Here is a 57,671-nt window from a genome sequence, read left to right as displayed (position 1 = left end):
GCTGGTGCGCAGATGAAGCCCGTCACTATGGAACTGGGTGGCCACGCGCCGGTTATTGTCTGCGCGGATGCGGATCTGGATGTTGCGGCCGAGCGGCTTTCTGCGGCCAAATTCCGTAATGCAGGGCAGGTGTGTATTGCCCCCACGCGCTTCCTGCTTGAAAAAAGCATTGCCCCGGCGTTTGTGGAAAAGTTTCAGGCCCGCATGAACAGCCTGAAAATTGGCCGTGGCGTGGATGATGGTGTGACGCTTGGCCCGTTGGTCAACCCCCGCCGCGTAAAAGCCTTACAGGAACTGGTGGAAGATGCCCGCGCCAAAGGCGGCAAGATCTGGCAGGCTGAAACGCCTCTACCCAACGAGGGCTGCTTCTTCCCCCCCACGCTGGTGCTGGACCCCAACCTGTCCATGCGCGTGATGCAGGAAGAACCGTTTGGCCCGCTGGCCATTGTGTCTGAATTCACGGATCTGGCAGATGCGGTAAAGGAAGCCAACCGCCTGCCTTACGGTCTGGCAGCCTATGCCTATACCCGTAACGAGCGCACGCAGCGCCTGCTGGGCGAGGCTGTGGAAGCCGGTATGGTGGCTATCAATCACCATGGCATTGGTGTGCCGGAAGTGCCGTTTGGCGGCATCAAGGATTCCGGTTACGGCACGGAAGGGGGGCCGGAAGCCCTGCGCGCCCACACCATTCTCAAGCTTGTGTCCAGCCAGCACGTCAAGGCGGATTTCTGATCCACGCTGCATGCAGTGCAATAAGGAAGGGGCGGTCTTCGGGCCGCCCTTTTTTGTGTCCCCGTACCCACCCTCACTGAAAAAGCAGAAACCTGTTCATGGTTGTAAAGTGTGAGCAGTGCTCTGTTCTGGTGTGCTCGGTGCAAGGCATGCGGTGTGTTCGGATTTGAACCGCAGGCGGCCCCTCGCCATCCCAGGAGTCTCGGTCTAACCCTTCCGAGGGGGTCGAACACGCTTTTCTGTTTCTCAGTTACCGACGGCGCGTATCATAGCGTCATAAGGTCCACCGTCCAGTTGGCGGACTGGATTTTCACATCAAGATCCCGCAATTCACGCGAGAGTTTGTCTGCCTTCTTCTGCAGGGCCGCCACGTTCATGGTGGGCACAAACCGGATTTCAGAACGTGTCTGGGCCGCGCGGGTGACGGTTGCGGCACTGGCAATGTCCTGCACCACGCTCACCAGAGCGCGCAGGCGGTCACGCTCGGCTAGTGCGTCTGTCATGGTGCCGCTTTCAAACGGGGTATGAGCGTTTGTGTGGTTGATGGCGCAGATCAGGGTGCGCAGTTCCAGCGCGCTTTCTTCATACTGGGTCAGAAGGGCGTTGGGGTCTTCTGCCGGGTGCTCTCCCTCCTGCACCAATGTATTCCGTTTGATGCGTGCATGAAGCTGCCCCTGCCGCTTCTGAAGATCTCCACGCAGAACAAGGGCTTCAGCAAGCTTCATCAGGGTATCCTTTCCGTTTTGTAAGCCACGCTATGCTGGGGGTGGTGTCTTGGCAAGCGTCCAGGCTCGTCATGTTGGGGTAGCTTCTCGCGGAACAGAACAGGTGTATGGCAGCCAATTTCCCAGTTGTGGGGCCGTGGGTAAAACTGCCCTATGGGAGACGTGGGATGGTTTCACGTGAATCATATAGGCCGATCCCGCCGCGTTGAGTGCTGTGGCTGAGTTCGTTTTCGGGTGTGGTCCAGATCGACACACGCAGTCCCTCTTTTTGGAGCGCGGAGGTTCACGGTCTTGGCTCCCTGTACCGAGCGAATAGCGGAGAGAGCAACAGTCAGAAACAGTGCTTATGTATGTCAAAGGCAAAGGCAGAAACCGAACCCGAACCCTTACCGCCGCTTCAACGGGGTGGCCGGGCCGGACGCTGCCAGGCAGGTGCGGAGTGTGTAGCGCGGTTTAGCGGGTCTTCCCAAGCGGAAGTGAGGGCTTGGGATGGGGGCAGGGAAGTGTCTGTCCTCTGAATGGCGGAATGGCCTTGGCAGAACGCTGGCAACGCATGATAATCCGCCCGACGAACGCTGATGAGGCACGGGCTATTTTTCTCTCGCTGGACATTTTTGCCACCATACGGGTTGGATTGTAGCATCATGAAACGCACGGCTGATCTTCCGCGCCATCCCCCGCCTGTTGTGGGCTTTTCGGATTGCTATGTTGGCGGCTTTGTGGATGGCTTCCACACGCATGATCGCGGGCAACTCTCGGTGTTTCAAGCCGGGACGGTTACGGTCAATACGCAAACCGGCAGTTTCGTGCTCGGCCCCGGTCAGGGGATGTGGATTCCCGCCAACACGCTTCATGAAGCCACCTGCCGGACCGATCTGGTGTTTCAGGTCATTTATGTTGATCCGTCCCTTATCGGGGCAGATCTTGCGTGCAAGATGTTTGATGTCTCCTCCCTGATGCGCGGGCTTGTGGATGAGATCATTGCCATGCGGTTTGATTTCACCATGGATGAGCGCATGTCCGCCATAGCCCGGCTGCTGGTTGATGAAATAGGCCGCGCACCTCGCATTGCCGAGCGGGTACTTTTTCCGATGGACCACCGCCTGCGCCGGGTGTGTGAGGCTATTATCGCCCAACCGGGGGACTGCCACGATATTGACCACTGGGCGCGGGAGGCGGGCATGGCGCGGCGTACGTTCACCCGCCTTTTTCAGGTGGAGATGGGCATGGGGTTTGCCGCATGGCGGCGCAGGGTGCGTGTGATAGAAGCCGCATCCCGCATTGCGGCTGGCCAGTCGATCGCGGAAGTTGCGTTTGATCTTGGCTATGAGAATGCCGGCAGCTTCAGCACCATGTTCCACCGTACCTTCGGCGTTGCGCCCAGCACGCTACGCTTTGGCTCAGCACCGCTATCGCGCCCCTGAAACAGAGGGGGCGTTGACCCGCGGGCCAGTGGCGGGGCTGTTTCTGCTGAGTCTCCAACCACCATCCCAAACCTGATCTTTACGCTCATACCCCCTTCCGGGTTCCCATCTCGGGCAGGCCCGATATCGGCGATCAGGCAGAATGTGCTCGCATTCGGGCCAAGGACGGGTTCGTTGCTTGATGCACCTTCCAAACGCCGTTATGTGCGCAACTAAGTATCATTCTTAAAAACAGATATCCATCACCTCCCCGCCTGCGGGAGCAGTTGGTCATGAAACGAGTTGGGTATGCAGCGCAGCAGGATCATCTATACGCTTCTTTTTTTCTTCGCCCTGAATGATACGGCTCTGGCGGCTGATCAGGAGAAAAAAAGCAACGAGGTTCAGGAAACGGGAAACGCTCCATCCGGAAAACACGCGACCAGAAAGGCAAAAAAGCGCGGCACAGAGTCAGAACAGGTTGAAGTGCGGGGCCGTAAAAGCTCAACCATTGCCTCTGCCGCCACAAAAACAAATACGCCCCTCGTCGAGACAGCGCAGTCTGTCAGCGTCATCACGCGGGACGAGATGGATACGCGTGGCGTGCTGACCCTCAATCAGGCCGTGCGCTACACCGCAGGTGTCACTGCTGATACACGTGGTGGGGAAGGGACACGCTATGATCTTTTTGATCTGCGCGGCTTTACTGTACCAACCTTTCTTGATGGGCTGAAGTTTCAGGATAGCCCGACGGGTTTTGCTGTAGCCCAGACCGATACCTTCCGCCTTGAGCGTGTTGAACTTCTCAAAGGGCCTGCGTCAGCCCTGTACGGGCAATCCAGCCCCGGCGGCCTGACAGCGCTATCAAGTAAATTGCCGACAGATCAACGGTTTTATGGAAGCGTCAACACAACCGGCGGCATGTTCGACCTCTACCGTGTTGATGCTGATGTTGGCGGTTTTGCAACAAATGATGGTCAGGTGCGCTACCGGCTTTACGGCACCGTGAATGGGCAGCACACACAACTGAGCAAGACGGGAAGCAGACGGTTCAGCATCAGCCCCTCCTTTACATTCGGGGGAGACGGACCAACCACCCTGACACTGTTGGGGAATTATCAGTACGATCCGGAAAGCGGTTCCTATGGCGGTCTGCCGCTGGTGGGGTCTCTCAAGCGGGCATCCTATGGTTTCCTGCCGCGCAATTTTTATGATGGTGACGTGCCTTCAGAAAAATTTAACCGCAGACAGGGGGCCATTACCTATATCTTCAACCATCGCTTCAATGATGACTGGAGTTTCAGCACGCGGGGCCGGTATGATGATATCCGGACCATATACCGTAGTGTTTATAATAATGGCTATTATGACAGTGACGATGGCACCAGTGGCCAAATGCTGTCCCGCTCCGCCTACGGCACGCAGGAGCATACCTATAACCTGGCGTTTGACAGTCAGTTCAAGGGGCATGTGCGCACCGGCCCGCTGAGCCATACGTTGATGTTCGGGTTTGACTACATGCAGCAGAAGGCAAGGGATGCGGAAGCCTACGCCGATGCGCCTGATCTGGACGTGCTGCACCCCGACTATCACATGATCATTCCCAATCTGGACCCTTATCTGAAATACGTGACCAATTCCCACCAGATTGGTGCTTATGGGCAGGACGAGCTTCGCTGGAAACGCTTTATTGTAACAGGCAGTATCCGTAATGACTGGTACCGTTCGCGTCAGATCGAGTCTATTAACCAAACTGATACCCGGCAGAATGCCAGCCAGATTACATGGCGCGCCTCTGGCCTCTATCACTTTGATTTCGGTCTTGCGCCCTATATCAGTTACTCCACGTCCTTCCAGCCGCAATCGGGCAATGTCTCCAATGATGGCGGCACAACAGAGCATCAGGCCAGTCCATCCATTGGCAAACAGCTTGAAGGGGGGCTGAAATATCAGATTCCCGGAACATCTGTTTTGCTGACAGCCGCTGGCTTCCATATTGAACAGAGCAATGTGCTGGTTTCCGTTCCCAACACGGGTTACAGCGTGCAAAGCGGGTTGGTTCATTCGGACGGGTTTGAGTTTGAAGCCCACGCGGAGCCCTTCCGTAACCTGATGCTGACGGCCGCCGTCAGCGTCCAGAAGGTGAAGGATGACTCAACCGGAAAACCCTTGATCCAGTCGGGCAAGGGAAATGCCTCCCTGTTTGCGTTCTACACCATGCCGTCTGGGTCTCTGAAAGGTCTGGGGTTTGGTGGTGGCATGCGCTATTCGGCAAAGGTCTATGGTGGGGAAGCCACTTACGGAAGCGTGTGGCTGCCGCAATATGCCCTGTTTGATGCTTCCGTCAGCTATGATCTTTCAAACCTCTCCCACTCGCTTCGGGGGTGGAAGGCGTCAGCAAGTGTGCGTAACCTCTTTGACCGGCATTATATCGCCAACTGCTTTGCCTATGGGTCTGATGGACAATACTGCTATTACGGAGAACGCCGCAACGCACAGGCCAGCATAGGGTACAGTTGGTAAGTCTCTTCTAAAAACAGCCATTTTCAAAACTATCTTCTAACGGGCAGCGCGCGGTCTTTATGAAGGCCGCGCGTTTTTGCCGTTGGGTGGCATGCTTTTCTGACCATCATGCGTTGATCGTATCGAACCATCATCGAGAGAAAGCATTAAAAGACCATACAGATGATGTGAGGACGCGATGACAGCTACCAGACGCACTCTGCTCGCCCTGTCTGCTCTGGGCGGTGCCGCAGCCCTGATGCCCCGGTCGGGGCAGGCGCAGGGCACCCAGAACCCGGGCGATGTCACACCCACCATGGGGCGCGTGACGCGCAACGCGCTGCCGCTCAATGTAGCGCAAACAGGCCAGCGCTTTCGCCCTCCTACACGTCTGGGCCTTGGTGGGGTGCCGATTGGCAATGGCTTTGCAGCGTGCTCGGATGAGGAGGCTCAGGCCGCACTGGCAGCGGCGTGGGAGGCTGGTGTTCGCTATTTTGATACGTCACCCTGGTATGGTCTGGGTCTGAGCGAGCGGCGTTTCGGTCATTTTCTGCATACGCGGCCACGGGATGAATTTGTGCTTTCCACCAAGGTGGGGCGTCTGCTGACAGCCGCTCCTCAACCACCTGCCGGCACCATGTGGCATGACCCATCCCCCTTTGCCTATCGCTATGATTACAGTGCGGACGGTGTACGGCGCTCTGTGGAAGATAGCTTGCAGAGGCTAGGTCTTTCCCGAATTGATATTGTCTATATTCATGACCTCTCGCCTGAGAACAAGGACATGGCAGACCGATGGACAACCTATTTCGATCAGGCCGCCAAAGGCGCCATTCCCGCATTGACCAAAATGCGGGAGGAAGGACTGATCAAGGCGTGGGGGCTGGGGGTAAATACGCCGCAGGCTGTTCTGCGGACCATTGAGATTGGTGATCCGGACATTGTTCTGCTGGCAACGCAGTATTCGCTCTTCCGGCATGATGAGGCTCTGGCGCACACATTGCCCGCCCTTGCACCGCGCGGCATTTCGGTTGTGGTGGGGGCACCCCTGAACGCAGGCTATGCGGCGGGGCGTGATCGGTATGACTATCAAGCGACCATCCCGACCGGAATGGCGCGTAAGCGGTCAGCAATGCAGGCTATCGCCAAACAGCATGGGGTTGATCTGCGTACGGTGGCGCTTCAGTTCGCGGCAGCGCATCCCGGTGTGGCTGCCGTTATTCCGGGGGCTCGCAATGCGGCACAGATGCAGGCCAACGCACGCTCCATGGAGGTTTCAATTCCACCCGCGTTGTGGGATGACCTCAAACAGAAAAAGCTGATTGCACAGGCCGCACCGGTGCCAGCATCCTCCTAATATCAGGTGGAGGTGGAACCGGGGCGGTGCGGGGCTGCCGTAAAGGCGGTTTCACTCTCTGCCTGCGGGCTCTTTCTCTGCGCAGGCAGGGAAGGTGTGGCTTCAGAACGTGGCGGAAAGACTCACGTTGAAGGAGCGACCCATGCCCGGCAGGGCGCGGGTGGTGCCGATATAGCGTGTATCGCCCAGAGAGAGACCGCCCAGCGGCAGGTAGTAGGGCTGGTTGAGCACGTTATCAATTCCGGCATCCAGCGTCAGCATCTTCCATGTGTAGCTGCCGCCAAGGTTTAGCAGGGCATAGCCTGCGGTGCGGGGTTCGCCGCGCAGCCAGTCCACCGTGTCCTTGGGTTTGACAAAGTTCATCTCCACCCGGCCGGTCCAGTGACCAACCGTTTCATGCACCGCCACCGTGCCGTTAAGCGGCATCATGTGGTACAGGCCGGAATGCGTGACTTCATCCTGCCCACGCACCCAGTTGAGCACGCCGGTGACTTCACCCTTGCCGTATTGTGCTGTGTCCCACAGCGTGTAATGGCCGGAGGCGTTAATGCCGTAGGTCTGGGCATTGTGGTTGGCGAATTGCAGCAGATGGTGCCCGTTGGTGAAGGTGCGAAGCTGCACCACGTTGATGTAATTGTGCACGTAACTGTAATAGGGCTGCACCGTCAGGCCCCAGCGGTTGGCGGCAGTGGGGTCATGCCAGTCCAGCGTCACGCTGGCCGTGTTGGCGATTTCTGACTTCAGATCCATGTTGCCCACATAGCCGTTGCCATCGCCAAACCAGCCGATCATGCTGGAAGACATGGTGCCACGGCCCCACGCATAGCGTTCATACAGGTTGGGCGCGCGGGATTTACGGGCGTAGCCGCCTTCCAGCGTAAAGCTGTCCGTTACCTTCCAGCGGGCCATGGCGGTGACATCAAAGTTCACATCCGTCCGCCCCCGGTTGCGGGCGTTGAAGGCGCGGGCGGCCATGGCGTCCGTCATGTTCATCATGCCGGTCCAGGAATAAGGGGCCACGTCTCCCGTGTTCATCATGATCAGATCATTGCGGAACCCCAGCAGGGTGGAAACGCGCGGCGTCCAGTGGGCTTCCCACTCGGCATAGTGGCCCAGCCGGTCGCGGTGGCCGTTATTGATGTTGTGGTAGGTGTCCGGCCCCATCATCATGCTGCCTTGCAGCGGGGGCCACCAGTCATTCAGCCCCACATGGTCAAACCCGCTGCCCAGTTTGAGCGTGTGGAAACGCCCCAGCGGTATGGTGGCCTTGAGCGAATAACCCGCCAGACGGGAGTCATTGTTCATGGGCATGCCGGTGGTGGCGGAATGGCCGCCCTTGTCCGCCAGCATGTCCATGGCGTGGGTAATGCGCTGCCAGTAGCCACGGGCTTCAAACGTGCCCCAGTCGAACGAGCCAGTATATTTACCGTTTACAAAGGTGGAGCGGTTGTTGGTCATGTCCATATACTGGTTGGCAAAGCCCTCACGCGGGGTGTCCTGTTGCCCCACGGTAATGGCCACCAGATGGTTGTCCTTGTGCAGGCCCACCGTTACGGCGTGATTATAGGTCAGGTAATTGGTGGAGTGCACGGTGCCCATGCCCGCGCCCCCCCGATAATTGCCGGACTGATCATAAGAACCCGTATAGCGGATGCTGAGCAGATGATTGGCAACCGTGACAGAACCTGAAGCCCCGTAGGCCCCGCCATTGCTGCGGTAGGTACCGCGCACCCGGCCTGTCACAAGAATTTTTCCCTTGCGGGCAAAGCGTGGGTCTGCCCGTTCCACATCAATGGTGCCGCCCAGACTGTCGCCCCCGCTGCTGACAGGGGTCAGGCCCGCAATGCTGGTGGCAGTCTGCACGCTGTCCGGATCAATGTAGGAGAGGGCGGGGTTCATGTGGTTGGGGCAGGCGGGAGAGATGCGCACGCCATCCACAATAGTGGCGACGCGATCATCCGCCATGCCGTTGAGCACGGGCAGGTTGGCCAGCCGCCCGCCGCCGTAGGAACTGAACCCCGGCTGGTTACGGAACAGCGAGGACACATCCGGGCTGGAAAGCCGGGACATGCGCTGTGAGCTGGCATCGGGCGAGGACGCTGTCAGCGGGGCATCGGAGAGGGAGGTTTCCTCTTCCTCATCCGTTGAGATATCCAGCCGGGGCAGGGTGACAACAGAACTGCCAGAGGCCGCGTTGCTCTGGCTGGCGCTGACCTGCGCAGCCGTTGTTTGCGCCTGCGCGGCGGAGACGGTGGGGGCCGCGCACGCCGCGGCAATAACCCACGCCCACGCCGGTACGCGGCGTGGGTTGATAAGCGTGATCATAAGAACAATCCTGAAAACAAAGCGTGCAAAACCCTTTTCCGGTCGTGGGGCCGGAAGGGCGCGAAGAGGCTTTGTTCAGGCAGGAGGCCCGCGTGAGGGCGGCAGGCCAAGCGGAACGCTGGGCGGTGCGCGTGGGGTGGAAGCATGGCTGCCGCGCCGCATCCACCGCAGAACGGGCGGGGGCACCAGCAGTACGGCCATGGGAAGCGCCGCTGGCAGCGAGAGCAGCGGGCAGAGCGGACACCCCTCCGCCCCATGATGATGGTGGCCGGAATGCGGCTGGGTAGATTTGCCCGCCATGGCCGCAGCCATCTGCCGGGCCTGCGCCGCCATCATGTGGTGGTGTTGGTTGGCGCTCCGTAATGCTGGGCGATGGACCGCTGTTGATGGAGAAGATGCCTGCGAGGACGGCTCCCATGCGGCATCGCCGCCAGAAGACCAGGCCTGGGGGGAGTGGCTTGCGGAAAATTCTCCACCAGCATGAAGGGCCGAACTGCTCTGGGCCGTGTCTGAGAACGCGGTACCGGAGGAGGCTGCATCCATGTCCTCATCAGGCATGGTCATGGGGGCAGCAATATCTACGCCCAGCAGGCGGGCTATGGTTGCGCGGGGCAGTTCATCCGGTTGTGCAAAGCTCTGAAGCGCCAGCAGGCCGAGAAAGCCTACCAGTGTCACCACCACCAGCGGCCATTTCAGCAGCGTCTGTAAAGAGTGGGTGTGGCGAAACATCAGAGCGGCCGGGACTCCAGTGTGTGCGGTTCTGTAAGGACTGGCCCGTGTGGGCGTGCATCTTTCTTTATTTGTCTGCCGCAGGCTTTGTGTCAAACATGTGGCTGCCGAGAATGTGATCTTTCTGATTGAAGGCGGCTGGCAGAGCGATAAAATTGCACAAAACGCTCAGGCGGACGGCATGGAAAGTGGGCGTAGAACTGGCACTGGTGGTTGATCCGCCAGCATGAAGGCGAGGAGTCGGGGCCAGACTGGCCGTGGTGGGGATCAGCCTTGCAGTTTGGGTATGGGCGGGGCAGGCCCTGAAAAGCAGGGCAACAAAATAAGGAACGCGGACGGGTGAAACCGCAGGCTAGACTGGGGCAGGACAATGGTGGGCTGACGCTAGACGTGCGCGCGCCTGAAATCTGTCCTCCGTTGGCGTTTCCGCAGGGGGCGGAGTTCTCCGCCCGCCAGCGCGCCACCCGGCGCGCCGGGCGTCTGGCCTTTGTGGCGGCGGTGGCAGGGCATGGGGTGATTACCGCCTGCCTGCTGGTGACATTGCACACGCTTCCTCCTCAGGCACCGGGGCAGAAAGCGGTGGAGATGGTGTTTGAAACGCCCGCCAGCACCCCGGCCCCGGCTGCGGCGCAGACAGAGACCGCACATCCGCCCGAACCCATGCCTGTGCCGCCTCACTCATCAGAGGAGCCGAAGCCATCCACGCCAGCGGAGCATCCGCCAGCCTTGCCCCGTGAGGCTCATCCCATGCATCATCCGGCTGAGCAGCCTCAGCACGCTATGGCTATGCCGGAAGAGGCACTTGCAGCCCCGCTGGACGCGGCACCCACGCCCGCGCACCCTCCGCCTGTTCCGCCCATGACAGACGCTTTGCCAGCGGAGGGCGTGCCTGCACCGCTCGCCTTACGGCAGCCGCAGCCGGTGCCTCCACACGAGCATCAGCACCCGCCTCACGCTACGCACATGATGCCAGCCAATAAAGTGCCGCCGTCCATGGCGGGGGCATCACCGCCTGCCCCTGCGGCAAATGCAGCGGCTTCTTCTATTGCGCAGCCAGCCAAGGTGGCGCCCACTCAGGCTCAGGCTCAGGCTCAGGCTCAGGCTCAGGCTCAGGCTCAGGCTCAGGCTCAGGCCGCGCCGTCCGTTGCGGCAGCGCAGGCCTCTCATGGTCCGTCTGCGGCGGCGGCATCTGTTGCGCATGTCGCCAAGGGGAGCGGTGCTCGCACTCTGGTCTGCACTCCACCGCAGACACATTATCCCCCCATGGCCCGCCATCTGCATGAAGAAGGGGAGGCCGTGGTGGAGGTTACCCTGGCGGCGGATGGGACCATTGCCGGAACCCGGCTGACGCAGAGCAGCGGGTATGATGATCTGGATGCACAGGCACTGACCGCCGCCCGTGGTCTCCACTGCGCCGCCCCAGCATCCGCCCCCATGGTGGGGCGTATTCCGGTGGGATTTCACATTCGTTAAGGTGTAAATAAAGTTTATTTTATAGATGTGTGTCCAGTTTGATACATTGAGCGCGTCTGAACCAGTGCAGTATAGTGCCCCAGATTTTGATCAGGGCGACGGGCTCATGGTGTATGTTTTCTCTCACGCGCAACGGCATCAGTATGCTGATGCGTATAACAAGATGATGCAGGCCCGTGCCATGCAGGCCGAGGGGTGGGATAGCGCGACATCTCCTTTTCTTGCCCGCCCGCAGGAAGACACGTTCGACCGCGAACATAACCCGCTTTATATTGTGTCCCTGAATGAGCAGGGGGAACATTCGGCCTCTATGCGGGTATTGCCCACCACCGGGCCGACCATGCTGCGCTGTGATTTTCAGGCCCGTTTTAAACCGTGCCCCGATATTGCCAGCTCGCATGTGTGGGAATGTAGCTGCCTATGCGGTATAGGAGACAGCATAAGCCCGGCAGGGCGTGCCAGCACCATTGATGCCTCAAAAACCCTGTGCCGCACGGCATTGGAAAACGGTGTGCAGCAGATTATCGGTATTTACGGCAAGAACATGGGGCGGCTGTTCCGGCGTATCGGGTGGGAGCCCAGCACGCTTGCACAGACCAGCGAGGAAGACGGGGAGCTATGCCTGGGGTTGTGGGATGTTTCCCCTCTGGCACTGCGCCATATGGCGGAACGCCAGGCCATGCCATTCTAACGCGCTGATAAGGATAACCCCCGGCAGCCGCCATGCAAGGCAGCAGAGGAAACGCTTATGTTGAAACTGAAATCATCCTCCCGGCAGATGCGCCCTGTGGTGTTGCAGGAGATGCTGACAGAAATCACGCAGGCAGCTTCCCTGCCGGAACTGAACACGATTGTGCAGAGCTTGCCGCAAAAGGGCGGCCTGTTTCATATCGTTTACCATTATATGGGAGACCTCGGCCGGGAGGAGGGTAATCTCCAGCCCGGTTTTACAACCTACCCTGAAGAATGGATTACGCATTATCTGCGCAAGGGATACATGGAAGTGGACCCTGTGGTGCATCTGGGTAAGGAAGCAATGCTGCCGTTTGAATGGCGGGATCTGAGCATTGAGAATACGGCCCAGAAAAAACTGTTTGATGATGCCCATGACTTTGGGTTGGGGAAGGCCGCCCTCAGTCTGCCGGTGCGGGGTGTGGAAGGGCAGACCGCCCTGTTCACCATTACCAGCACGGACCCCGCCGCTTTTGCCGGGGTCAACCGGATGGCCTACGTGCGGGATTATCAGACAATAGGCGTGTATGTGCATGAAGCCTTTGCCCGGCTGGCCCATGTGGCGCAGGAAGCCGCGCTGGACCTTTCCCAGCCAGAGCGGGACTGCCTGAAGCTGGCGTCCGAGGGATTGCTGGGCAAGGACATTGCCCGTTCCCTTAAATTGCCAGAACCCGCAGTGCGCCTTTACCTGCGCGTGGCCCGCCACAAACTGGCTGCTACCTGTACCAGCCGCGCGGCAGAGATTGCCCGCCGGCGTGGGCTGATCTAACCCCCGCTCTCCTTGCGGGCTGGCAGGTTTTTCCAGCATTCAAGCGCAATGCCACGGGCCAGTTTAAGGTCCACTATGGGGTTGGGGTAGCTCTTGCCAGGGGTAAAGCCAATCTGGCGGCATAGGGTAGCATCCGCTTTCCAGGGGGTGTGGATCAGCTTGTCCGGCATCTGCCGTAATTCTGGTACCCATGTGCGGATATATGCACCTGTAGGGTCAAATTTTTCAGATTGCCCCACCGGGTTGAAAATACGGAACCAGGGTGAGGCATCAATGCCCGTGCCAGCACACCATTGCCAGTTCATGGCGTTCTGGGCCGGGTCTGCATCCACTAGCCGGGCCTGAAACCACTGTTCGCCTTCCCGCCAGTCTGTCAGCAGATGTTTGGTCAGGAAAGAGGCCACAACCATGCGTACGCGGTTATGCATCCAGCCTGTGGCGTAAAGCTGGCGCATGCCCGCATCCACCAGCGGATAACCGGTCTGGCCCTGCTGCCAGGCAGCAAGCAGGGCGGGGCTTTTCTGCCATGGCATATGGTCAAATTCCGGGCGCAGATTGCGCCATGCCAGATCAGGTTCATAAAAAAGCTGCATCCAGGCAAAATCCCGCCAGCCGAGTTCGCTAAGAAATTTCTCGGCGTTTTCTGCCAGAGCAGGCGTAGTGGCGGCGGCGCGCACAGCATGCCACACCTGCCGGGCAGACAGCAGCCCCGCCCGCAGATAGGGCGAGAGGCGGGAGGTTGTATCCTTGTCCGGCCGGTCATGCTCCTGAATGTAATGGGCCAGATTATCGTCAACAAATGTGGCCAGAACCTCTTGCGCGTCGGCTTCCGTGCACGGCCAGTCGGCTTCCGCAGCATCCGCCCCTTCTGGAAGCGGCGGGACTGACGGCACGGCGTGCGCAGTCAGTGCCTGCGCGGCCTTGGGTAGAGCGGCAAAGGGGATATGCTGCGGAGCGGGCAGGCAGCGGCCAGGTTCCCCCATGGCGCGGGCGGCTTTCCACCACGCGGTAAAGACGCGGTAAGGCGTTCCCGCCCCGGTGCGAATGGTCCACGGTTCATGCAAAAGCCGGGCAGCGGAGGAGTGGACGCTCACGCCCTGCTGCTCCAGATGAGCCTTGAGGGCCGTGTCCTGCGCCTTGCCGGTCGGGTCATAACGGCGGTTCCAGAACACGCTTTCAATACCAGCAGCTTTTACAAACGCGGCGACACTATCCGGGGGGTTGCCGGAAAGGGGGTGCAGTGTGCCTCCTTGTTCAGAAAGCGCGTTTTCAAGGGCTATGCGGGCCTTGGCCAGCCACCAGCCAATGGCGTCCCCGCATGTGGTTTCCGGGTCATGCACAAACGCACACAGAACGGGCTGCCCCGTGGCGCATGCGCCTGAGAGGGCGGGGTGGTCCGCCAGACGGAAATCGTCCCGGAACAGCACCAGGACAGGAGACACGGAGGGGCGGGTTTTTTCAGCACTCATGGGGCCAGAGTGCCCGCAAGTCTGGGCCCTGACAACCGGTGCGGGGCGATGCAGCGATGCGGGGAGCCTTCTTGCCGGAGGGCTGCGCTCCTTCACACATCACGATGGAACACCTGCGGAAGGAGTGCGTTGCACGGGGAGGTCTTGCGTTGGATGTAGGGGGCTTGGGCGTGCCAGTGAGTGACTCACTGGCTGTTGCGGCAGGTGTGTCAGGTTGCCGGGCAGTGGGCTGGCGTTTTGCACCGGGGCCGCGCACCCTATATTGGAAAAGAACACGGGCCATGCGGCATTGCATCGCGCGGCGAGACAAAAAGGATAAGTAAGATATGGCAGTTTCAGAGAAACCGGAAAGCTGCACATCCTCTGGCTGTGGACCACGGGAGCCTTTGACACCGGAGCAGGAGCGTATTCTGCGCCAGCATGGCACGGAACGCCCCGGTTCCAGCCCGCTGAATGATGAGAAGCGGGCCGGGATTTACCACTGTGCCGGATGTGGCACGCCTCTTTTTGAGTCTGATGCCAAATACGAAAGTGGCAGCGGGTGGCCGTCCTTTTTCGCCCCTCTTGAAGGCGCTGTGGAAACCACCCGGGATACTCGCCACGGCATGATCCGCACGGAAGTACATTGTGCCAAATGCAAGGGCCATCTCGGCCATGTGTTTCCTGACGGTCCACCGCCAACAGGTGAACGCTATTGCATGAACGGTCTGGCGCTTGATTTTCATCCTGCCTGAGTAGAGCACGCAGTTTTGGTGTGACAACCCTCGGAAACGCAGGCGGCCGCCTGCCACCCACCATTCCAGCCTTAAGCCGAAATTACGGGCGGACGGGCAGGGACATGGAAACACTGTCGCGCCTCTTGAAATGGACACTGTGTTCGCCCATCTGCATGGGTATGACATACGCTCATGCGACTGCCGGAAACGGTTTTGCTTCTTCTTCTACGGCTGAGACAGCCCAGCGCCTGCGCCGGGTGCAGCGGCTTGCGTGGCTTCTGGATGCGGCCTTTCGTGTGCCGGGAACACGCTTCCGGCTGGGGGTGGACGCCATAGTGGGTTTGCTACCCGTAGGGGGGAGCGTGATCATGGGAATGGTCTCGCTCTATATTGTGTGGGAAGCATGGCGTATGCGCCTGCCCACATCAGTACTGGGCCGGATGGTTGCCAATATCGTGTTGGAAACGGTGGTGGATACCGTGCCTGTGGCGGGGGATCTGTTTGACGCTGCGTTTAAAGCCAACCTGCGCAACGTGGCCCTGATGGAACAGGCGCTGGGCCTGCGTCCGTAACGCGTTGAACACCGGTAAGGGCACTCACCGGAAATCCAAGTGAAAAGAGGGGCTTGTGCAGTATGTCAAGGTAGGCTGCATCAGCCAGAATAGGGGGAGCAGGGCAGTCAGCCATTCTCATGTCACGCTGCTTTAGAAGCCGTCGCTCCTGACTTAAGCGGTCAGGATGCGGCGGTTTTTTTGTAGGGGAACGCGGCTGGTGGGGTGGCGGCTATGGGGCATGTCTCCTGCTTTCCGCCTACAGCACGTAGAAAGAGAGCCCAACCGCGTTCAAAATACTCCAGCCGTTCCACACAGCATTCCAGTGGTTTCAGGCCGAACAAGGCATCTTCCAGAGGTTGGCCGGTAATCAGCCCGCATAGCAGGTTGGCTGTGGTGTCATCTGCATTGCCGGGTTCGATCTGGCCTGCGTCTTCTGCGGCCTTCAGTAGCCGCACCACACAGTTATGAATGGGCATGCCGATGGTGTTGGTGGCATGTGCAATCAGGGACGGATAGCGGTATGCATCTGAAATCAGGATACGATAGGTACCCAGAGATTCCGGCTGGAGAATAAGGTCCAGCAGCAGGCCCATCACGTAGCGCAGTTCCTGCAACGGGTTATGCAGGGGCGTTTCTTCTATGGTGCGCAGCACGGAGGCGGTCAGATTGGTGATAACCGCCTTGAACAGTTCTTCCTTGGAGGGATAGCGCCGGTAGAGGGTCTGTTTGCTGGCAGAGGCCTTGCGGGCAATCTGGTCCACCGAGGTTCCGGCATAGCCATACTGCACAAACAGCCCGGCGGCTATCTCCAGCAGATACTGGTCCAGTTGTTCTGTATCATGCGGGGTAGGGCGGCCACACCGGCGTTTTTTCCCCTCAAGGCAGGGGTTCGCCATATCAAGGGGGGCGGTCGTCCTTTCTGGTTTTGGCATCAGGCATGAACTCGAACAGAGGGAAGGGCGGCTTGCGCTGCCCCTTGGGGGGTAATGTTCGCCATAGCGGGTGCGGATCTCATCCTCAATAGGCGTATCCTGCCTCCTGTATATGGGAGAAGTGGCCAGGGGTTACAGGGGGAGCACACGGAATGGCTGGTCTGATCTCTCTTTCATGCCCGGTTTTCTCCATTTTTTCCAGTGTCCCGATGATGTGAGGCAGGTGTGCGCTGGCCTGGGGCGCTAAACCGGCGCAAGATCACGGCGTTTTCAGCCGGATCGGCCTCGTGCCTGTGGCTGGCGATCATGCAGCAGGAGCGCAGGCATTATGGTGGAGCTATCTCCTCCCCCGGAAGGGGCTGATCCTTCCCAACACACACCATCCCCCCTTAGTCCCACGTCTCAACTGCATGTGGCCACGGCGGCGCTTGTCGCGTTAGAGCACACGTTGGGGCGGTTCTATCGGCTGGCCCTGACAGTGGTGGTGCTGGCCATTCTTTTCCTGCTTATCAGCACCGGCGGGCCTGTGCTGATGGTGGTGTGTGCCTCTGCGCTGGTGGCGGTTGTGCTGCACGGGGCCGCACAATGGATCACCCACCTGCTGCGCCTGCCGGAATGGTTATCCGTGATTGTGCTGGTGATGGTGATTGCAGGCGCGCTTACGCTGCTGGTGCATATTTCCGGGCCGGATATCATGGTGCAGGCCAGCCATTTGCGCACGGCCTTGGAAACACAGATCCGCACCCTGCGGGATACGTTGAACAATGATGCGCTGGGCCATCTGCTTATGGACCATATTCCGCAATCCATGGGCGGAAACCAGACGGGGCCGGGGGCGCGGAGCCTTGGCGCGGATTTTGCCGGGTCCATGACCAATGTGCTGACCTCTACCTTCGGCTCGGTCGGCACGCTGATCGTGATTGTGATTGCGGGTATCTATTTTGCGCTCTCCCCCCGGCTGTACGCTAACGGCGTGTTGCGGCTGGTGCCGGAAGGGCATCGGCCACTGGCGCGCAAGCTGCTGCACACCATCGGCCATACGCTGGGCGCGTGGGTGGCAGGGCAGATGCTGGATATGACAGTGGTCGGCTTTCTCACCTGGTGGGGCCTGTGGGCCATAGGCATGCCGCTGGCGTTGCCGCTTGGGCTGATAGCGGGCATGTCCAATTTCATTCCCTATCTGGGTGCATTTCTGGGGGCCACGCCCGCGCTGTTGATCGGGCTTTCCGTCAGTGGGCGGGAGGCGCTTCTGGTGCTGGGCCTGTATGCCGTGATCCAGACTTTTGAGGGCTATGTCATGTCCCCATTCATTCAGAAACGGGCCGTGAGCATGCCGCCTGCGCTCACCATTTTATCCCAGACCATTTTCGGGGCGTTTCTGGGGGCGTGGGGGTTCATTTTTGCCTCCCCCATAACGGCAGTTCTTCTGGCCGTGGCTACCCAGCTTTCCGCGCCGCTCAAACCCAAGGATGAAATCTGATCTTGCGGGGCGACTGCCACAGGTGCAGGCCGCAGAAAGCGGAAGAAAGGGTAAGATAATTTCCGTTTTCACAAACCCTCTGGCGCGATAGGGTGCGGCGGCAGTAAGCCGCAAGAGGGGAGGCGTTTCGGTCATGGATGCACGCAAGCCGCTGGATATGTTTGCCGTCAGCCTGACGGCTGTCCTGTGTCTGTGCTTTGGGTTGCAGCAGATTGTGCTCAAGGTCGCAGCGCCCGATATGGCGCCCATCCTGCAAATTTCCCTGCGGTCCGGCCTGTCCGCCCTTCTGGTCTGGCTTTACATGGTCTGCGGTGGCGAAAAACTGAACCTGTTGGCGAACGGCATATGGAAACCCGGATTACTGGCCGGGGTCCTGTTTTCTCTGGAATATCTGATGGCCGGTGAGGCTCTGCGCTACACATCGGCCTCCCGCACCACGGTATTTTTATACACATCGCCCATTTTTGCCGCCCTTGGGCTGCATGTTCTGGAAAAAACGGAACGCATGGCTCCGCTTCAGTGGGTGGGGATACTGCTTGCGTTCAGCGGCATTGCGCTGGCCTTTTTCGGCCAGGGGGGCTCGGCAGATGCCGCCCATGGCCACCAGATGCTGGGCGATTTTCTGGCGCTGATGGCCGGTGCGTCCTGGGGCATGACAACGGTTGTGATCCGTGTGTCCCGGCTTGCGTATGTCTCTGCCAAACAGACATTGATGTATCAGCTTGTGGCCGCTTTTGTTCTGCTGCTCGTCAGTGCAGTGTGTTTGCAACAGACCGCCTTTACCCTCACGCCCCGGCTGGTTGGCAGCGTGGTGTTTCAAGCCACCCTTATTTCCTTTGCGGCTTTTCTGGCATGGTTCTGGCTGCTGCGGCATTATCAGGCATCGCGCATTGGTGTGCTTGCGTTCATGACGCCTCTGTTTGGGGTCGTGCTGGGCTACTGGCTGCTGCATGATCCGCTTGAGCCCGGTTTTCTACAGGGTGCTGCGTGCGTGCTGCTGGGTATTGTGCTTGTCAGCGGTTATGCGTGGATCGGGCAGGGGCTGCGCAGGCTTTGGCCCTTCTCCCGTTTTCAGGCCTGAGGGGGGGGCATTGTTCACGGGGCGTTTTTCAACCGGCCCGGTCGTGTGGTTCTCACTCTCGGCTTGCAGAATGCAGTTGCGAAGACGCAAAGCCTGCTCAGGCCTGTTTGTTATGACACATGACTGCTCAGCATTTTGTGGTGGCTTTTTTCGCACCGGAACCCTCTATAGTGCACGCCCGTGTTGCCAGTTCAGAACAAAAGAGGCCAATGGCTATGCCCGCAGAGTACGAGAAGTTTCGCAACCTCAGCCCCTTTGAACTGAAGGATCTGCTCATCCAGCTTGCCTCCGGGCGGGCGCAGCACACCATGCTGGATGCGGGGCGCGGCAACCCGAATTTTCTGGCCACAACGCCCCGGCAAGGATTCTTCCAGTTGGGGTTGTTTGCAACGGCAGAATCAGAACTTTCCTTTTCCTATATGGCAGAAGGGGTAGGGGGGGTGCCCCGGCGTGATGGCATAGAAGAACGCTTCAACGCCTTTGTGGCCGCCCATAAGGATGAACCCGGCGTTGCGTTTCTGCGGCGTGCGCTTTCCTATGTGCGGGATCAGCTTGGCCTTTCTGCCGATGGTTTTTTGCAGGAAGTGGTGGCCGGTATTCTGGGGTGTGATTATCCAACCCCGCCGCGCATGCTCAAATATGCAGAAAAGATTGTGCGCCATTACCTTATTCGGGAAATGGCCGGTGGCGCCATGCCTGAAGCCACAACGGACCTGTTTGCGCTGGAAGGTGGCACGGCGGCCATTAGCTATATTTTTGCCTCCCTGCGGGAAAACGGGCTGATCAAACCCGGCGATAAAGCCGCCATCGGCATGCCGGTCTTCACCCCGTATGTGGAAATACCGGAACTGCGGGATTACCAGTTGCAGGAAGTGGCCATTAACGCTGCGCCTGAATGTGGCTGGCAATATCCAGACAGCGAGTTGGATAAACTGCTGGACCCCGCCGTAAAAGTCTTTCTGGTGGTCAACCCCAGCAACCCGCCATCTGTGAAAATCAATGATGCCGGGCTGGCCCGCATTGCCGAGATTGTCAAAACAAAGCGGCCTGATCTGATTATTGTCACGGATGATGTCTACGGCACGTTTGCGGATAATTTCCGCTCTCTTTACAGTATTTGCCCACACAATACGGTTCTGGTCTATTCTTTCTCCAAGTATTTTGGCTCCACCGGCTGGCGGCTTGGGGTTGTGGCAACCCATGTGCAGAACGTGCTGGACCGCGCATTGGCGGCCCTGCCGGAAGATGAGAAACAGGCGCTGGACAAACGCTATGCCTCTCTGACCCCCGATGTGCGTGGCCTGAAGTTTATTGACCGTCTGGTGGCGGATAGCCGCAGCGTGGCGCTGAACCACACCGCAGGCCTTTCCACCCCGCAACAGGTGCAGATGACCCTGTTCTCCCTTTTTGCGCTAATGGACGGACGGGATGCTTACAAGGCCGCTCTGAAAAACCTGCTGCACCGGCGGGAACTGGCCCTGTACCGGGATCTGGGCGTTTCCGCGCCGGATGATGCTGGCAGCACGCATTATTACACCCTGATTGATATGGCCAAGGTGGCCACCCAGCTTTACGGTACCCGCTTTGCCCGTTGGCTGATAACGCGCGTGGATTATGAAACCATCCTGTTCCGCATTGCAGAGGAAACAGGCGTTGTGCTGCTGCCCGGCATTGGCTTTGCCGTGCGCAGGCCATCCGCCCGTGCGTCCCTCGCCAACCTGAACGAGTATCAATACGCCAGCATCGGCACAGCCCTGCGCCGCATGGCGGATGAATATTACGCCCGTTACAAGCAGGAAAAAGGAGCAGAGGCACCAGAAGCCAGCGTTGCCCCAAGCCCCAAACCGAAAGGTGCAGATCCTATTAACGGCTGAAAGATGAAGGATAGTACTTTCTTCAAATTATGAGAGTGCTTTTCATGTTTTAGGCGGTCTCTCCCCGGCAGGAATTTTATCAGTCATTTGCCGGGGAGGAGGTGTTTTCGAATAAGCAACATTTCCGTGATGTTGGTGTTTTTCTTTTCTGATGCAAAAAATTCCCGCTACACGCGATGCTTATGATGGAAATTACAAACCACGGCAATGGAGGAGTTGGAAAGAAAAGAAGTCTCTTTCATCCAGAATAAACACAATATAATTGACGATCCTGCTGAATTAATCACCATCAAGACTTATGGAAAAGGGCTCTATAATGTTGATCAGGATCAGCAGGGTATAGGTTAAGTATGCTCGCGGCTCTATAGCAGACTTACCATACGGGTGGTTGTTGGGGCTTCCAGCATCTGGGTATTCCTGCTGGGATAAGAGGCACTGAAAGAAGAAATTACTCCACGATTGCAATTGGGCTTTATGCTGCTGCTGCGGGTTATTCAGAAAATGATCTTCTTTCGTAAGAAAATACGTATGCAAAAGTGCGCTCTAAATTTGGAAATGAACCAAGAAGTAGTCCCTATCCTTATTTACCGCCAAGAAGCAGCGACAATACGCTACTAGGATTTTATCATGAAAAGAATTTCAGTCAGTAAATATAATCTGGTAAACAGTTTATGGGAGGCATTTTTAGCATATATCATCTTCTCTTATATATTTGCGAATAGTGGTTTTTTCAAAAACTTCGATAGAATTTTCAGCAAAACTTTTGATTCTTTTCTGGCGTCTTTGGCGGTTTCCGTGTGGATTTTCCCATATTTTTTATTTTTGTTCCCTTTTATTGTTTTAGCATTTTTTCTATAAAGAAAAGTTTGTTTTTTAGAAAATAGATCTCTGGTTTTAAATTTTATTTACAGGTTATTTGTAGATTTTTTTGTTCTTTATAATTTGTATGTTTCTTTTATTTCTTTTTTCTGGTGTATCAACCCGAGTTGTAATTATGACAATGAAAATATTCTCATCACTCCTACCCCTTCCTACTGTACTCATAAATTTTTCCTTCTTAAGGTTTTTGATTCGTTCATATTTTTCTGGGGGCGCAATATTATTGCTGTGTTTGTTTCTATTTTTATGAGTTCCCTACTGGTTTCTGGTTGGGAAAACTTTCGGGCGTGGAGAGAGCACAGAAGATCTTTGATGCGGTCCTTAATGTTGCAGGGGCCAGACGGGGTCCGGTTACAGAGCTTACCAACAGGTAATATGAAATAATGGGTAGAATGCCGCCTTTCAGTTGACAATGATTATCAGTTACAGTTAATGCGCAGCCCCGGTGCAATGTGTAGGGTGCGAGTCAGCAATGTGTTTTCCGTGTAGGACGGGTGGCCTTCTTCTGGTGGTGATGAGCGTGGGGGGCTTGAGTGCAGAAGCATTGGCGGACCCATTGATCGCCCGCAGTGCAAAAGCCAGCAAGGAAACGCAGGCAGGTCTTGCAGCACCCCCCACCGCAGCAGGTGCGGGCGCAGTTTCAACTACTGGGGCTCCGGGCTCCTCTCCTCGCCCATCAGGGGGAGAAAGTGCGGTTGCGGCTAAGTCCGAGGTGGTTACGGTTACTGCCACAGGGCTTTCGCATGCCTCGGCTTCCACCAAAACACGCACACCCATTATTGAATCGCCTCAGTCCATTTCCATCGTGAACCGCGAGGAAATAGAACTGCGTGCGTCCCCCACCATTGCGGATGCGCTGGCCTATACAGCCGGGGTGCAGTCCGAGCCCTCGGGTATTGATAGCCGTGTGGATGAAGTGTCGGTGCGTGGCTTTGGTGCTGGCGGGTTTTCGTCAAACAACAACTTTGTGGATGGTCTGCGCCTGCCTTCTGGCGGGCAATGGACCCGCACATCGTTTGACCCGTTCGCGCTGCAACAGATTGAGGTGCTGAAAGGCCCGTCTGGCGCACTGTATGGGCAGACGGCCCCGGGCGGTGTGGTGAACCTGGCCACCAAGCGCCCCACGGAAAAAAGCGAAGGCGAATTCTTTCTGCAAAGTGCTGGCTTTACCGGCATGGATAACTGGCAGGGGCAGGCCTCTGGCGATGTATCTGGCAAGCTCAACCATCAGGGCACGGTGCTGGGGCGCGTTGTGGCGCTGGCGCGGTATGGCGGCACGCAGGTGGATGATGTCATGCTGGGGCGCTACTACGTCTCGCCCAGTCTGACATGGAAGATCACCCCGCACACCACATGGACGTTGCTGGCCCAGTATCAGCGCGATCAGGGCGGTTCCACCTTCCAGTTTATGCCAGCCACGGGCACGCTGTATTCGTCCAAAGGCCGCCATATTGCCAATAATGCCAATATTGGTGAGCCGGATTGGGATACATTTGACCGTAATCAGGCGTTGGCTGGATCTTTTCTGGAGCACAAATTCAGCAAATACCTGACCGTGCGCAATAATACCCGCTACACCTATATTGATACACTCTACCGTGCCACCGTGCTTTCCGGTGATACGCTCAAGGCCTGTCCCCCTTCCATTACCGGGTGTGTTGCCGGAGAAACGGTAAACCGCCGCGCGGTGGAAGGGCGTGGACGCTCGCAGGGTGTGGCGACGGATACCCAGCTTGAAGGGCATGTAACCACCGGCCCGGTGCGGCATCTGCTGCTGGCGGGCACGGATTATTTCTACACCAACTGGGAGCACAGCCGGGATTTGGTCAACTCCTCCCTTGTGTTGCCCATGCTCAATATTTTTGACCCCGTGAAACGTGGTTCCGCAGGTTACGCCAATGCGTTGGCTCCGCAGATTTACACCTCCACCCTCAGCCAGCAGAACGGCATCTATTTTCAGGATCAGCTCAAGTTCAACCGCCTGCGTGTGACCATTGGCGGCAGGCAGGACTGGGCGCGGGATGAAACCCTGAACATCCTGACCCAGAAGCGCTACAATACCCGTTCAGATGCGTTCACGTGGCGGGCAGGGGGCGTGTATCTGTTTGATAACGGGCTGGCCCCTTATTTCAGCTATGCGCAATCCTTCCAGCCTCAGGTTTCTGATCCCTCAACGGCCCTGAATGGTGTGCCGTTCAAGCCCACCAAAGGGGACCAGTATGAGGCTGGTCTGCGCTACCAGTACGGCAAAAGCATTTATGTCACCTTCGGCGGGTATCAGATCACCCAGACAAACATGACAACGCCAGACCCCAACGGCACCCTATGCGGCAACGCAACCTGCCTTGTGCAGACCGGCAAGGGCCGGGTGCGTGGGCTGGAACTTGAAGGCCGCGCCACCCTGCCGTGGGATATGGCCGTTATTTTCACCGGCACCCGGAGCGATGCCCGCGTCACGCAATCCAACACAGCATCACAGGTGGGCAATTATCTGCCACAGGCCCCCAAATGGATGGCCTCCCTGTTTGTGGATCAACGGTTCCGGCACGGCTTTTTTGCGGGGCTAGGGGTAGGCGGCGGCGTGCGTTACACGGGCCATAGCTATGGTGACACCAACAACACACTCTCCATTCCCGGCTATACGGTGTTTGATTCCTTCCTGCGGTATGATTTTGGGGTGGCGCATCCGCAGTACGATCATCTGTCGTTTTCAGTCAATCTGCGCAACATTGCCAACAAACGCTTTGTTTCAACCTGCACCGGTATTTCCGCCTGTTATTATGGGCAGGGACGCAGCTTGACAGCAAGACTGGAATATCGCTGGTGAGCACGTCTGTTTTCCTGATCGGAGCCAGTGTGCTGGCAGTGGTGGGCGGCATGCTGTGTTATCTGGCATCCCGCAATCAGCTTTTGCTGGTGCGGCCGCCTGACGCCCGCCTGTGCCTGCTGGCCGGGAGTGTGCTGGTGTGTGGAGCACTTGCCCTGTTGCTTCAGGCCAGAAGCCCCGCCACGGCAGTTTTCATGGTGGTGACCCTGCTTATGGCTGTGTGGTCCCTCCTGCCACTGGGTTTGGCGCTGGCCAGAAACAGGAAGAAAAACCCATGAGCACACAATCTGCTTTGTTAAAAGCCGAACCCCTTTCCAGCCGCAACTGGTTCCCCAAGGTCTCGGCTGCCGTTGTGGCTGGCGCGGTGCTGACGGTGGGTATCATGGGGGTAGTGGGGGTGCTGTGCCATGCTGATGGGTCACCCCGCACGCTGTCTGCCCAGTTCCTGCTGTGGTTGGTGCCTCCTGTATGGTGCAGCCTTTTGGGTGCGTGCTTTCTTTTCCGTTCCGGGAGGCAGGCCTGGGGCGTGCTGGCCGTTGCCAATGTGCTGGTGTGGGGCCTGTTTTTTGCCATTCGGGGGCTGGCATCATGAAAATTCGGGGTGACATTGTCCGCACCTATCGGGATGCACACAGTTGGGTGGGCATTATTGCCGGGTTGTTCCTGTTTGTGGCCTTTTATGCCGGGGCCATCACCATGTTTGAGCAACCGTTGCAGGAATGGGCTTCTTCCGCCACGCCGCGTCCGGCTCCTACCCCATTGGAGCGCATGCCTTCCCTGATGGAAAAGCTGTTTTCCGCCCATCCGGAAGCCGCACGCAATTACAGTATTGCCCTGCCAGCCGCCACGCCGGGGCAGGGGGAGTTTTCATGGTCTGCCGCTAAACCCGGTGCCCACGGGCGCGGCGGACCTACGACACAAGTGAGCCTGAGCGAGACGGGTGAACTGATCACGGTTCAGCGCCATCCGTCGGCAGTAGCACACTTTGTGGATGAACTGCACCAGCAGGTTAGCCTGCCGTTGCCCCATATGGTCAGCCGGTATCTGATGGGCACGGTAGCGCTGCTTTATGCCGTGGCGCTGATTTCTGGCGTTATTGCGTTTCTGCCGGGTTTGGCAAAAAACCTTTTTGCTGTTCGTCTGGGCCGCAATAGTAAAAAAATGTGGCTGGACATGCACAATCTTCTGGGTGTGTTTTCCCTGCCGTTTCATCTCATCATGGCGCTGACATCAGTGGTGTTTGCGTTCCATGAGCCCATTTTTGTAACGCAGCATTTCCTTCTGGGCGGTAATCACGCTTCTCACCACACGCAGGCTGGTGCGGACCATGGGGCGCGCGGCCAGCATGGCGGCGCAGACCCTACGGGCGCGCATCCGGGGCGCCCACAAGCAGGATCATCCGATACCGCTCCGGCGGCTCAGGGTGGGCAGCCAAATCTGACACAAGGTGACGCTTCCCCCGAACCTGCCCAGCCTTTGCCGTTGCCTCCGCAGCAGATTTTAGCGGCTCTGGCCCGGCAGGCATCTGGCTTTGTGCCGGATAGTCTGAATTACACGCAGCGGCCGGGGGCGGGGCTTGTGTTGAGTGTGGCTGGGCATGATCCGCGTTACAGTATGCGGGGGCCTGTCAGCGGTTTTGCTGAGGTTAATCCTTATACGGGCAGAGTGACCTCCACGGATTATCTTCCGGGCCATCAATCCACTGGCTTTTCCATTATCACCACATTTTTTGCCCTGCATTTTGGCAGTTTTGGTGGTGTGGCCGTGCGGTGGGGGTATGTTGTACTGGGGCTGGGGGGCGCGTTTCTGTTCTATACCGGCAACAGGCTATGGGTGGCCTCCCGTCAGAAACAGGAGCGTAAAAGTGGCCGCGTGGAAGATACGCGCGGCACCCGTTTTCTGGCCTGCCTGACCTCTGGCTGTGCTTTGGGGTGTGTGGCTGGAATTTCCGCCGTTTTCTGCGCTGTACCGTTTCTGCCGCAAGGGGGAACATACTCGGCGGTTATGCAGCTTTATTATGCTGTTTTCTGTGTGTTTGTTGTGGCCGCTTTTCTGCTGGGCAGTCAGCGGTGTGACCGTGTTCTGCTGGCAGGGGCTGGTATTTTAACCGCACTGGTGCCTGTCTCGGTCAGCCTTGCAGGGCATGGCGGGTGGCTTTCGCCTGTTACGCAGGCTATCGGGCTGACATCTGTGCTGGTGGGCGTTTTTCTGCTGGTGTGCGCTTTCAGAAAAGTCCGTCTGCCGCCACAGGGCAGGGTGTCTGCCTGACCGCTGTGCAGTCTTCCAGCGCGTGTAAGCACAACTGGCGTGAACCGTGCTGGCAGGACTGTTTCCGGTTTCCTGTCCGTAAGGGTAGAACCATTGTCGGCATCAAAAACAGAACCATTGCACAGCATGTAAAAAAGGCGGGAGCCCGAAAGCCCCCGCTTTTTTGATGTCAGATTGTAAAGAAACGTTTCTTGATCAGTCGTTTTTTCCAAAGGCTGGACGGGTGGCTTCAAACAGGAACCATGTGCGGCGCTCTGTTTCATCAATCCAGTTTTCAATCAGGCTGGCGGTTGCCACATCATTGGCATCATCACACAGGGCATGCACTTTGCGGAGCTGCTTGGTGAGGGTGAGGTTATCATCCCGCAGCTCGGCCAGCATGTCTTCCGGGGTGACGTACAGGGCATCATTATCCAGAATCTGTGTGCGACGGCCAATTTCCCCAACGGAGTGCAGGGTGGTGCCACCAATCTTGCGGGCGCGTTCGGCCAGCGGATCGGTCATGGCAAAAATCTGATTGCTCTGTTCGTCCAGCAGCACGTGGTAATCGCGGAAATGGCGACCGCTCATATGCCAATGGAAATTCTTGGTTTTTACATAAAGGGCGAACACATCCGCCAGTGTATCAGCCAGACCAATCGATACTTCTTTTACAGCATCGGCTTTCAGGTCTGTTGGCGTGCCCAGATATTCTTTGACATGAGCGGCCTTGGCATCAATTGCTTTGGTAGCGGGAGCTGATTTACTCATAAAACCCGTCCTTTTTTCACCATTAAAATACCGTGTCATCACGGTCAGGCGTGACGTATAAGGATGTAGGTGGCCTTAAGTTGCATGCAAGGGGCCATGTATCAGCCATGAATATGGCGCAGGGATAGGGCGCTGCGCCTCGGCTCCGTCATTCAGCCTTAAGAGGGCGGTCCAGCAGGCGGCTGCGGGCTTCCTCAAGGGTTAGGGTTTTTGCCAGAAAATCCGACACGGTTTCAATAATGGGCACTGCCACGCCATGGGCGCGGGCCAGCCCCAGCAGGGCGCTGGCGGTTGTTACACCCTCAGCCACGCCGGGCAGGGCGGCGGCTGCATCCTCCGCACCAGCGCCACGGCCCAGAGCCAGCCCCATCTGATAATTGCGGGAGGCTGCCCCCGTGCAGGTGAGCACCAGATCTCCCATACCAGCCAGACCGGCGAGGGTTGCGGGCTGGCCGCCCAATGCCGCCGCCAGCCGTCCGGTTTCTGCCAGTCCTCGTGTGATAAGGGCGGCGCGGGCGTTTTCTCCAAGGCCAGCGCCCATGGCGGTTCCTGCAGCAATGGCAATAACGTTTTTGGCGGCGCCGCCTAACTGTACGCCGGTACAGTCGTCACTCGCATACAGCCGGAATGTGGGGGAGGAAACGGCAGCAGCCCATGTCAGGGCCTGCTCCATGCGGGGAGCGGCCACCACGGCGGCGGCGGGTAGGCCTGCCGCAATTTCGTGCGCAAAGTTAGGCCCGGAGAGGACTGCGCCGGGACATTCAGGCCGCACCCGCGCCAGAACATCCAACGGGAAGGTTTGGGAGGCACGCTCCACCCCCTTGCAGCACAGAATGGCGGGCACGCCTTGCGGTAGCAGCGGCAGAACAGACGCCAGATGCTGTACCGGCACAACAACCAGAATAAGGTCCGGTTTGGCGGGAATGGTGTCAGACACAGTTACGTCAGCAGGGAGAGGCCAGTCTGGCAGGCGGGGCATGGCCCCTGAAGGCAGGCGGGATGCCGGATTGCGCGCCCATACCTGCACACGCGCCCCTGTGCGGTGCATGTGTAGCGCCAGTGCGGAGCCCCACGCGCCTGCGCCCATAACCAGAATATGCCTGTTCATGGCATCAGCCGTGCCAGATGTGGCCCCAACAGGCAAGCAATAGAGCTGTGAAGAAAGCGGGAGGACGGTGTTTCAGGCGGAAAGGGCGGCTACAGAGGCCGTCTGCTGAATCAGGCCGGCCTGCACCTGTTTCATGCGGGCTTCACGCAGAAGGCAGACCACACCGGGCACGCAGTTGCCGCACTGGGCTTTGCAGCCTTTGGAGGCATAAATTTCACGCGGGCGGGTAGCCCCACCAGCAACGGCGGATTCCACATCTTTGTCCGTCAAGCGATTACAAGAGCAGATGACCATCAAGATCGTCCCGTTCTGAGTCTGACATCGTGACCATACACGAATGAGAACTATTCGCAATGCACTTTCTGCAAGTTCTTCACGCGGGGCAAAGAGGCTCCGATGGGCTGAGCATTTCCGGTAGGGAAAGGATGGCTGCGTGCGGCTGTGGAACAGGCAGAAAAAGCAGGCTGGCAACCGCTATGTGGGGGCGGGTGGCAGAAAACCAAGGTGTTTACTGCAAAAAAGCGACTCTTTCCTACAACGGGCAGGTTTTCTACAGGTTCACGCCTTGGAGGTCACAACGCGCTGGGAGGAGCCTGCCGCATGATCATGGCGTGAGAGCACAATAACGAGCGCAAGAAAGGCCATGCATTCCGTGTAAAGCAGCGTCATGACAAGTGGGGGCATAAGAGCCATACCATCAACCGGACCGGGAGAGCGCGCGAGAATGATGGTTACCGCAATTAGCGCGGACGTGGAAAGAATCGCGGTGGTTGCCAGCATCGCCATTCGTCCCTGCCACACGACCTGTTGTTCTGCCGGAGTGCGGTCTGCTCCACCCTTGGCGTAGAAAGCATGATGGTTTTTGACATGCGCTACAAAAACACAGGACAGCACCAGCAGCGCACTGGCTACGGAGTGCACGGCTTTGAATGGGCCGAGAAGTGCTACGGCGTAGAGAAGCGTTTCTGCTCCGGCCACACAGAGCACCACCCAGAGGGGTGGCGCTTTTTTCAACTGCGGTGTGGCGGAAAAGTCCATCAGGCCCAGCCGCCTGAATGGCGCCGTAACGCCCAGCGCGGCTTTATCCAGCACAGCAACAACGCGGTCTGCAAAGGACGCGTGGGGTGGATACGGCATGTGGTGGCCCCGTGTGGCTGGTGTCTTGTAAAAACAGAGACACTGTAAAAGCGTATCCTGCCCGTGTTCAACATAAAACCGTTACGGGAGGGTCACATCCACTCGGGCGCTTTACTCGCTGGCAACGGGCAGAGCAGAAGGGGGCACGCGGGTGGCGGCAACAGGAAAAACCCAGTCATACGCAATATTGAAGAAAAACGCATAAACCAGATAAAACAGCGCGAGCGAAAAGCTCATGGAAAATGCCTGCGGAATACTGACGCGCAGATACCACGCAATGGCGGGCAGCAGCACAACCTGCAACCCGGCCTCAAACAGCAGCGTGTGCAGCACGCGCACGCCAACACTTTTGCGGGCCGAGCCTGTCAGACGGTGCAGGGCGTGATCAAACCCCAGATTATATATGTAGTTCCACGCGGTGGCCGTTATGGCGCTGCCGACACCAATAAAGCCCATATCTTCCGTGTGCAGGCCAAACAGATACGCCCCCACGGGAATAACCAGCGCCAGTGCCACACATTCAAACAGCAGGGCGTGGCGCACACGGTCTGACGGGGAGCGCAGAGGAGCGGGAGCAGAATCGAGCGTTGACATGCGCGCAACCTATCTCCTACCCAGAGAAAAGAAAGATAGAACCTATCTGGAAAAATGATAGATGAGCGTTTCTCTGGATCAATTGCAGGCATTTGTTACGGCAGCGGAAAAGGGATCTTTTTCTGCGGCAGCCCGCCTGTTGGGTAAGGCGCAGTCTGCCATCAGCACCCAGATCAGTAATCTGGAGGTGGATCTGGGGCTGATGTTGTTTGATCGCTCTGGCCGCCAACCTGTGCTTACGCAGGCGGGCCTGCGCCTGCTGCCAGAAGCCCGCGTGGTGCTGGAACGGCGCGAGCACCTGATAGGGGTTGCGCATTCTTTGGAAGAGCAGGTGGAAAACAAGCTGGTGGTGGCCATAGATCAGCTTTACCCCGAACACGCGCTGGGCACGATTTTTTCTGAATTTGCAAAGAATTTTCCCTATGTGCAGGTGGAAATCCTGTTTCCGCTTATGGAAGATGTCGGCCAGCTTGTGCTGGAGGGCGTGGCGGACCTGGGCGTGATGTGGCAGCAGGACCACCCGCAGCCGGAGCTTGCCTTTCAGGCCATTGGGTATGTGCCGCTTAAGCTGGTGTGCGGGCGTACTCATCCGCTGGCCCACAGGCAGGTAACGTGGGAAGACCTGAAACGCTACCGCCAGATTCTGGTGGCCACCCGTGGGCGCGAACAGACACGCCAAAGCCTGCGCGTGGCGGCGGATGTCTGGTGGGTGGAAAGCCACTGGGTTATTCTGGAAATGGTAAAACACAATATAGGCTGGGCATTTGTCTCAGACCATGTGCTGGCGGCCTCTCCCACAGCGCCGGATATTGTGGCCCCCAACCTCCAGTTCGATGCCGGAGAACGCCTGACCCCTCTTGTCACCGTGTGGCACAAGAAGCATCCTCATGGTCCTGCCGCCCAATGGCTCCGCAACCGCCTGCGCCAAGGCGGTATTCCCGGTGTTACGCATCCGTCGCGCGAACCCTGATCACCCATCAAAATCCCGGCAGGGTCGCGCACGCGTCAACTCATTATAAAATAAGAATTTTTTCAAACACGCTGATCCCAAAGCGTTCAGCAGCAGCACTCGCAGCCACCAGTTCGCGCAAAAAGCGCATTCCGCCCAGCCCCAGACAGGTGCTAAACCTACACCGTCGCTCCCCGTGCGGGAGCGTGGATAGAAACTCGAGTGTGGTAAGTAGTATCTTATGACAACATGTCGCTCCCCGTGCGGGAGCGTGGATAGAAACAGCAAACGTATCAGACACTGAGGCTGAGGCTGTTGTCGCTCCCCGTGCGGGAGCGTGGATAGAAACTCCTTCACTAGCCGCAGAAAGCTGGGGAATTGGCCTGTCGCTCCCCGTGCGGGAGCGTGGATAGAAACTTGTAGAGGCCAAGGACATCGTTATAGATTTCCATGTCGCTCCCCGTGCGGGAGCGTGGATAGAAACAGGCGGTTAATCAGATCAAACCGGGCTGCACCCGGTCGCTCCCCGTGCGGGAGCGTGGATAGAAACAATCTGAAAATGGGTAGCCGCTTCCGCTCTTATGACGTCGCTCCCCGTGCGGGAGCGTGGATAGAAACTTCAAACCACGCGATGTCAGCCCCTTCCAGAGACGTCGCTCCCCGTGCGGGAGCGTGGATAGAAACTGGCCTTACTGGATCAAGGATACTCGCGCCGATCGTCGCTCCCCGTGCGGGAGCGTGGATAGAAACCACATGCAGCACAACAGCCTCCCCCTGGATGACAAGTCGCTCCCCGTGCGGGAGCGTGGATAGAAACAAAGGACACAGCGGAACCGGAACCTTTGATTGGGCGTCGCTCCCCGTGCGGGAGCGTGGATAGAAACTGCTCGGCGCTCAGCCTGATCCAGCATCTCGGAGGTCGCTCCCCGTGCGGGAGCGTGGATAGAAACGGGATATCCCCGTAGCCGCCGGTGTCCCGGCACTAGTCGCTCCCCGTGCGGGAGCGTGGATAGAAACTGGACGATGCCTGCTGTAGAGCCGCTTTTGCCTGGTCGCTCCCCGTGCGGGAGCGTGGATAGAAACACGAAAATGATGTCACCCGAAGGGGTCATTATCCGTCGCTCCCCGTGCGGGAGCGTGGATAGAAACCTCCCAATCCAGAAAGGGATGGTCTGTATGCAATGTCGCTCCCCGTGCGGGAGCGTGGATAGAAACTCTGGCCCTCCAACGATGGTTATGGCTACAGCAGGGTCGCTCCCCGTGCGGGAGCGTGGATAGAAACATCTGCCAGCCAGCTCTCCACGTCCTCTGGAGATTGTCGCTCCCCGTGCGGGAGCGTGGATAGAAACTGTCCCGCAACAGCAATACGGCCAACGTCATACGTCGCTCCCCGTGTGGGGGCCGTGGGTAGAAATATGGGGGGAGAGCACGAATTGGTCATGTTCTCTGGCGGGCCACATGCAGGCGCGTTGGCGTAAGCCGGGAGGAGAGAACTAAAGCTCTTGCGGGCTTCAGGGCATCTATGCGCAGAGTGGAGGTAAGGATTGCTTAATAAGCAATGGTGACAGGTCATTCTGAATGATTACATTTTATTAAGAATAAGTGATACCTGAGGGGAAGGGAGGTCAGTGGTTCTTTACGCGCACTCTCTCCCTGCTCCTGCAGACAAGGCGCGATGGGAACCTTTGCGAGAGCATCTTGAGTGTGTCGCGCAAAGAGGGGCGCTTTTTGCACAGCCATTCGGACTGGCCATGCTCGCGCGGGCTGCGGGGCTTTTGCATGATATTGGTAAAGCATCTGCGGCGTATCAGGCTTATATCAGTTCAGAAGTCAGCCAGAAGGGACCAGATCACAGCACGGCGGGGGCACGTGAGGCTGTAACGTTATATGGCCAGCAACTGGGGCGTTTACTCGCCTTTGTTATCGCGGGGCACCATGCAGGGTTGGCCAATGCTGTGAAAGGCCGGTATGAGGACGGCCCTTCAGCCCTGTTGGCGCGGTTGGATAAAGAACATTATCCTCTTGAATGCTATGAGCAATGGAAAACGCTGGCGCTTTCCTTGCCGGAACGCAAACAACTTTTGCCAGGAAATAGCCTGAAAGAGAAATCGGATTATCCGGGGTTCTATCAGTATTTTTTAACGCGCATGCTGTTTTCCTGTCTGGTAGATGCTGATTTTCTGGAAACAGAACGGTTTTATGCTCAGGCAGAAGGCTTGCCGCCACCAGCCCGAGGCGGAGAACTTTCCGCGCGCCATGTGGAGGCCATACGTGCCTATATGGCCAGCCGTCGGAAAACCGATACGCCGCTCAATATCATGCGGGCGGAAATACTGGACCATGCAATCAAAAAAGCAGAGGAAAAGCCGGGCCTTTTTACCCTGACAGTGCCAACAGGCGGCGGCAAAACACTGACCTCGCTCAGTTTTGCGCTGGAACATGCCTTGCGGCACGGCTTGCAGCGCGTGATTTATGTTATTCCCTATACGTCTATTATCGAGCAGACTGCACAGGTTTTTCGGGAGGCGTTGAGCCTGCCCGATGATATTCTGGAGCACCATTCCAATTTTGATTGGGATGGCCCCGGCCCGAATAGTGAGAATGATAGCGAGCAGGAGGGGCGAGACGGGCTGGACAAACTGCGGCGTGATGCAGAAAATTGGGATGCGCCAATTATTGTCACCACGACAGTGCAGTTTTTTGAAAGCCTCTTTTCCGCCCGGACCAGCCGATCTCGTAAATTGCACAATATAGCAAACAGCGTGATTGTGCTTGATGAGGTGCAAACTCTGCCTTTGCCGCTTCTGCGCCCGTGTATGGCGGTTCTGGAGGAACTGGCAAACCAGTATAAAACCAGCGTTGTGCTGTGCACCGCCACACAATCTGCTTTGCGTAAATGTGACGACGCTCTGCCGCCCCAGCGGGAAGGCGCTCCCCGGCAAGGGTTCGCCATAGGCGGGCAGCGTGAACTGGCTCCGCATCCAGAACATTTATATACCCAACTCAAGCGGGTGCAGGTTGAATGGAACCAGACACCCGTAACGGATGAGGAAATAGGCAGGCGGTTTGAGCAGTGCGAGCAGATGCTGTGCATTGTCAATACTCGCGCCCATGCGCAGGAACTTTATGCCCACATTGGCCAGATGCCGGGCGCACGACATCTGACAACGCTAATGTGCCCCATGCATCGCCGTAAAATTCTGGCGGAAGTGAGAGAGGATCTCAAAGCGGGCAGGCCGGTCAGGCTGGTGAGCACAAGCTTGATAGAAGCCGGTGTGGACGTGGATTTCCCAGAAGTATGGCGTGCGGCGGCGGGACTTTCCTCCATTGCTCAGGCCGCAGGGCGATGCAACCGGGAAGGGCGTATGAAAGGGCTTGGGCGGACTGTTGTGTTTGAAGCCCTTGATCCTGCCTTCCAGACTCTGTCTGAGCCTACAGAGCCTCCTGTCTTGCCAAAATTACGTATGCTGCGGTCCACGATACCGTTTTGGGAGGCTACGCGGGCCGTGCTGCGGAGAGGATTGGACCCGCTCAGTTTAGAAGCCGTACACGCCTATTTTCAGGAACTTTACTACAACAAGGGGTATCAGGCTCTGGATGCCGCTACCTTGCCGAACGGGAGAGGACGCAGCACATCTTTTTCCATTCTGCCCGATATTGCTGAAACCGTTGGCAGCTTCACGTTTTCCTTTGCTACCATTTCAGCCGCGTTTCGTATGATTGATACAGCCTTGGAGCCTATTATCATCCAGTGGGATGAAACGGCACGCACTCTGATCTCAGATCTGGAGTATGCGGACTATCCGCCTGCCGGTGCTCTACGTAAACTTCAACATTATACGGTTCCTGTTCCCCAAAAAGTGCGTATGCAGTTTGTGGCGGATGGTCTGTGCCGTGTCTTGCGGCAGGAGCAGTATGGAGATCGTTTTGTGGTGCTGGAGGCGGACAATAACAGCCTGTATAGCATGGAAACCGGCCTTGAACTGAAAGACCCGTCCTACAGAACGGAAGAAAGCAATATCTGGTGATCCCGAAAAGTATAAACCCTTCAGGGTAACTCAGGATCTCATACCATGATGCGCAAATTATGTTTCAATCCACGTTCAAGCGACTAGATAACTTGAACGACAAAGCTTTGGGGGTATTGATAGCTAGGTGGAGCATTTGCTGTCCAAGGGGCGTTATGTCCCGAAGTAAATGTTTGTGGCGCCACATCAACCAAAGCGGAAGGGATAGGAAGCACAAGTGAGATTTTGATGGCAAGAGCGAAGGTGCGAACATATGCACGGGGAGGAGTTTTTTTAACCCACCATGATGGTTTGTTATTCACAATATGTGCTTTATATTATGATGTGTTTTTCTGTGTGACTCCCTTACCAAGGTACTGGGGAGTAAAGCAAGTGTGTTTGTTTTGGCAGATGAGGTGAGGTTGTTTGCCAGTGTGGGTGTGAAGTGATTTTACAAATTCGATACTTGTTTTCCTGATTGGGGGTATAAATCAGCGGAATAAATTAAAAATTTCTATTATTATTAAAGGGGGTATAAAAATATTTGTTTTACAATTTTTCTAAAATCGGTCATTTAATCTTAATGTAATTGTGATGGTATGAGGGCTCTATGGGGGTAAGACTGCATATCTGGGGCGAACGCGCCTGTTTTACCCGTCCGGAGTTCAAGTCTGAACGTGTTAGCTATGATGTGATCACACCATCGGCAGCACGTGGAATACTTGAAGCTATTCACTGGAAGCCTGCCATCCGGTGGCATATTGACCGTGTTCATGTGCTGAAGCCCATTCAGTTTGGCACCATCCGGCGCAATGAGGTTGGGGCCAAAGCCAACGCCCGCAATGCCGCCACGGCCATGAAGGCAGGACGTACGGATGGGCTGGGGCTTTCTGTTGAAGAAAACCGGCAGCAACGGGCGGCAACTATCCTGCTGGATGTGGCTTATGTGATTGAAGCCCATTTTACCATGACAGAGAAAGCTGGTCCGGGTGAAACAGCGGCAAAACATATCAGTATATTCAATCGGCGCGCAGAAGCCGGGCAGTGCTTTCATCGGCCGTATCTGGGTACGCGGGAATTTGCAGCGGACTTCGCTCTGTTGCCGGATGGCGCGCCACTGCCAACATCCACTTTTTTGGCGCAGGAGGATGCGGCGGAGAATATAGATCTTGGGTGGATGCTGCATGATATTGATTTTGCGCATGGCAATGTATCACGGTTTTTCCGTGCCCATATCCGCAATGGCGTGATTGAGGTGCCCTCAGCAGACAGCCCGGAACTGGCAGCATGAAAACGGAAATCCGTCAGGGGCCATTGCAGGCGCTGGTCCGGTTTTATGAACGCATGCCAGATGCGGAAGAGCCAGGCTGGAGCCAGGAAAAATTCGGCTGGTCCATTGTATTGGATAAAGCTGGAAACGTGGTGGATGTGAAGGATCTTCGCAACCATGATGGTAAAAAGCCTTTTGATACCCTTATGAAAGTACCTGCCGCAGTCAAACGCACTGCTGGAATATCTCCCAATTTTCTATGGGATAAATCAGCCTATGTTCTGGGGCGAACAGCAGGCGCGGGCAAACGCACGGCGCAGGAACATGCGGCTTTTGTGCAGGATAACTTGGAAAAGATAGGGGAAACGCAGGACGAAGGTTTACTGGCGTTCAAGGCGTTTTTGCAAAGCTGGTCTCCTGCTCGGTTTGATGCTGCGCCGTTCACACCGGACATGCTGGACGCGAACATCATGTTCGAACTGGATGGAGACAGAAAACGTCTGCATGAACGTCCGGCAGCCAAGAAACTGGTGGCTGAGTTGGCGCAGACAGGAGGAAGCGAACCTGAAGAGAGTTTCTGTCTGGTAACAGGTCAGCATTGCGCGCCTGCGCGTTTGCATCCGGTCGTCAAAGGGGTGCAGGGAGCACAAACTGCTGGTGCAGCGCTGGTCTCTTTCAATAATGATGCTTTTACATCCTATGGTAAGGCGCAGGGGGAGAATGCCCCTACATCGGAACTAGCGGCGTTTCAGTATGGCACCGCGCTGAACCGCATGTTGCAGAAAGGGAGCCGTAACCGCCTTTCTCGCCCCATAGGTGATGCCACTCTTGTGTTCTGGGCAGATGCCGCAGATGCAAAGGTGGCGGAAGAGGCTGATGAACTTGGCTGTCATCTGCTGGCCATTGAAAATCTGGATGAAACCGAAAGCCGCAAAATTGGTGATGCACTCGAAAGTATTGCCAGAGGCCGCAGGCCAGATGAGGTTTGGCCATTTTTGACCGAAGGAGTGCGCTTTCATGTGCTCGGTCTGGCTCCTAATGCCGCGCGTGTTTCGGTGCGTTTCTGGTTGTCTGATTCCTTCGGGGCTTTTGTGCGCAATATTGCCCTGCATTATCAGGATATGGCGTTGGAGCCAGCGCCATGGCGCAAATTGCCGTCTCCTGCACTTCTACTCGCCAAAACAACTGCCATGCAGGAAAAATTTGAGAACATTCCAGCGCATCTGGCAGGAGATCTGATGCAGGCCATTCTTTCGGGTGGCTTTTATCCGCGCACATGGCTTTCCGCCACCATCATGCGGTTGCGGGCAGGCGATAACCCCGAAAACGGCTGGCACGCCGCTGCTATCCGCGCTGTATTGCAACGGAAAAAGCGCAAAACCAACCCAAGCCTTTCAGAAAAGGAGAGCATACCCGTGAGCCTGAATCGGGATTATCCGAATGTAGGATACCAGCTTGGCCGCCTGTTCGCGGTGTATGAACTGGCGCAGAAGGGCGCATTGGGTGGGCTGAACACCACCATGCGCGATAAATATTTCGGGGCAGCATCCGCAACGCCTGCCAGTATTTTCCCTGTTATTATTCGCAACGGGCAGAACCATCTGGCAGCGTTGCGGAAAAAACTGCCGGGGTGGGCAATCCTGATTGAAAAAGAGTTGGAAGAAATATTCGACCGTATTCAACCGGCGGAGCCTCTTTCCTTTCCGCGCTCTCTGCCGCTGGAACAACAGGGGGAATTTGCTCTGGGGTATTACCAGCAGCGTAAGGCCAAACTGGCCGGACAGAAAGACGGGCAAGCCCTTCCCGAACAGGGTGTTGAAGAAGAGGAAGACAACGCATGAGCACCGCAGCACCCGTTACAAACCGCTATGAGTTTGTCCTGTATTTTGATGTCACCAATGGCAACCCGAACGGAGACCCGGACGCAGGCAACCTGCCGCGGCTGGACCCGGAAACCAACAAGGGGCTGGTGTCAGATGTGGCGCTCAAACGCAAGGTGCGGAATTACATTGCCGATGTTCAGGGTGATAAAGCCGGCTTTGAAATTTACGTCAGTGAAGGGGCCACGCTGAACGTTCAGAACAAGCGCGCGTGGGCGGCCATTGTTCCGGAAGCCAAGAAGGATGAAGAGCTGAAAAAGCTGCCCAAAGATGTGGAAAAAGCACGCGCGCTGACCCAGTGGATGTGCGCCAACTTCTGGGATATCCGCACTTTTGGCGCAGTCATGACCACGGGGGTCAATGCAGGACAGGTGCGTGGGCCGGTGCAGTTCACGTTTGCTCATTCTGTAGAACCTGTTGTGCCGCTTGAAATTTCCATCACCCGTATGGCTGCCACAACCGAGGCCGATGCTGAGAAAAAAGGTGGTCGCACCATGGGCCGCAAGCATATTGTGCCTTATGGGCTGTATCGGGTGCATGGGTTTGTGTCCGCACCGCTGGCGTCTCATCCTGTAAAGGGCACCGGGTTTTCCGAGGATGATCTGGAACTGCTGTGGTCTGCTCTGAGCAACATGTTTGAAACGGATCGGTCCGCCGCGCGGGGTGAAATGGCCACCCGCAAGCTGGTTGTTTTCAAACATGCAAGCGCTCTGGGCAACGCCCGTGCGCAGGATCTGTTTGATCGGGTCAAGACTTATCGCACCTATCAGGGCTCCAGCTATCAGGTGGACCATGCGTCCAGCCACAACCCGGCCATGGATAACTGGCCACCCGCCCGCTACTGGAATGATTACCGCATTGAAATAGACAGCACGAACCTGCCTAAGGGTGTTGAGATTATCGAGCGGTAACGCAGCATGATGCCAGAGCCGAAAGCGCAGGAGGAGGAAGACCGCCTTGTTCCCATTTCGGCTTTGCAGCACTACCTGTTCTGCCCGCGCCAGTGCGCATTGATTCACGTGGAACAACAATGGGCGGAAAATGGTGCCACGGCGGAAGGCCGTATCCTGCATGAAACGGTGGATGCCGGATTACCTGAACGCAGGCGGGGTGTGAAGATCCTGCGGGCCGTGCCTTTGCGCTCTTTCCTGCTGGGGGTGTTTGGCAAGGCGGATGTTGTGGAACTGCACGGCAAGGGAGAGATGGCCCGACCTTACCCGGTAGAATGCAAACGGTGCAGCCTCAAACCGCATCGGGCGGATGAGGTGCAGCTTTGCGCGCAGGCCCAGTGCCTGGAAGAAATGTTCGGCTGTCCGGTGCCGGAAGGGGCGCTGTTTTATGGCAGGCCGCACAGGCGCACCATTGTTGTGTTTGATGAGAACTTGCGCGCTTTGACGCGGGATATCGCGCAGACCGTACAGGCTTTGTTTGCATCCGGGCAAACACCGCCGCCCGTGTGGCGCAAGGCGTGTGGGCAGTGCTCTCTGGAGGAAATGTGTCAGCCGCGCCGGTTGGAGAAAAAGGCATCTGCTCAGGCCTGGTTTCTGAAAACTCTGGAAAGCTGAAGGCTGATGCGTAAGCACCTGAACACCATTTATGTTACCACTGAAAATGCCTGGCTGAAAAAAGATGGGGCAAATGTTGTGGTGGAGGTGGAGGGCAAGGAGCGTGGCCGCGCACCATTGCATCTGTTGGAAGGCATCATGTGTTTTGGCCACATAGGGGCTTCGCCCGCATTGCTGGCTGCCTGTGCGGAAGCAGGTATCGCGTTTTCCTACCTCTCGCCATATGGGCGGTTTCTGGCGCGGGTTGAAGGGCCACGTTCTGGCAATGTGCTGTTGCGGCGCACGCAGTATCGTGTTGCAGATGATCCTGCACGGAGTATCGCCATTGCCCGTCATGTGGTGGCGGCAAAGGTAGCCAACCAGCGTACGGTGGTCAGGCGAACCTTGCGTGATTACGGGGCCTCTCTTCCGGCGGAGGCGACGCAAGCTCTTCAGGCAGCGGAAGCATGGTTGACAGATACTACACGGCGCATTGTGCGCGTGACGGATATGGAAACTTTGCGTGGTGTGGAAGGTGAGGCTGCGCGAGTATATTTTGGCGTTTTTCCGCGGTTTGTGCGTTCAGATAATCCGGCGTTCCATTTTGGCGGGCGGTCGCGCAGACCACCGCTGGATCGGGTGAATGCCCTGTTGTCTTTTTTATACGCCTTGCTGGGGCATGATTGCCGTTCCGCACTGGAGAGCGTGGGGCTGGACCCGCAGGTGGGGTTTCTGCACGCTGATCGACCAGGCAGAGCCAGTCTGGCGCTGGATATTATGGAAGAACTGCGTCCTGTTCTGGCTGATCGGGTTGCGCTGAGCCTTATCAACCGGGGGCAGATCAGGGCGGAAGATTTTGTGTGCCATGAAGGCGGAGGCGTGACCTTGCAGGATGACGCGCGTAAAACGGTGCTGACAGCCTGGCAGGAACGAAAAAAGAAGGAAGTGCGTCACCCTTTCCTGAACGAGAGCATGACGTTCGGCCTGGTGGCCCATGTGCAGGCACTGCTTCTGGCCCGTCATCTGAGGGGAGATCTGGATGCCTACCCGGCGTTTATCTGGAAATAAGTCATGCTGGTTTTAATAACCTATGATGTGAACACTCAGGACGCAGCAGGCAGAAGGCGGTTACGGCGTGTAGCCCGTGCGTGTCTGGATTACGGGCAGCGTGTGCAGCATTCCGTGTTTGAGTGCGAGGTTGACCCGGCCCAATGGGCGGAGTTGCGGCACCGTCTGCTGGCGGAGGCAGATGAGAGCAAGGACAGCCTGCGGTTTTATCAACTGGGTGCAAAGGGCAAGCAGCGGGTGGAACATGTGGGCGCCAAGCCGGTGCTGGATCTGGAAGGTCCATTGGTCTTTTGATCTGTCCATCATTCCCTGATTGTCAAACAGCGGGTGCGGCCTCTACCATAGCGGCATGACGGGAGCGTAAGAGCATGACCAGACTGAGCGTTTTAGGGGGGTGTCTTTTTCTGCTGGCCTCTAGCGGCGGGGCTGCGTGGGCGCAGAAGCCGCCACCGGCCTCCAGCGCGCAGCAGGCGGAGCCTTCTCCCAAAGTGGTGGTGCCGGATGCCGGGACGTGGGACGTCAAACAGTCTGACAGCAAGGATGGCGGCGCGTTCTGTCAGCTTGAAGGTACATTCAGCGATGGGCGTAAACTGGCGTTGCTGACAGGCCAGCGCACCTACCCGCACCACACGCTCATGGTGGAGGAAACCAGTTGGCCAGACATGACGGGCGAGAACATCAAGCTGATCTTCCAGAGCGCAAAAGCCGAAAAATGGCAGCAGAGCTATACCATGTTCGGCGCGAACGACACGCTTTCCACCACGCTGGATATGGATGATCTGCGTATCCTGTTTACAGGTCTCTCACATAGCGGCTGGCTGGTGATTGGCTTTCCCACAGGAGATGAGGACACATGGGTCATCAGCATGGTGGGCTTTATGGAAAAAGCGAAGGATTTCCGCGAGTGCGTCTCCCGAGTGACCGAGATTGAGGGCGCGATCTAGGCATTAGCTGGGGTTGAGGGAATGGGGGCGCTACTTTTGTGGTCATACCCCATAAGGTTCTTTCAAGGTCGCTTTTGGCCTGACAAGAATAGAACGGTGTTTAAGAATATGGAGATAAGGGCGACTAAGGCGTTCCATATGTGAAAAGCCAGCGTTTGCCCGGCACAACGAGCGTTTAAGCCTGAAATGCCGGTTCTATCGGCTTCCAATGGGACTATCTGAGCGAAATCCACCCTGTTCCGCTGTTGAAAGATAACCGGACTGATATCCTCAACTTTTCAAAAAGTCTTTTAAACGGCCTCTTCTGGCAGATCTTAGAAGTCTGCTTTGGGTGTGCTCAGTTCCTGCTTCAGCAGGGTTTCAACGGCGTCCACCAAGGCGCGGCCGCTGGCTTCATCTCGTGCCGGGGCGGGAAAGCGGGGGCCGAGGCGCACGCGGTAGCGCATGGGCAGGGGCGGGCGACGCAGAAAGGGCCAGCCCTGTGACAGATACGGGGAATTGGTTTCAATCAGCAATGGCTGCACGTTTGCCCGTGTGCGCTGGGCAATGGCGGCAAAGCCGGGTTGAAACGCGCCGGGTTCCGCACCGGGGCGGGAGCGTGTGCCTTCCGGAAACAGCAGCAGTTGCCCCGCTTCTTTCAGGCTCTGGCTGGCGGGGCCAATCAGGCGCAAAAGGCTGTCATGCCGGGGGTAGCCCGCCGTGCGCAGTGTGCTGCCCAAGGTGGGGCGCTCCCAGATGGAGGCTTTGGTGACGCAGGTCATGTTGGGCAGGGCGGCAGCCAGAATCAGGCTATCCAGCCGCGAGGGATGATTGGCCACCAACACAAGGTTGTGCTCCGTGCGCAACGGGGCCAATGCATCCATATCACACGCTACAATGCCCGCTGCCTGAAGATAGCGGATAGCCAGCCGTGCGACGCCGTGCAGCCACGCCCGCCCCAGCCTGCGGCGGCGGGGGCCGTCAGGCAGAAGGTGGCGCAGCACGAAAGACCCAGCATCCAGCGCCAGAAAAATGACGGCAATCACCATCAGGGAACTGTAAAAGCGCAGGCAGGCACTTAAAGCAGAAAAGCGGAACATGCGGGCTCAGGCTTTCTCCGGCAGGCGCAGGGAAGCCCCTGCATACTGGCCCTTTCAGTCCGCCGCCAGTGGAAAGTGACACGCGACCTGATGGCCGGGGCGCACCGTATGCAGCGCAGGGTCTTCAACGCGGCAGCGGTCCTGCACCATGGGGCAGCGTGTATGAAAACGGCAGCCGGAGGGCCGGGCCACCGGGCTTGGAATATCGCCGCGCAGGGGCGGGTGCCGGGACGCGCCCACCACCGGGCGGGGCACGGCCTGCGTCAGGGCTGCGGTGTAGGGGTGGGCCGGATGATGCAGCACGTCATCCGTTTCACCCAGCTCCACCACAGCACCCAGGTACATGACCGCCACGCGGGTGGAAATCTGCCGCACCACCGCCAGATCATGCGCCACAAATACGTAGGTCAGCCCCAGTTGGGCTTGCAGATCAGCAAACAGGTTCACAATCTGAGCCTGCACGGACACATCCAGCGCGGAAACGGGTTCGTCCGCTACCACCAGCCGGGGGGAGAGCGCCAGCGCACGGGCAATGTTGATGCGTTGCCGCTGACCGCCTGAAAACTCATGCGGGTAGCGGTCCAGCGCGGTAACCGGCAGGCTGACAAGGTCCATCAACTCATGCAGGCGGGCGGTGATGGCAGCGGCAGGCCGTTTGCGCCCGTCTGGGCCGGGATGCACGCGCAGGGGCTCGGCCAGCAGATCACCAATGCGGCGGCGCGGGTTGAGCGAGGCGTAGGAATCCTGAAACACCATCTGCATCCGCTGGCGCAGGGGCCGCAACGCGCGCTCGCCCAGATGGGTGATGTCCTGCCCTTCAAACGTGATCTGGCCGGAGGAGACATCCGTCAGCCGCAGCAGGCATCGCCCCAGTGTGGATTTGCCACAACCGGACTCACCCACCAGCCCCAGAACCTCACCAGGCAGAACATCAAGCGAAACGCCATCCACCGCCTTGAGCGTCTGCCCCCGTGGGAGGGAATAGGTCTTGCGCAACGCCCGCACACTCAGCAGCGGCGCGCCACCCTGTTCAGGAGAGGACACGGGAAAAGCACTCATGCCGTGTGCTCCTGCATGGAGGAGAGAGTGCGGGACAGCATACTCATGGGGAGACCTCCCCATGAGACGGCGGGGGCGTGGGAGCAGCCTGATGGCGTATGGACGCAGCGGCTGAAGCACACGCCGATATCAGCCGTGGGGGCAACGGCGTGCCCTCCGTGGACAGCACGCAGGCAGCGCTCTGATGTGGGCCGACGGGTACTAGCGGCGGTGGAGGGGCGGGCAGGCATGCCTCATGCACGTAGTGGCAGCGGGGGCTGAAGGCGCAACCCGCGGGGCGTTCCAGCGGAACGGGCGGGGCACCGGCAATGGCGGGCAGGCGCTCTGGGCGCGGGCCATCCAGCGGCGGAATGGAGGCCAGCAATGCGGCGGTGTAGGGGTGCCCCGGCTGAGCAAATAGCGCCTGTGTTGGCCCGGTTTCCGCCACCCGGCCGGAATACAGCACCAATGTCGTGTCACACGTTTCCGCCACCACGCCCATGTCATGCGTGATCAGCAGGACGGAGGACCCATAGGCGGTGCGCAGACCACGGATGAGGTCCAGAATCTGGGCCTGCACGGTCACATCCAGCGCGGTTGTGGGTTCATCAGCAATCAGCAGTGCCGGGTTGCAGGAAAGCGCCATGGCAATCATGGCGCGCTGGCGCAGGCCGCCCGAAAGCTGGTGCGGGTAGCGGTCTGCCGTGCGGGCAGGGTCCGGCACGCCCATTTCCGCCAGCAGGTCCACCGTGCGGGCGCGGGCCTGCTTGCGGGAGAGGCGTTCATGCGCGCGGATCTGCTCATCAATCTGCCAGCCGATGGTGTAAACTGGCGTAAAGGCTGTCATGGGGTCCTGAAAGATCATGGCAATCTGCCGCCCGCGCAGGCGGCGCAATTGCTTTTGCGGCAGGCCCACCAGTTCCTGCCCCCGGAACAGGGCAGAGCCGGTGATCTGCACGCCGGGGCTGTCTATCAGCCCCATCAGCGCCATGGCGGTTACGGATTTGCCGGAGCCGGATTCCCCCACCAGCCCCAAGATGTCCCGCTCCGCCAGCGTGAAGGAAACATTCTCCACAATGGGGATCATCCTGCCGCCAGAGGGAAAGCTGACGCACAGGTTACGCACCGCCAGCAGCGGCGCGGCGGTGTGCTGCGTGGGGGAGGGCTGAACGGGTGCGGAAGGAAAGTTATCTGGCATCACGTACCCTTGGGTCCAGCAGCAGGTAAACGCTGTCCACCACTGCATTGGCAAGCACAACAAACACGGCGGAATACATGACCGTGGCCATGATCAGCGGCAGGTCCAGATTGGTGAGCGCCTGATAGGTCAGCCGTCCCACGCCCGGCAGCCCGAACACCACTTCCGTCAGCAGGGCGCCGCCGCCCACAAGCTGCGCGAAATCCAGCCCGAAGAGGGAGACAAATGTGACCATGGAGGTGCGCAACCCATGGCGCAGCAGCACACGGGTGGGGGAAAGCCCCTTGGCCCGTGCCGTGCGCATGAAATCCTCGCCCGCCAGCGCCACCAGATCAGCCCGCAGCACGCGGCTGTAGATACCAATGAACATCACGGCCAGCACCACCCACGGAATGACCAGCGCCTTGAACCAGCCGAGCGGGCTTTCCGTAAACGGCACGTAGCCCAGCCCCGGCACCCAGGAGAACAGCCACGTATCATGGTAGCGGCTCTGGGTAATAAGGTTGGTCACCTGGCCCAGCCAGAACACCGGCATGGAAATGCCAATCAGCCCCAGCATCATCAGCCCACGGTCCACCCATGACCCCTTCATGGCAGCGGCCAGCGTGCCCATGGCGATGGAGGCCACCACCCAGATCAGCGCCGCCCCGCATACCAGAGACACCGTAACCGGAGCCGCACGGGCAATTTCCGGCACAACCAGTTCGCCACGGTCCACGTAGGAGGCCAGATCGCGCGTGATGAAGAGTTTCTTCATCATGGTGGCGTACTGCACGGGCAAGGGGCGGTCGAACCCGTATTCCTTGCGCACTTTCTCCATGGTCTGGGGGGAGGCGTTGCGCCCGGCAATGCGGGCGGTGGGATCTGCCCCCGGTGTTGCGAAGAACACGCAGAACACCAGCGCGGAAATACCGAACAGCACAAAGACTGTCTGCCCAAGGCGGCGCAGCAGGGCGGTGATCATGGCGTGCGCTCCTTCATGAAGACCGCCGTGCGGCATCACGCACATCCAGCGCGTCCCGCAGGCCATCGCCCAGAATGTTCAGCGCCAGCACCACAATCACAATGGCAAGGCCGGGGGCCACGGCCACCATGGGGCGCGTGTAGATCAGCCCTTCGCCATCCTGAATGATGGTGCCCCAGGATGCCGCAGGGGCCTGCACACCAATGGAGAGGAAAGAGAGCGCGCTTTCCGCCAGCAGGGCCAGCGCCATCAGCAGCGGGCCGAGCACCACCAGCGTTGTCATCACGTTGGGCAGGATATCAAACAGCACAATGCGCCAGCGGGGCACGCCAAGGCAGCGCGCCGCCGTAACAAATTCCGCCTGCCGCAATGCCAGCACACGGCCACGAATGGGCCGCGCGGCATAGGGCACATATACCAGCGCGATAATGACAATGGGGATCAGCAGATTATCTGCCTCGATCACGAACGGCCCCAGCTTGAGGCCCTGACTGACCGTAACAATGGAAAGCGAGATAGCGAACAGATAGACCGGCACCGCCCACATGATATCCATCAGGCGGGAGAGCACGGTATCCATCAGCCCGCCAAAAAAACCGGCGGCAATGCCTGCGGTGGCGGCCAGCAGCAGGCACAGCACCGCTGCACAGGCGGAAATCAGCAGCGAGTTACGGCCCCCATACAGCAGACGGGCCGCAACATCGCGCCCCTGACTGTCCGCCCCCAGCAGGTAAGCGGCGTGGCCCGTTGGCCCGATGGGGCTCAGGCCCAGATGCAGCGGGTTATCATTGGGCTGCATGATGTCCACCTCATGCCCATCAAGCATTATGCTGCCTGCCACGTTGGAGGTGAACGGGTCCACCCGCGCCACATCGTGCGCATAGAGGGGGGCCAGCAGGCAGGCGATGGTCATGCACACCAGCACGCCAAGCGCTGCCATGGCGGAGCGGTTGCGCAGCAGCGTGCGGCCCGCCTTGCGCCAGGGGCCAGGCGGGCGCGCGGGTGCGGGCACCGGAACCCCCGTGCCGGAAGCAGAAGAACAATCAGCCGTCATTGGATCTGAAGCTGGGAGAGCAGAATTTCATCATTGAGTGTTACGATGACGTTACGCGCGCGTTTTGACAACAGCGTAACCCGTTTGATCTGCACCAGCGGCACGGCGGGCGCCTGTGCCATCAGTGCCCGGTCCACTGCTGCCCATGCCTGTGCGCTGGCGGGTTTGTCAGTCAGCGCAAGGGCGGCGGCGTGCTGCATCTGGTCTTCAATGGTGGGGTCACAAAAGGCGGACATGTTCAGCGAGTTATCGGAATGTGGGTGGATGCTCTCGCACGAATACAGCGTGTGCAGGATGCCTCCGGCGGAGGGATAATCCGCCTGCCATCCGGTCAGCGCGACCTGCACGTGGTTGTCACTGTTCTGAACGTAGGGGAACTGCACTGTCTGCGTCATGCTGCGCACCACGGCATCATACCCGATGGCGGCAAGCGTGCTGCGCAGCTCCATGGCCATGGAGCCGTAGCGCCCATCCAGCGGCGCGACGATGGTGACTTTCTGCCCTGCCGTGCCACTCTCCCGCACCAGCCTGCGGGCGGTTTCAGGGTCCGGGGCCTGCCACCGCGCGGCGGGATGCTCGGGTGAGGCTCCTTTGGTGTAGGCGCAGGACGACTGATGAGCCGGCGCGCCTTCGGGCAGAAGCTGGCAGAGCGGCACGGCTACGGCAGGGCCACCATGATAGATCACCATGGCATGGCGATTGACGGCGTAATTCAGCGCCTGCCGCGCCTTGAGGGAATTGAACGGCGGCAGTGTGGTGTTCAGGGCCGCGTAATAATACAGCAGCAATGTATAAAGCTGCACCTGTGCGGCATAGCGTGAGCCAACTTCGCCCAGCCTGTCGAGCGGTACGTCCTCATACATCCAGTCATACTGGTTGTTTTCAATGGCCGTGACTTCAGATTCCGGCTCCAGCCCGAAGGTCAGGCGTATATGGTCCGGGTAGCCCGCGGGCTGGGCTTCATGTGCCCATTCCTGAAAATACGGGTTCCGTTCCATCTCCAGATGCTGGGTGGGGTCATAAGCCGTTATGCGGTAGGGGCCGGTGCCGGGTGGCGCGCTATTGCCCATGTCATGCGGCGGGGTGCTGGCGGGCAGAATGGCGGCGTGCCCCCATGCCAGATGTTCCAGAAAATCCGGATCTGGTGTGCTGAGGTGAAACACCACGCTGCGGGTGGTGGCATCTGTTTCCACACCGCCTGCCAGTGTGCAGTGGGCGGGGTCTTTCAGGCAGGCGTCCGCCCCCACAATGTGGCTGTAATACGGGCCAGCGGTCGGGCTGCCGACCTTGAACACTCTGCGGAAGGAGGCCGCAACATCCTCCACCCCCAACGGTTGGCCGTTGGAGAAGCGGATACCCTTGCGCAGTGTGAGCCGGTAGGTCAGGCCTCCTTCTTCCGGCGTGGGCATCTGTTCTACCAGATTGGCAATAACCGGCAGCGCGCCGGGGCCGGAGAATTTGGGATAAGCCAGCAGCGTATCATACACCGGCGTTTCAATCTGCCGGGTGAGGGACATATACGCCACCTGCGGGTCCAGCGTGCCGCCGGAACTCTGGGCCGTGAGACGCAAGGTGCCCCCACTGTGGGGCAACGGAGCGGAAGCAGGCGCGGCCGAGGCCACAGCTTCCCCGTTTGAGGCCAGCAGCATGATGCCCGTAATTGCACAAAGGGCGGTTTTATTAACCCACCGCCTTCGGCCATGAGCGCGGAGCCGAGAGCCACACGCTGCCTCAATGACCGCTGATAAAGGCGAAAGTCCCACAAGGGAGACCGAAGCCCGTGCATTATCTGAAATAAGACGCCGCTGTATCATGCTGCCGTTTCTGTTTCCTGCGGACGGTCCGGTGCTCTTGGCAGGTTCGGAAAACCCCTATCCGGGCCTTTCTGTCACGAGCGGTATCAAGGCGTTATGATTCCGTCGTGACTGAAAAAGGTGGGTTTTTCGAACCCTCAACTTTGCTCCTTTAGGGAGAGGCGTGGCCCGTAACCCCTTTCACCAGAAAGACGGCTAACAGCCTAGTCCTGCGGCTTCATGATGGTGGCGAGGTGCTCGGCCATTTCATCCGCGCTCTGGTTGGCGTCCACAGTGCCCTTATAGCGCGTATCCGGGTCCATCACCACAAAGCGGGGCGACATGCGCATGGTGTACTGCCATTCAGGGTCATCCACTTTTTCAATTTTTGCGTGATATTCCTGCGTCAGCGCTTCCAGAGAGCGCGGGGCGGCGGTGCCAGCAACCACGCGCGGGCCAATGGCCGCACCGTACTGGCGCAGGCGGTCTGCATCATCACGGTCCGGGTCAAGGCTGACAAAAATGATTACAGCCTTGCGCTTGCCGGGGTCCACCTTGTCCAGCGCGGCGGACATGTTCCGCAGGGCGGGTTCACACGCATCCTGTGCGCAGTGGGTGGCGCCAAACAGCACCAGCATCCAGCGGCCACGGAAGGTCTGGTCCGTCATGGTGCCGGTTGTGGCGTCCATCAGGCGGAAAGACCCACCAACCTCATTGCCATAGGTGCTCAGGGTGGGGCCGTGGTGCATGGCAAAGCGGGTGGCCATGTAGCTGCCCGCACCGGCAACGGCCAGAATGGCAACGCCAATCAGTGCAAAGCGTTTTTCAGAAGGAGTCATGTCTTAATGTGCCTCTGCCCAGTTGCGGCCAATGCCGGTTTCCACCACCAGCGGTACGGAAAGTGTTGTCGCGGCTTCCATGACCTCACGGGCCAGAGCGGCCACGGTTTCCGCTTCGGCTTCATCTGCTTCAAACAGCAGTTCGTCATGCACCTGTAGCAGCATGCGGGCGGAGAGCCCGGCGTCTTTCAGGGCGCGTGGCAGGCGTACCATGGCGCGTTTGATAATATCCGCAGCCCCCCCCTGAAGTGGGGCGTTGATGGCCTGCCGTTCTGCATACTGCCTGCGGGCCGCGCTTTTTTCCTGAATACCCGGCACGTAGCAGCGGCGGCCAAACGGGGTGAGCACATAGCCGTGCAGGCGCGCTTCCTCGCGCATGCGCTCCATGTAATCCCGGATACCGGGGTAGCGGGCGAAGTACGCATCAATATAGGAACGTGCTTCCCCTGCCGGAATACCAAGCTGCCGCCCCAGCCCGAAGGCCGAGATCCCGTAGATGATACCGAAATTGATGGCCTTCGCGCGGCGGCGGGTGAGGGCATCCATGCCTTCCAGCGGCACACCAAACACTTCGGATGCCGTGCGGGCGTGAATATCCTGCCCCAGCGCAAAGGCTTCCCGCAGGGCCGGAATGTTCGCCACATCCGCCAGCAGCCGCAGTTCGATCTGTGAATAGTCGGCAGACACCAGTTTCTTGCCCTTGGGCGCAATAAATGCCTGCCGGATACGCCCACCTTCTTCCGTGCGGATGGGAATGTTCTGCAAATTCGGCTCGTTGGAAGAAAGCCGCCCTGTGGTGGTGATGGCCATCTGGAAGGACGTATGCACGCGGTCTTCCGTGGTGGTCTGGCGCAGCAGGGCATCCGTGTAGGTGCTTTTCAGCTTGGCAAGCTGCCGCCATGCCAGCACCTTTTCCGGCAGGGCGTGGCCCTGATCGGCCAGATCCTGCAACACGGAGGAATCCGTGCTCCATGCGCCAGCCTTGCCGCGCTTGCCGCCTTTCAGGCCCATCTCGTCAAACAGGATTTCCCCAAGCTGGCGGGGGGAGCCCACATTGAACTCCCGGCCTGCGGTCTCGTAGATGTCCTTTTCCATCACGGCCATACGGGCCGCAAAATCTTCGGACAACCGGCCCAGTTCCGCCCGGTCAACGGCAATGCCCGCTTTTTCCATGGCCGCCAGCACCGGGGAGAGCGGACGTTCGATCTGCTCATACAGCGCCAGCGCCTGATTGGTGCGCAGGGTGGGGTGCAGCACATGCCACAGCCGCAGCGTGACATCCGCATCTTCCGCAGCATATTGCGTGGCGCGGCCCACGGGCACCTGCGCAAACGGAATACGGTTGCGGCCGGTGCCGGTTACGCTGTCATAGCTGATGGGGGAGTGGCCCAGATGCAGGGTGGAAAGTTCATCCATGCCCTGCCCATGCAACCCGGCGGACTGCGCGTAGGAGATCAGCATGGTGTCATCCACCGGGCCGATGGTGCTGAAGTCCAGCCCTGCGCGGTCAAACACCAGCAGGTCAAACTTGGCGTTCTGGAACACCTTCAGCACGCTCTCATCCGTCAGCAGTGGGCGCATGATGTCCAGTGCCGCGTCTGCCGTAAGCTGTTCGCCTGCTGGTTCTTCCAGCGTGCCTTCATGCCGTAGCGGCACGTAGCAGGCTTTGCCCGGCGCTGTGGCAAGGGAAAGCCCCACCATGTTGGCGTGCAGCGGGTCCAGCCCATCGGTTTCCGTATCCACGGCGCACAGGCCGGCTTCCTGCGCGGCGCTAACCCATTTTTGCAGGGCTTCTGCCGTGCGTACGGTTTCATACGGGCCATAGGCGGCTGCCATGGCGGCGGTTGCGGCCTCGCTGGGGCCAGCAGCAGCAGGGGCTGCGTCTGGTGCCGCAGCCCCTTTGACAGATGCCTGAACCATGGCGTGCGCCGCCCGGTGCGCATGGGCGCCCGAAGGATGCCCCATGCCCAGCCGTTTCAGTACGGAACCAAAGCCCATGTCTTCCAGCCAGTCAGCCAGAACGGGTTTATCCAGCTCCCGCACGCCCAGTTCTTCCACCGGCATGGGCAGGGGCACATCACACGCCAGTTCCACCAACCGGCGGGAGAGGCGGGCGGCATCCGCGTGTTCGATCAGCATGTCCCGCCGCTTGGATTTTTTCATCTCCGGCGCGGCGGCCAGCACGGCTTCAAGCGTGCCGAATTCATTGATCAGGGCGGAGGCTGTTTTGGGCCCAATGCCGGGCACGCCGGGCACGTTATCTGTGGAGTCCCCCATCAGGGCCTGCACGTCCACCACCTTTTCAGGCAGCACGCCGAACTTCTTTTCCACTTCCGGCAGGCCGATGGGGGTCTGCTTGATGGGGTCCAGCATGCACACGCCGGGGCCGATCAACTGCATCAGATCCTTATCGGAGGAGATAATGGTGCAGGTGCCGCCCATCTTCCGGACCGCCGTGGCGTAGGAGGCGATCAGATCATCTGCCTCCCAGCCCTGTAGCTCAATGCCGGGCACGTTGAAGGCCTGCGTGGCATCACGGATCAACCCGAACTGCGGGCGCAGATCTTCCGGCGGTTCCGGCCGGTGCGCCTTGTATTGCGGGTAAATGTCTGAGCGGAAGGTGTGCCGCCCGGCATCAAACACAACCGCCAGATGCGTGCCAACATGTTCGCGCAGCAGCCGGGCCAGCATGTTGGTGAAGCCATACACGGCGTTTACCGGCACGCCGTGCGGGCTGGTCATGGGGGGCAGGGCATGGAAGGCGCGGAAGATGAAGCCGCTGCCATCCACCAGAACCAGATGAGGTGCGTCAGATTGGGTCATGATAAGGCTACCGGCTGAAGGGCTGCCGGACACGGCCGTGCAGGGAAGAAAAGCATGCGTTTGGGATATGCGTCCTTCGCCCCGATGTCCAGCGTTCACACAACATGCGCGCATGCCTTCGTCCACACAGGGCAAGGACAGCCGCTGCACTGCACGCGGAGGGAGAGGACCTATTGCGCCATCAGAGAGACGTTGGCGTGAGGGGGAGCGGAGCGTCTGTGGTCTTTCTGTATCGGGGCTGGCTTTGGTCGGTTCCTGTTGCCGTTGTGGCGTCTGTTCCACAAAGCAGCATAGCGAAGCGGCAGGACGATCCCTTACTGGCGCTTAAGAGCAGACCGGAAACATGAGCAAGAACGATCTGAGGATAGACTTTGTCCGCTGGCTCTGATGACAAACAGGTGCAAGGCGAGGTTCGAGCATATGAGGTTCAAGAGGCTTTTATGAAGTCCCCACAACGCAGCGATGTTCTTGCGCATAAGAAGGATGGGCTGGAGGGTTTCCAACCCCTCCATAGTTACTTTTCAAGCTGCCTTTAAAAATCTGTCGAGACGGAGACGACCCCTGCAAAACCACCGCCGACAAAATAGGTGGGGGCTCTTCCGGCAATGGGGGTGCCGTAAACGCCCTGCGTGGTGCGGGCATTGGCGGAAACGCTGTTCACCCCGGACAGATAACCCGACTGGCCAAGATTGATCAGATTGAGCTGGATCTGGGGAGACCGCGCAAAGCCCACCTGCCGTAACCGGTAACCCATACTGAGATTGGCCGTAACAAAGCCCGGAATACGCTCATCATTCATGAAGGTGGAATAGGTGGGCCCCACGTAATTGAGCGTGAACTGTCCAAACAGATGCGTGTCATCATAGGACAGGCCAATACTGCCGGAAAAATCGGGTGTACGAATAGCTTTTTTGCCGCGTGTGGGCAGGTAATCCATGCCGGATTTCAGGTTGTTGTCTATGGTAGCGTGAATATACTGGCCCGACAGGTATGGGCTGAAATGGTGCCAGGGCTTGAGTCCTACCTCAAGCTGCGCGCCGCGGGCCGTCTGCCCCCCTCCATTGAGGGATTCCGTCACCAACGCACCATTCAGGTTGCTTGTTGTGCTGATCTGGCGATTTGTGAAGTTGTAATTGAAGAGAGCAGCGGAGACGTTCACCAGCCCGGTGTGGCGGTAGCCCACTTCCTCGCCAATGGAGTATTCGGGGCGGGTGTCACTGGTGGCGCTGCGGGTCTGCGCACCGGTGGCCACGCTGAAGCGGTCATTATAGCTGGAAATGCCGGAGGGGGCGCGGAACCCTGTTGTCCCGTTCAGGAAGATCTGGTTATGCGGTGTCAGATCATAACTGGCGGAAAGCTGTGGCTGGGGCGAGAAATAGCTGGCCCCGTTGCGGTAACGTGCACCAGCAAGCTGATTGCTGATGGTGCGCGTTACCATAATGGCGCGAAACGTGGCGGAAAGAGTCAGCCGGTTGGACAGGGCATGAAAACGGTCCTGCACAAACAGGGCATTCACCTGTTGCACCAGATGCGAGTTATAGGATGTCAGCGGTTCTCCTGATGCCGTGAGAATAGGGTAATAGCCCCGCATGTTGGAAACCCCTCCATTTGCATCCACGGCAGCATACCGGGAGGGGTTGGAGTAATCATAATAGGAATACCACGCGCCGCCTGTCAGGCTGTTGCGGCCAGCATCCCAGCGCAGGGAAGCCGTGATGCCGGAATGCGCCTGCTTGAAGGTATCCGTTGCAACAGCAGTAATCTGGCCTGTCTGGGGGCCTGTACTGGCCTGTAGCGGCCCGGCAGGCTGGTTGCCCTGATAGCTGTGCTGCGGGTCAAGCGTGGCGCCAAACCCGTCATACCCCGCGACATAAATGAAATAGGGCGTAAGCGAGAGATGGAAATGCCGGTTCAGCCTGAATTCCAGTGGGGCTGTCAGCAAGGTTTGGGCACGGGCGTTTTCCTGCAACAGGTAATAGGAACTGTCACCTTCCGTATAACGGGATGCATAATTGAAATGGGTGCCACTGGCATGCCACTGCGTACGTGTAGGAGCCCGCAGGTAATATTGCCGCTGCCGGTTGAAGGAAAAAATGAGCGAGGCAGAACTGCCCTTGCCCCATTCCCGTAGCAGGCGGCTGTCCACATGGTAGCGTGGGCTGTCTCCGGCCCCGCGCCACTGGTTGGCGTTGCGGTAGGAAAAGGAGGCAAAGCCGGTTACGCCTGTATGCCCTATTTCTCCACTGTCTAGCCGCAGGAATTCACGGTTGAGCGCATAGGACCCGTAAGAAAGATCCATAAAACCGCCTGCTGTTTTGCGCGGTTTGATCATGTGCACGCTCAGTTGGCCGCCTACCGCGTTGTAAAGTGGTGCCGTGGCTTCCGCCGCGCCTTGTGTGAGGGTGACGGAACTGATGTTTTCCGTATCTGCCGTGGCGGAGGTGTAAGGCATCAGGAAAAGCGGCGGGGCAGCGGGTACGCCTTCAAACAGATACCCGATTTCCGTCTGGTCCAGCCCGCGGATGGAAAGCCCCTGCTGGTCATCATTCGTGCCGAGCGGGTCATTAGCGGAATAGATCACCCCGGGCAGGGCCGCGATCATGGCAGTCGGGCTTTCGGTAGGGCTCTGGCGGGCAATGTAGTCCCGCGTCAGGCCGCTTTGTGCGTGGGGTGCACGCTGTTGCGGCATCAGGCCGCCGCCTGCGGTGCGGCCTGTGGTGCCATCTGCGGTAGTGTGGCTTTTTACGGTAACATATTCCGGGTGCGCAGGCGCTGTGTCTTCTTTTTTCTGCTCGCGCGTTGTTTCTTCCTTAGTCGTGCTGGATGTTTCTGCGGCGGCATCTGCTTCAGGCGTGCCACACAGGCCGGAGAGCGCCGTAGCCAGCACAAGCACGGAAGCCAGGGCACGATCGGGAGGAGAAGACAGGGAACGCGGCATGCAGATCAGACTTTTCATCGGATTTTATTGAGTTTTTTATAGACTAGCGAGATTTCCAAAAGGCTCAAATGTTATAATATAACATTTTTGTTAGAATGGATTTGCAACCTCAGCCGTAACCGGTGGGGAAGGGGGTGTTCAAACGCGAACGTTCACGCTTCAACCGGTTCCAGCCAGCGTGCCTGTATGAAGGGCAGCATGCTTCTGACGTAGTAAAAAGAGCATGGAAAAGGGAAAAAGCCAGTCTTTTTGGTATGTGTCCCTGCGCCATCTGCGTGGCGTGCGGCGGGTAGGTTGCACGCTGCTCCGTGAAGGCAAGGTAAAGGTTTTTGTGGTTTTCAGGGCGCTTGTTACGGTTACTGAATAACATATACGCACAGAATGAGGAGATCAAAGGCCGTCTGCCTCTCTTCCGCTACGCCATAAACGGACACGTGATGCCAAGTGACAGCAACCGCTGTGTACCCTGTTCCCGCCAAGGGAGAAGAGAGATGTCCGTAAAAAGCAGGGTCACAAACCATAGTCACAGGCGCATTTTTTCACAACAGACGTCAAAAAGGGAGGAGAGGCTTCCTTTCTCTGCCACGTTGCAGGTCGGGCGGGCTGGTGGTGTTCTTACGGCATCTTTCTTTACGATCTGGGCAGGCTTGGCGTCTGCTTTTGCTGCCACCGCTGCACCTGTTGCGGCCACATCTCGCACAGCGGCAGCCGTTGCGGCTACAGGCAACCAACGGCCGGTAGGGCGTGCATCCGCTGCCAGAGGCACGACGGTGTCCCTTCATCCGGCAACGGAACAGCCTGCTTCGGCGGAAGATGGCGCGGGTCAGCCTGATCCGCTTTCCTTCAACGCGCTTTTTGATGGGCAGAGAACGTTGGGCACCAGTGGGCTGAGTTCTTTGGAAGGGTCAAGCGGTGGTGGTATTGCAAGCTGGGCCACCATTGGGGGGTATGGCAGTAAAAAGAGCATGGGTATGGCGTTTCACTACAGTTATGTGAATGTCACCAACTATACGGACCAGAACGTGGGCGCGTTGATGGGGTTTTATGACCGCGTTGAACTCTCCTATTCTCACAATTTCTTCCAGACTGGCGGCACGGGCGCCAAGCTGGGTATTGGCCGGGGCTATCAGTTTGATCTGGATACAGGCGGCATCAAGGTGCGTCTGTTTGGTCATGTTCTGGATAAAACACTTCTGCCGCAGGTGTCAGTCGGGGCCATGTACAAACATGATGGAGACGCCAAGGTCATTCATGCCGTGGGGTCCAAACATATAGATGGCGCGGATGTTTATGTTGCTGTTACCAAGCTTTTTCCCAAAATAGGGATTCTGGTTGATACCACCCTGCGGCTGACCAAAGGCAACCAGTGGGGTATTCTGGGCTTTGGGGGGGACAGGAACGATAATTATTACCCGCAGTTTGAAGGCTCCCTTGGGTATCTGCCGTCCTTTATTCCGGGGCTTGTGGTTGGGGTGGAATATCGAACCAAACCGCGTAACCAGAACTTCACGCCGGAAAGCAACTGGTTTGATGTGTACGCCAGCTATTTTGTCAACAAACACCTGAATATCACAGCCGCTTATGTATCACTGGGCACCATCGCAACCTACCGCACCCAGACGGGGGCCTATTTCTCACTTCAGACCGGGTTTTAAGGGAGGCGTGCCAAGCTGCTTGAAGGTGGTGTCTGGCCCCTCAGGTGTATCAGGCCGGTCTTCTTGCGTTTGAGATCATCTCTTTTGCAAGATGCTTTTTGATAATAGTTGTGGAAGAAAAAGCAGTTTTTACGCCCCATCACTTGCTCCGACCGGGCGTGACCACTAGCGCGGAGTGAAGAGTGAAGAGTGAAGAGTGAAGAGTGAAGAGT

Annotated in this window: 47 protein-coding genes and 1 CRISPR repeat array (1 of these 48 running past the window's edge); of the genes, 27 read left to right on the top strand and 20 right to left on the bottom strand. The window is 58.2% G+C overall.

What is annotated here, in order from left to right:
- A protein-coding gene (locus AD944_RS09790; protein ID WP_035379939.1) for an NAD-dependent succinate-semialdehyde dehydrogenase crosses the window boundary here: on the top strand, positions 1–732 show its 3' portion. 723 nt of this gene lie to the left of the window's left edge; the window shows 732 of its 1,455 coding nt (coding positions 724–1,455); its start codon lies beyond the left edge, outside the window; it ends in the stop codon at positions 730–732.
- 266 nt (positions 733–998) lie between these two features.
- On the opposite strand, the gene AD944_RS09785 is transcribed toward AD944_RS09790, so the two are convergent.
- A complete protein-coding gene (locus tag AD944_RS09785) occupies positions 999–1,457 on the bottom strand; it encodes a DIP1984 family protein (RefSeq protein ID WP_045541670.1) in 459 nt (152 codons plus the stop codon).
- A gap of 644 nt (positions 1,458–2,101) precedes the next feature.
- Between AD944_RS09785 and AD944_RS09780 the strand changes: the two genes are divergently transcribed.
- From AD944_RS09780 to AD944_RS09770, 3 genes are all read left to right on the top strand, one after another.
- A complete protein-coding gene (locus tag AD944_RS09780) occupies positions 2,102–2,881 on the top strand; it encodes an AraC family transcriptional regulator (protein ID WP_006559132.1) in 780 nt (259 codons plus the stop codon).
- 288 nt (positions 2,882–3,169) lie between these two features.
- The gene (locus tag AD944_RS09775; RefSeq protein ID WP_045541669.1) at positions 3,170–5,383 is read left to right on the top strand and encodes a TonB-dependent siderophore receptor; all 2,214 of its coding nucleotides are present in this window, start codon (positions 3,170–3,172) and stop codon (positions 5,381–5,383) included.
- A gap of 178 nt (positions 5,384–5,561) precedes the next feature.
- Positions 5,562–6,719 (top strand): aldo/keto reductase, encoded by a 1,158-nt coding sequence (locus AD944_RS09770; RefSeq protein WP_045541668.1) that lies wholly within the window; start codon positions 5,562–5,564, stop codon positions 6,717–6,719.
- 102 nt (positions 6,720–6,821) lie between these two features.
- Here AD944_RS09770 and AD944_RS09765 read toward each other — a convergent pair whose 3' ends face one another.
- Both AD944_RS09765 and AD944_RS09760 read right to left on the bottom strand, forming a co-directional pair.
- Positions 6,822–9,044 carry a TonB-dependent receptor gene (locus tag AD944_RS09765; protein WP_045541667.1) on the bottom strand — a complete coding sequence of 741 codons (2,223 nt, stop codon included), beginning with the start codon at positions 9,042–9,044 and terminating at the stop codon, positions 6,822–6,824.
- 75 nt (positions 9,045–9,119) lie between these two features.
- Positions 9,120–9,773 carry a hypothetical protein gene (locus AD944_RS09760; protein ID WP_045541666.1) on the bottom strand — a complete coding sequence of 218 codons (654 nt, stop codon included), beginning with the start codon at positions 9,771–9,773 and terminating at the stop codon, positions 9,120–9,122.
- A gap of 55 nt (positions 9,774–9,828) precedes the next feature.
- Between AD944_RS09760 and AD944_RS17080 the strand changes: the two genes are divergently transcribed.
- The 4 genes from AD944_RS17080 to AD944_RS09745 all read left to right on the top strand — a co-directional run bounded on the left by AD944_RS17080 (position 9,829) and on the right by AD944_RS09745 (position 12,747).
- Positions 9,829–9,990 (top strand): hypothetical protein, encoded by a 162-nt coding sequence (locus tag AD944_RS17080; protein ID WP_169794907.1) that lies wholly within the window; start codon positions 9,829–9,831, stop codon positions 9,988–9,990.
- 122 nt (positions 9,991–10,112) lie between these two features.
- A complete protein-coding gene (locus AD944_RS09755) occupies positions 10,113–11,246 on the top strand; it encodes an energy transducer TonB (RefSeq protein WP_045541665.1) in 1,134 nt (377 codons plus the stop codon).
- 25 nt (positions 11,247–11,271) lie between these two features.
- Positions 11,272–11,937, top strand: coding sequence for an acyl-homoserine-lactone synthase (locus tag AD944_RS09750; protein WP_045541664.1), 666 nt, complete (start codon positions 11,272–11,274; stop codon positions 11,935–11,937).
- 57 nt (positions 11,938–11,994) lie between these two features.
- Positions 11,995–12,747 carry a helix-turn-helix transcriptional regulator gene (locus tag AD944_RS09745; RefSeq protein WP_045541663.1) on the top strand — a complete coding sequence of 251 codons (753 nt, stop codon included), beginning with the start codon at positions 11,995–11,997 and terminating at the stop codon, positions 12,745–12,747.
- On the opposite strand, the gene AD944_RS09740 is transcribed toward AD944_RS09745, so the two are convergent.
- Complete coding sequence (locus tag AD944_RS09740; RefSeq protein WP_045541662.1) at positions 12,744–14,216, bottom strand: cryptochrome/photolyase family protein; 1,473 nt, start codon at positions 14,214–14,216, stop codon at positions 12,744–12,746. The two genes, AD944_RS09745 and AD944_RS09740, sit on opposite strands and share 4 nt — an antisense overlap.
- Before the next feature lie 326 nt (positions 14,217–14,542).
- Here AD944_RS09740 and msrB point away from each other — a divergent pair, with 326 nt between their 5' ends.
- The gene (msrB, locus tag AD944_RS09735) at positions 14,543–14,950 is read left to right on the top strand and encodes a peptide-methionine (R)-S-oxide reductase MsrB (RefSeq protein ID WP_045541661.1); all 408 of its coding nucleotides are present in this window, start codon (positions 14,543–14,545) and stop codon (positions 14,948–14,950) included.
- A gap of 161 nt (positions 14,951–15,111) precedes the next feature.
- Positions 15,112–15,504: a DUF4112 domain-containing protein gene (locus AD944_RS09730; protein WP_045541679.1), complete on the top strand. Its 393-nt coding sequence runs from the start codon at positions 15,112–15,114 to the stop codon at positions 15,502–15,504.
- A gap of 161 nt (positions 15,505–15,665) precedes the next feature.
- On the opposite strand, the gene AD944_RS09725 is transcribed toward AD944_RS09730, so the two are convergent.
- Positions 15,666–16,382 carry a TetR/AcrR family transcriptional regulator gene (locus AD944_RS09725; RefSeq protein WP_052427102.1) on the bottom strand — a complete coding sequence of 239 codons (717 nt, stop codon included), beginning with the start codon at positions 16,380–16,382 and terminating at the stop codon, positions 15,666–15,668.
- 364 nt (positions 16,383–16,746) lie between these two features.
- Between AD944_RS09725 and AD944_RS09720 the strand changes: the two genes are divergently transcribed.
- From AD944_RS09720 to AD944_RS09685, 7 genes are all read left to right on the top strand, one after another.
- Positions 16,747–17,898: an AI-2E family transporter gene (locus tag AD944_RS09720; RefSeq protein WP_236709148.1), complete on the top strand. Its 1,152-nt coding sequence runs from the start codon at positions 16,747–16,749 to the stop codon at positions 17,896–17,898.
- Positions 17,899–18,031: 133 nt separating this feature from the next.
- Positions 18,032–18,979: a DMT family transporter gene (locus tag AD944_RS09715; RefSeq protein WP_045541660.1), complete on the top strand. Its 948-nt coding sequence runs from the start codon at positions 18,032–18,034 to the stop codon at positions 18,977–18,979.
- A 215-nt stretch (positions 18,980–19,194) separates the two neighbouring features.
- Positions 19,195–20,853: a bifunctional aspartate transaminase/aspartate 4-decarboxylase gene (locus AD944_RS09710; protein WP_045541676.1), complete on the top strand. Its 1,659-nt coding sequence runs from the start codon at positions 19,195–19,197 to the stop codon at positions 20,851–20,853.
- Between the two features lie 1,351 nt (positions 20,854–22,204).
- On the top strand, positions 22,205–24,559 hold the full coding sequence (locus tag AD944_RS09700) for a TonB-dependent siderophore receptor (RefSeq protein WP_045541655.1): 2,355 nt from the start codon (positions 22,205–22,207) through the stop codon (positions 24,557–24,559).
- Positions 24,556–24,837 (top strand): hypothetical protein, encoded by a 282-nt coding sequence (locus AD944_RS09695; protein ID WP_052427100.1) that lies wholly within the window; start codon positions 24,556–24,558, stop codon positions 24,835–24,837. The genes AD944_RS09700 and AD944_RS09695 overlap by 4 nt, the downstream gene beginning before the upstream one ends.
- Positions 24,834–25,151, top strand: coding sequence for a hypothetical protein (locus AD944_RS09690; RefSeq protein WP_045541654.1), 318 nt, complete (start codon positions 24,834–24,836; stop codon positions 25,149–25,151). Before AD944_RS09695 ends, AD944_RS09690 begins: the two co-directional genes overlap by 4 nt.
- Positions 25,148–26,827, top strand: coding sequence for a PepSY-associated TM helix domain-containing protein (locus AD944_RS09685; RefSeq protein WP_045541653.1), 1,680 nt, complete (start codon positions 25,148–25,150; stop codon positions 26,825–26,827). Before AD944_RS09690 ends, AD944_RS09685 begins: the two co-directional genes overlap by 4 nt.
- A 195-nt stretch (positions 26,828–27,022) precedes the next feature.
- Here the strand turns inward: AD944_RS09685 and AD944_RS09680 are convergent, their stop codons facing one another.
- The 5 genes from AD944_RS09680 to AD944_RS09660 all read right to left on the bottom strand — a co-directional run bounded on the left by AD944_RS09680 (position 27,023) and on the right by AD944_RS09660 (position 30,416).
- On the bottom strand, positions 27,023–27,577 hold the full coding sequence (locus tag AD944_RS09680) for a Dps family protein (RefSeq protein WP_035379885.1): 555 nt from the start codon (positions 27,575–27,577) through the stop codon (positions 27,023–27,025).
- Positions 27,578–27,725: 148 nt separating this feature from the next.
- A complete protein-coding gene (locus AD944_RS09675) occupies positions 27,726–28,685 on the bottom strand; it encodes an NAD(P)H-dependent glycerol-3-phosphate dehydrogenase (protein WP_045541657.1) in 960 nt (319 codons plus the stop codon).
- Positions 28,686–28,757: 72 nt separating this feature from the next.
- Positions 28,758–28,979, bottom strand: coding sequence for a (2Fe-2S)-binding protein (locus tag AD944_RS09670; RefSeq protein ID WP_082741161.1), 222 nt, complete (start codon positions 28,977–28,979; stop codon positions 28,758–28,760).
- Between the two features lie 264 nt (positions 28,980–29,243).
- On the bottom strand, positions 29,244–29,822 hold the full coding sequence (locus AD944_RS09665; RefSeq protein WP_045541652.1) for a hypothetical protein: 579 nt from the start codon (positions 29,820–29,822) through the stop codon (positions 29,244–29,246).
- 111 nt (positions 29,823–29,933) lie between these two features.
- Positions 29,934–30,416, bottom strand: a complete 483-nt coding sequence (locus AD944_RS09660; protein ID WP_045541651.1) for a PACE efflux transporter — start codon at positions 30,414–30,416, stop codon at positions 29,934–29,936.
- 61 nt (positions 30,417–30,477) lie between these two features.
- Here AD944_RS09660 and AD944_RS09655 point away from each other — a divergent pair, with 61 nt between their 5' ends.
- The 9 genes from AD944_RS09655 to AD944_RS09615 all read left to right on the top strand — a co-directional run bounded on the left by AD944_RS09655 (position 30,478) and on the right by AD944_RS09615 (position 42,078).
- Positions 30,478–31,386: a LysR family transcriptional regulator gene (locus AD944_RS09655; RefSeq protein WP_035379893.1), complete on the top strand. Its 909-nt coding sequence runs from the start codon at positions 30,478–30,480 to the stop codon at positions 31,384–31,386.
- 165 nt (positions 31,387–31,551) lie between these two features.
- Positions 31,552–32,714: a CRISPR direct-repeat array (repeat unit 32 nt; unit sequence GTCGCTCCCCGTGCGGGAGCGTGGATAGAAAC).
- 279 nt (positions 32,715–32,993) lie between these two features.
- On the top strand, positions 32,994–35,393 hold the full coding sequence (locus AD944_RS09650) for a CRISPR-associated endonuclease Cas3'' (RefSeq protein WP_045541650.1): 2,400 nt from the start codon (positions 32,994–32,996) through the stop codon (positions 35,391–35,393).
- Between the two features lie 589 nt (positions 35,394–35,982).
- Entirely contained in the window at positions 35,983–36,663 is a 681-nt protein-coding gene (cas5c, locus tag AD944_RS09645) for a type I-C CRISPR-associated protein Cas5c (protein WP_045541642.1), read from the top strand.
- Positions 36,660–38,483: a type I-C CRISPR-associated protein Cas8c/Csd1 gene (cas8c, locus tag AD944_RS09640; protein ID WP_045541641.1), complete on the top strand. Its 1,824-nt coding sequence runs from the start codon at positions 36,660–36,662 to the stop codon at positions 38,481–38,483. Before cas5c ends, cas8c begins: the two co-directional genes overlap by 4 nt.
- Positions 38,480–39,433 (top strand): type I-C CRISPR-associated protein Cas7/Csd2, encoded by a 954-nt coding sequence (gene cas7c, locus AD944_RS09635; protein WP_045541640.1) that lies wholly within the window; start codon positions 38,480–38,482, stop codon positions 39,431–39,433. The genes cas8c and cas7c overlap by 4 nt, the downstream gene beginning before the upstream one ends.
- A gap of 6 nt (positions 39,434–39,439) precedes the next feature.
- Positions 39,440–40,087 (top strand): CRISPR-associated protein Cas4, encoded by a 648-nt coding sequence (gene cas4 / locus AD944_RS09630; RefSeq protein WP_145912784.1) that lies wholly within the window; start codon positions 39,440–39,442, stop codon positions 40,085–40,087.
- Positions 40,088–40,093: 6 nt separating this feature from the next.
- Positions 40,094–41,134, top strand: a complete 1,041-nt coding sequence (gene cas1c / locus AD944_RS09625; RefSeq protein ID WP_035379906.1) for a type I-C CRISPR-associated endonuclease Cas1c — start codon at positions 40,094–40,096, stop codon at positions 41,132–41,134.
- A gap of 3 nt (positions 41,135–41,137) precedes the next feature.
- Positions 41,138–41,428, top strand: a complete 291-nt coding sequence (gene cas2 / locus AD944_RS09620) for a CRISPR-associated endonuclease Cas2 (RefSeq protein ID WP_035379909.1) — start codon at positions 41,138–41,140, stop codon at positions 41,426–41,428.
- 74 nt (positions 41,429–41,502) lie between these two features.
- The gene (locus AD944_RS09615; protein WP_045541639.1) at positions 41,503–42,078 is read left to right on the top strand and encodes a hypothetical protein; all 576 of its coding nucleotides are present in this window, start codon (positions 41,503–41,505) and stop codon (positions 42,076–42,078) included.
- A 314-nt stretch (positions 42,079–42,392) separates the two neighbouring features.
- On the opposite strand, the gene AD944_RS09610 is transcribed toward AD944_RS09615, so the two are convergent.
- The 10 genes from AD944_RS09610 to AD944_RS16785 all read right to left on the bottom strand — a co-directional run bounded on the left by AD944_RS09610 (position 42,393) and on the right by AD944_RS16785 (position 56,570).
- Complete coding sequence (locus AD944_RS09610; RefSeq protein ID WP_045541638.1) at positions 42,393–43,157, bottom strand: lysophospholipid acyltransferase family protein; 765 nt, start codon at positions 43,155–43,157, stop codon at positions 42,393–42,395.
- 54 nt (positions 43,158–43,211) lie between these two features.
- Positions 43,212–44,216 carry an ABC transporter ATP-binding protein gene (locus AD944_RS09605; protein WP_045541637.1) on the bottom strand — a complete coding sequence of 335 codons (1,005 nt, stop codon included), beginning with the start codon at positions 44,214–44,216 and terminating at the stop codon, positions 43,212–43,214.
- 43 nt (positions 44,217–44,259) lie between these two features.
- Positions 44,260–45,393, bottom strand: a complete 1,134-nt coding sequence (locus tag AD944_RS09600) for an ABC transporter ATP-binding protein (protein WP_082666560.1) — start codon at positions 45,391–45,393, stop codon at positions 44,260–44,262.
- Positions 45,383–46,357, bottom strand: coding sequence for an ABC transporter permease (locus AD944_RS09595; RefSeq protein ID WP_045541647.1), 975 nt, complete (start codon positions 46,355–46,357; stop codon positions 45,383–45,385). Before AD944_RS09595 ends, AD944_RS09600 begins: the two co-directional genes overlap by 11 nt.
- A 13-nt stretch (positions 46,358–46,370) precedes the next feature.
- Positions 46,371–47,411, bottom strand: coding sequence for an ABC transporter permease (locus tag AD944_RS09590; protein ID WP_179946462.1), 1,041 nt, complete (start codon positions 47,409–47,411; stop codon positions 46,371–46,373).
- Positions 47,408–49,060 (bottom strand): ABC transporter substrate-binding protein, encoded by a 1,653-nt coding sequence (locus tag AD944_RS09585; RefSeq protein ID WP_045541645.1) that lies wholly within the window; start codon positions 49,058–49,060, stop codon positions 47,408–47,410. Before AD944_RS09585 ends, AD944_RS09590 begins: the two co-directional genes overlap by 4 nt.
- Before the next feature lie 368 nt (positions 49,061–49,428).
- Positions 49,429–50,043 carry an SCO family protein gene (locus AD944_RS09580; RefSeq protein WP_006559410.1) on the bottom strand — a complete coding sequence of 205 codons (615 nt, stop codon included), beginning with the start codon at positions 50,041–50,043 and terminating at the stop codon, positions 49,429–49,431.
- Between the two features lie 3 nt (positions 50,044–50,046).
- The gene (gene polA / locus AD944_RS09575; protein WP_045541644.1) at positions 50,047–52,866 is read right to left on the bottom strand and encodes a DNA polymerase I; all 2,820 of its coding nucleotides are present in this window, start codon (positions 52,864–52,866) and stop codon (positions 50,047–50,049) included.
- A gap of 532 nt (positions 52,867–53,398) precedes the next feature.
- Positions 53,399–55,804 carry a TonB-dependent receptor gene (locus tag AD944_RS09570; RefSeq protein ID WP_236709145.1) on the bottom strand — a complete coding sequence of 802 codons (2,406 nt, stop codon included), beginning with the start codon at positions 55,802–55,804 and terminating at the stop codon, positions 53,399–53,401.
- Between the two features lie 523 nt (positions 55,805–56,327).
- On the bottom strand, positions 56,328–56,570 hold the full coding sequence (locus AD944_RS16785) for a hypothetical protein (protein ID WP_145912783.1): 243 nt from the start codon (positions 56,568–56,570) through the stop codon (positions 56,328–56,330).
- A gap of 4 nt (positions 56,571–56,574) precedes the next feature.
- On the opposite strand from AD944_RS16785, the gene AD944_RS09565 reads away from it, so the two are divergent.
- Positions 56,575–57,459, top strand: a complete 885-nt coding sequence (locus AD944_RS09565; protein ID WP_045541643.1) for a DUF3034 family protein — start codon at positions 56,575–56,577, stop codon at positions 57,457–57,459.
- Positions 57,460–57,671: the final 212 nt, after the last annotated feature.

Source organism: Acetobacter tropicalis (genome assembly GCF_001580915.1).
Classification (GTDB): domain Bacteria; phylum Pseudomonadota; class Alphaproteobacteria; order Acetobacterales; family Acetobacteraceae; genus Acetobacter; species Acetobacter tropicalis.
This window is presented reverse-complemented; position numbering and strand designations above follow the sequence as displayed.

Bases quoted from the DNA above. Each gene is read 5' to 3' on its own strand.
- cas7c (WP_045541640.1), top strand. From the start codon at position 38,480: ATGAGCACCGCAGCACCCGTTACAAACCGCTATGAGTTTGTCCTGTAT.
- AD944_RS09570 (WP_236709145.1), bottom strand. From the start codon at position 55,804: ATGCCGCGTTCCCTGTCTTCTCCTCCCGATCGTGCCCTGGCTTCCGTG.
- AD944_RS09715 (WP_045541660.1), top strand. From the start codon at position 18,032: ATGGATGCACGCAAGCCGCTGGATATGTTTGCCGTCAGCCTGACGGCT.
- AD944_RS09725 (WP_052427102.1), bottom strand. From the start codon at position 16,382: ATGGCGAACCCCTGCCTTGAGGGGAAAAAACGCCGGTGTGGCCGCCCT.
- msrB (WP_045541661.1), top strand. From the start codon at position 14,543: ATGGCAGTTTCAGAGAAACCGGAAAGCTGCACATCCTCTGGCTGTGGA.
- AD944_RS09580 (WP_006559410.1), bottom strand. From the start codon at position 50,043: ATGACTCCTTCTGAAAAACGCTTTGCACTGATTGGCGTTGCCATTCTG.
- AD944_RS09745 (WP_045541663.1), top strand. From the start codon at position 11,995: ATGTTGAAACTGAAATCATCCTCCCGGCAGATGCGCCCTGTGGTGTTG.
- AD944_RS09655 (WP_035379893.1), top strand. From the start codon at position 30,478: ATGAGCGTTTCTCTGGATCAATTGCAGGCATTTGTTACGGCAGCGGAA.
- AD944_RS09730 (WP_045541679.1), top strand. From the start codon at position 15,112: ATGACATACGCTCATGCGACTGCCGGAAACGGTTTTGCTTCTTCTTCT.
- AD944_RS09750 (WP_045541664.1), top strand. From the start codon at position 11,272: ATGTGTGTCCAGTTTGATACATTGAGCGCGTCTGAACCAGTGCAGTAT.
- AD944_RS09610 (WP_045541638.1), bottom strand. From the start codon at position 43,157: ATGTTCCGCTTTTCTGCTTTAAGTGCCTGCCTGCGCTTTTACAGTTCC.
- AD944_RS09685 (WP_045541653.1), top strand. From the start codon at position 25,148: ATGAAAATTCGGGGTGACATTGTCCGCACCTATCGGGATGCACACAGT.
- AD944_RS09710 (WP_045541676.1), top strand. From the start codon at position 19,195: ATGCCCGCAGAGTACGAGAAGTTTCGCAACCTCAGCCCCTTTGAACTG.
- AD944_RS09660 (WP_045541651.1), bottom strand. From the start codon at position 30,416: ATGTCAACGCTCGATTCTGCTCCCGCTCCTCTGCGCTCCCCGTCAGAC.
- AD944_RS09680 (WP_035379885.1), bottom strand. From the start codon at position 27,577: ATGAGTAAATCAGCTCCCGCTACCAAAGCAATTGATGCCAAGGCCGCT.
- AD944_RS09595 (WP_045541647.1), bottom strand. From the start codon at position 46,357: ATGATCACCGCCCTGCTGCGCCGCCTTGGGCAGACAGTCTTTGTGCTG.
- cas5c (WP_045541642.1), top strand. From the start codon at position 35,983: ATGGGGGTAAGACTGCATATCTGGGGCGAACGCGCCTGTTTTACCCGT.
- cas4 (WP_145912784.1), top strand. From the start codon at position 39,440: ATGATGCCAGAGCCGAAAGCGCAGGAGGAGGAAGACCGCCTTGTTCCC.
- cas8c (WP_045541641.1), top strand. From the start codon at position 36,660: ATGAAAACGGAAATCCGTCAGGGGCCATTGCAGGCGCTGGTCCGGTTT.
- AD944_RS09700 (WP_045541655.1), top strand. From the start codon at position 22,205: ATGTGTTTTCCGTGTAGGACGGGTGGCCTTCTTCTGGTGGTGATGAGC.
- AD944_RS09615 (WP_045541639.1), top strand. From the start codon at position 41,503: ATGACCAGACTGAGCGTTTTAGGGGGGTGTCTTTTTCTGCTGGCCTCT.
- AD944_RS09740 (WP_045541662.1), bottom strand. From the start codon at position 14,216: ATGAGTGCTGAAAAAACCCGCCCCTCCGTGTCTCCTGTCCTGGTGCTG.
- AD944_RS09585 (WP_045541645.1), bottom strand. From the start codon at position 49,060: ATGCTGCTGGCCTCAAACGGGGAAGCTGTGGCCTCGGCCGCGCCTGCT.
- AD944_RS09690 (WP_045541654.1), top strand. From the start codon at position 24,834: ATGAGCACACAATCTGCTTTGTTAAAAGCCGAACCCCTTTCCAGCCGC.
- AD944_RS09600 (WP_082666560.1), bottom strand. From the start codon at position 45,393: ATGCCAGATAACTTTCCTTCCGCACCCGTTCAGCCCTCCCCCACGCAG.
- AD944_RS09775 (WP_045541669.1), top strand. From the start codon at position 3,170: ATGCAGCGCAGCAGGATCATCTATACGCTTCTTTTTTTCTTCGCCCTG.
- AD944_RS09770 (WP_045541668.1), top strand. From the start codon at position 5,562: ATGACAGCTACCAGACGCACTCTGCTCGCCCTGTCTGCTCTGGGCGGT.
- AD944_RS09720 (WP_236709148.1), top strand. From the start codon at position 16,747: ATGGTGGAGCTATCTCCTCCCCCGGAAGGGGCTGATCCTTCCCAACAC.
- AD944_RS09760 (WP_045541666.1), bottom strand. From the start codon at position 9,773: ATGTTTCGCCACACCCACTCTTTACAGACGCTGCTGAAATGGCCGCTG.
- AD944_RS09590 (WP_179946462.1), bottom strand. From the start codon at position 47,411: ATGACGGCTGATTGTTCTTCTGCTTCCGGCACGGGGGTTCCGGTGCCC.
- AD944_RS09670 (WP_082741161.1), bottom strand. From the start codon at position 28,979: ATGGTCATCTGCTCTTGTAATCGCTTGACGGACAAAGATGTGGAATCC.
- AD944_RS09785 (WP_045541670.1), bottom strand. From the start codon at position 1,457: ATGAAGCTTGCTGAAGCCCTTGTTCTGCGTGGAGATCTTCAGAAGCGG.
- cas1c (WP_035379906.1), top strand. From the start codon at position 40,094: ATGCGTAAGCACCTGAACACCATTTATGTTACCACTGAAAATGCCTGG.
- AD944_RS09765 (WP_045541667.1), bottom strand. From the start codon at position 9,044: ATGATCACGCTTATCAACCCACGCCGCGTACCGGCGTGGGCGTGGGTT.
- polA (WP_045541644.1), bottom strand. From the start codon at position 52,866: ATGACCCAATCTGACGCACCTCATCTGGTTCTGGTGGATGGCAGCGGC.
- cas2 (WP_035379909.1), top strand. From the start codon at position 41,138: ATGCTGGTTTTAATAACCTATGATGTGAACACTCAGGACGCAGCAGGC.
- AD944_RS09605 (WP_045541637.1), bottom strand. From the start codon at position 44,216: ATGAGTGCTTTTCCCGTGTCCTCTCCTGAACAGGGTGGCGCGCCGCTG.
- AD944_RS09675 (WP_045541657.1), bottom strand. From the start codon at position 28,685: ATGAACAGGCATATTCTGGTTATGGGCGCAGGCGCGTGGGGCTCCGCA.
- AD944_RS09780 (WP_006559132.1), top strand. From the start codon at position 2,102: ATGAAACGCACGGCTGATCTTCCGCGCCATCCCCCGCCTGTTGTGGGC.
- AD944_RS09665 (WP_045541652.1), bottom strand. From the start codon at position 29,822: ATGCCGTATCCACCCCACGCGTCCTTTGCAGACCGCGTTGTTGCTGTG.